This is a genomic window from Pseudonocardia sp. ICBG1293 (genome assembly GCF_020131355.1).
Taxonomy (GTDB): domain Bacteria; phylum Actinomycetota; class Actinomycetes; order Mycobacteriales; family Pseudonocardiaceae; genus Pseudonocardia.
Map to the genome: position 1 here is coordinate 227,924 of NZ_JAHLEL010000040.1, position 55,980 is coordinate 283,903.

General features: G+C 73.7%; 53 protein-coding genes and 3 pseudogenes (1 of these 56 running past the window's edge). 28 read left to right on the forward strand and 28 right to left on the reverse strand.

Annotated elements, in window-relative coordinates:
• Positions 1-1,862, forward strand: the 3' portion of a protein-coding gene (locus KPF47_RS19320; RefSeq protein ID WP_224390141.1) for a cation-translocating P-type ATPase. It extends 370 nt beyond the left edge of the window; 1,862 of the gene's 2,232 nt are visible here — the last part of the coding sequence; its start codon lies beyond the left edge, outside the window; the stop codon is at positions 1,860-1,862.
• Here KPF47_RS19320 and KPF47_RS19325 read toward each other — a convergent pair.
• On the reverse strand, positions 1,808-2,296 hold the full coding sequence (locus tag KPF47_RS19325; protein WP_224390142.1) for a hypothetical protein: 489 nt from the start codon (positions 2,294-2,296) through the stop codon (positions 1,808-1,810). The two genes, KPF47_RS19320 and KPF47_RS19325, sit on opposite strands and share 55 nt — an antisense overlap.
• A 135-nt stretch (positions 2,297-2,431) precedes the next feature.
• Here KPF47_RS19325 and KPF47_RS19330 point away from each other — a divergent pair, with 135 nt between their 5' ends.
• Together KPF47_RS19330 and KPF47_RS19335 are read left to right on the forward strand one after the other, a co-directional pair.
• The gene (locus tag KPF47_RS19330; RefSeq protein WP_224390143.1) at positions 2,432-3,061 is read left to right on the forward strand and encodes a TetR/AcrR family transcriptional regulator; all 630 of its coding nucleotides are present in this window, start codon (positions 2,432-2,434) and stop codon (positions 3,059-3,061) included.
• Positions 3,058-4,239, forward strand: a complete 1,182-nt coding sequence (locus KPF47_RS19335) for an oxygenase MpaB family protein (RefSeq protein ID WP_224390144.1) — start codon at positions 3,058-3,060, stop codon at positions 4,237-4,239. Before KPF47_RS19330 ends, KPF47_RS19335 begins: the two co-directional genes overlap by 4 nt.
• Before the next feature lie 46 nt (positions 4,240-4,285).
• Here KPF47_RS19335 and pdxT read toward each other — a convergent pair whose 3' ends face one another.
• The 4 genes and pseudogenes from pdxT to KPF47_RS19355 all read right to left on the reverse strand — a co-directional run bounded on the left by pdxT (position 4,286) and on the right by KPF47_RS19355 (position 9,054).
• Positions 4,286-4,918: a pyridoxal 5'-phosphate synthase glutaminase subunit PdxT gene (gene pdxT / locus KPF47_RS19340; RefSeq protein WP_224390145.1), complete on the reverse strand. Its 633-nt coding sequence runs from the start codon at positions 4,916-4,918 to the stop codon at positions 4,286-4,288.
• Between the two features lie 53 nt (positions 4,919-4,971).
• The gene (locus KPF47_RS19345; protein WP_224390146.1) at positions 4,972-6,378 is read right to left on the reverse strand and encodes an NAD-dependent malic enzyme; all 1,407 of its coding nucleotides are present in this window, start codon (positions 6,376-6,378) and stop codon (positions 4,972-4,974) included.
• Between the two features lie 61 nt (positions 6,379-6,439).
• Positions 6,440-7,717 (reverse strand): DUF4032 domain-containing protein, encoded by a 1,278-nt coding sequence (locus tag KPF47_RS19350; protein WP_224390147.1) that lies wholly within the window; start codon positions 7,715-7,717, stop codon positions 6,440-6,442.
• Positions 7,718-9,054: pseudogene (locus KPF47_RS19355) on the reverse strand (LacI family DNA-binding transcriptional regulator).
• On the opposite strand from KPF47_RS19355, the gene KPF47_RS19360 reads away from it, so the two are divergent.
• Genes KPF47_RS19360 through KPF47_RS19375 form a run of 4 tightly spaced genes read left to right on the forward strand, consistent with a single transcriptional unit; the run spans position 8,970 to position 13,335 of the window.
• Positions 8,970-10,265 carry an extracellular solute-binding protein gene (locus KPF47_RS19360; RefSeq protein ID WP_224390148.1) on the forward strand — a complete coding sequence of 432 codons (1,296 nt, stop codon included), beginning with the start codon at positions 8,970-8,972 and terminating at the stop codon, positions 10,263-10,265. The pseudogene KPF47_RS19355 and the gene KPF47_RS19360 overlap by 85 nt on opposite strands.
• Positions 10,262-11,230: a carbohydrate ABC transporter permease gene (locus KPF47_RS19365; protein ID WP_224390149.1), complete on the forward strand. Its 969-nt coding sequence runs from the start codon at positions 10,262-10,264 to the stop codon at positions 11,228-11,230. Before KPF47_RS19360 ends, KPF47_RS19365 begins: the two co-directional genes overlap by 4 nt.
• Complete coding sequence (locus KPF47_RS19370; protein WP_224390150.1) at positions 11,230-12,063, forward strand: carbohydrate ABC transporter permease; 834 nt, start codon at positions 11,230-11,232, stop codon at positions 12,061-12,063. Before KPF47_RS19365 ends, KPF47_RS19370 begins: the two co-directional genes overlap by 1 nt.
• A gap of 33 nt (positions 12,064-12,096) precedes the next feature.
• Positions 12,097-13,335, forward strand: a complete 1,239-nt coding sequence (locus KPF47_RS19375; RefSeq protein ID WP_224390151.1) for an ABC transporter ATP-binding protein — start codon at positions 12,097-12,099, stop codon at positions 13,333-13,335.
• A 167-nt stretch (positions 13,336-13,502) separates the two neighbouring features.
• On the opposite strand, the gene KPF47_RS19380 is transcribed toward KPF47_RS19375, so the two are convergent.
• From KPF47_RS19380 to KPF47_RS19390, 3 genes are read right to left on the reverse strand one after another with little or no spacing between them, the layout of a single operon-like run.
• A complete protein-coding gene (locus tag KPF47_RS19380; protein ID WP_224390152.1) occupies positions 13,503-14,966 on the reverse strand; it encodes a DUF2867 domain-containing protein in 1,464 nt (487 codons plus the stop codon).
• Positions 14,967-15,019: 53 nt separating this feature from the next.
• Positions 15,020-15,328 (reverse strand): AzlD domain-containing protein, encoded by a 309-nt coding sequence (locus tag KPF47_RS19385; protein ID WP_224390153.1) that lies wholly within the window; start codon positions 15,326-15,328, stop codon positions 15,020-15,022.
• Positions 15,325-16,002 carry an AzlC family ABC transporter permease gene (locus KPF47_RS19390; RefSeq protein WP_224390154.1) on the reverse strand — a complete coding sequence of 226 codons (678 nt, stop codon included), beginning with the start codon at positions 16,000-16,002 and terminating at the stop codon, positions 15,325-15,327. The genes KPF47_RS19385 and KPF47_RS19390 overlap by 4 nt, the downstream gene beginning before the upstream one ends.
• Positions 16,003-16,055: 53 nt before the next feature.
• On the opposite strand from KPF47_RS19390, the gene KPF47_RS19395 reads away from it, so the two are divergent.
• Positions 16,056-16,616, forward strand: a complete 561-nt coding sequence (locus tag KPF47_RS19395; RefSeq protein WP_224390155.1) for a helix-turn-helix domain-containing protein — start codon at positions 16,056-16,058, stop codon at positions 16,614-16,616.
• Here KPF47_RS19395 and KPF47_RS19400 read toward each other — a convergent pair whose 3' ends face one another.
• From KPF47_RS19400 to thrS, 12 genes and pseudogenes are all read right to left on the reverse strand, one after another.
• Positions 16,617-17,048 (reverse strand): glycoside hydrolase family 16 protein, encoded by a 432-nt coding sequence (locus KPF47_RS19400; protein WP_224390156.1) that lies wholly within the window; start codon positions 17,046-17,048, stop codon positions 16,617-16,619. It abuts the gene before it with no gap.
• Positions 17,049-17,095: 47 nt separating this feature from the next.
• The gene (locus KPF47_RS19405; protein ID WP_224387719.1) at positions 17,096-19,651 is read right to left on the reverse strand and encodes a site-specific integrase; all 2,556 of its coding nucleotides are present in this window, start codon (positions 19,649-19,651) and stop codon (positions 17,096-17,098) included.
• A complete protein-coding gene (locus tag KPF47_RS19410; RefSeq protein WP_224387718.1) occupies positions 19,648-20,844 on the reverse strand; it encodes a site-specific integrase in 1,197 nt (398 codons plus the stop codon). The genes KPF47_RS19405 and KPF47_RS19410 overlap by 4 nt, the downstream gene beginning before the upstream one ends.
• Before the next feature lie 158 nt (positions 20,845-21,002).
• Positions 21,003-21,371, reverse strand: coding sequence for a hypothetical protein (locus KPF47_RS19415; protein WP_224390157.1), 369 nt, complete (start codon positions 21,369-21,371; stop codon positions 21,003-21,005).
• A complete protein-coding gene (locus KPF47_RS19420; RefSeq protein WP_224390158.1) occupies positions 21,368-22,156 on the reverse strand; it encodes a hypothetical protein in 789 nt (262 codons plus the stop codon). The genes KPF47_RS19415 and KPF47_RS19420 overlap by 4 nt, the downstream gene beginning before the upstream one ends.
• A gap of 341 nt (positions 22,157-22,497) precedes the next feature.
• On the reverse strand, positions 22,498-23,415 hold the full coding sequence (gene pdxS / locus KPF47_RS19425) for a pyridoxal 5'-phosphate synthase lyase subunit PdxS (protein WP_062395727.1): 918 nt from the start codon (positions 23,413-23,415) through the stop codon (positions 22,498-22,500).
• Positions 23,416-23,431: 16 nt separating this feature from the next.
• On the reverse strand, positions 23,432-24,019 hold the full coding sequence (locus KPF47_RS19430) for an NUDIX hydrolase (protein ID WP_224390159.1): 588 nt from the start codon (positions 24,017-24,019) through the stop codon (positions 23,432-23,434).
• Positions 24,016-25,140 carry a glycosyltransferase family 4 protein gene (locus KPF47_RS19435; protein WP_224390160.1) on the reverse strand — a complete coding sequence of 375 codons (1,125 nt, stop codon included), beginning with the start codon at positions 25,138-25,140 and terminating at the stop codon, positions 24,016-24,018. Before KPF47_RS19435 ends, KPF47_RS19430 begins: the two co-directional genes overlap by 4 nt.
• Positions 25,137-26,027, reverse strand: coding sequence for a phosphatidylinositol mannoside acyltransferase (locus tag KPF47_RS19440; protein ID WP_224390161.1), 891 nt, complete (start codon positions 26,025-26,027; stop codon positions 25,137-25,139). Before KPF47_RS19440 ends, KPF47_RS19435 begins: the two co-directional genes overlap by 4 nt.
• A complete protein-coding gene (gene pgsA / locus KPF47_RS19445) occupies positions 26,020-26,634 on the reverse strand; it encodes a phosphatidylinositol phosphate synthase (RefSeq protein WP_224390162.1) in 615 nt (204 codons plus the stop codon). The genes KPF47_RS19440 and pgsA overlap by 8 nt, the downstream gene beginning before the upstream one ends.
• A 91-nt stretch (positions 26,635-26,725) precedes the next feature.
• Positions 26,726-27,282 (reverse strand): annotated as a pseudogene (locus KPF47_RS19450) (HIT domain-containing protein).
• A gap of 9 nt (positions 27,283-27,291) precedes the next feature.
• Positions 27,292-29,340: a threonine--tRNA ligase gene (gene thrS / locus KPF47_RS19455; RefSeq protein WP_224390163.1), complete on the reverse strand. Its 2,049-nt coding sequence runs from the start codon at positions 29,338-29,340 to the stop codon at positions 27,292-27,294.
• A 113-nt stretch (positions 29,341-29,453) separates the two neighbouring features.
• On the opposite strand from thrS, the gene KPF47_RS19460 reads away from it, so the two are divergent.
• From KPF47_RS19460 to KPF47_RS19475, 4 genes are all read left to right on the forward strand, one after another.
• On the forward strand, positions 29,454-30,461 hold the full coding sequence (locus tag KPF47_RS19460) for an LLM class flavin-dependent oxidoreductase (RefSeq protein ID WP_224390164.1): 1,008 nt from the start codon (positions 29,454-29,456) through the stop codon (positions 30,459-30,461).
• A gap of 17 nt (positions 30,462-30,478) precedes the next feature.
• Entirely contained in the window at positions 30,479-30,871 is a 393-nt protein-coding gene (locus KPF47_RS19465) for a nuclear transport factor 2 family protein (protein WP_224390165.1), read from the forward strand.
• A gap of 386 nt (positions 30,872-31,257) precedes the next feature.
• The gene (locus KPF47_RS19470; RefSeq protein WP_224390166.1) at positions 31,258-34,725 is read left to right on the forward strand and encodes a transglycosylase domain-containing protein; all 3,468 of its coding nucleotides are present in this window, start codon (positions 31,258-31,260) and stop codon (positions 34,723-34,725) included.
• Between the two features lie 39 nt (positions 34,726-34,764).
• Positions 34,765-34,977 carry a hypothetical protein gene (locus KPF47_RS19475; protein ID WP_020626576.1) on the forward strand — a complete coding sequence of 71 codons (213 nt, stop codon included), beginning with the start codon at positions 34,765-34,767 and terminating at the stop codon, positions 34,975-34,977.
• A gap of 11 nt (positions 34,978-34,988) precedes the next feature.
• On the opposite strand, the gene KPF47_RS19480 is transcribed toward KPF47_RS19475, so the two are convergent.
• A complete protein-coding gene (locus tag KPF47_RS19480; protein WP_224390167.1) occupies positions 34,989-35,882 on the reverse strand; it encodes a LysR family transcriptional regulator ArgP in 894 nt (297 codons plus the stop codon).
• A 75-nt stretch (positions 35,883-35,957) separates the two neighbouring features.
• On the opposite strand from KPF47_RS19480, the gene KPF47_RS19485 reads away from it, so the two are divergent.
• The 4 genes from KPF47_RS19485 to KPF47_RS19500 are packed head-to-tail and all read left to right on the forward strand — an operon-like array spanning position 35,958 to position 38,180.
• Positions 35,958-36,554, forward strand: coding sequence for a LysE/ArgO family amino acid transporter (locus KPF47_RS19485; protein WP_224390168.1), 597 nt, complete (start codon positions 35,958-35,960; stop codon positions 36,552-36,554).
• A gap of 23 nt (positions 36,555-36,577) precedes the next feature.
• Complete coding sequence (locus tag KPF47_RS19490; RefSeq protein ID WP_224390169.1) at positions 36,578-37,408, forward strand: AraC family transcriptional regulator; 831 nt, start codon at positions 36,578-36,580, stop codon at positions 37,406-37,408.
• The gene (locus KPF47_RS19495; RefSeq protein WP_224390170.1) at positions 37,405-37,797 is read left to right on the forward strand and encodes a glyoxalase/bleomycin resistance/extradiol dioxygenase family protein; all 393 of its coding nucleotides are present in this window, start codon (positions 37,405-37,407) and stop codon (positions 37,795-37,797) included. Before KPF47_RS19490 ends, KPF47_RS19495 begins: the two co-directional genes overlap by 4 nt.
• The gene (locus KPF47_RS19500; RefSeq protein WP_224390171.1) at positions 37,794-38,180 is read left to right on the forward strand and encodes an MmcQ/YjbR family DNA-binding protein; all 387 of its coding nucleotides are present in this window, start codon (positions 37,794-37,796) and stop codon (positions 38,178-38,180) included. Before KPF47_RS19495 ends, KPF47_RS19500 begins: the two co-directional genes overlap by 4 nt.
• A gap of 80 nt (positions 38,181-38,260) precedes the next feature.
• Here the strand turns inward: KPF47_RS19500 and KPF47_RS19505 are convergent, their stop codons facing one another.
• The 4 genes and pseudogenes from KPF47_RS19505 to KPF47_RS19520 form a co-directional block, all read right to left on the reverse strand.
• Positions 38,261-38,479: a hypothetical protein gene (locus KPF47_RS19505; protein WP_224390172.1), complete on the reverse strand. Its 219-nt coding sequence runs from the start codon at positions 38,477-38,479 to the stop codon at positions 38,261-38,263.
• A 94-nt stretch (positions 38,480-38,573) separates the two neighbouring features.
• The gene (locus tag KPF47_RS19510) at positions 38,574-39,509 is read right to left on the reverse strand and encodes a proline/glycine betaine ABC transporter permease (protein ID WP_224390173.1); all 936 of its coding nucleotides are present in this window, start codon (positions 39,507-39,509) and stop codon (positions 38,574-38,576) included.
• 94 nt (positions 39,510-39,603) lie between these two features.
• Positions 39,604-40,716: pseudogene (locus KPF47_RS19515) on the reverse strand (glycine betaine/L-proline ABC transporter ATP-binding protein); the annotation flags it as partial.
• Positions 40,713-41,663 carry a glycine betaine ABC transporter substrate-binding protein gene (locus tag KPF47_RS19520; RefSeq protein ID WP_224390174.1) on the reverse strand — a complete coding sequence of 317 codons (951 nt, stop codon included), beginning with the start codon at positions 41,661-41,663 and terminating at the stop codon, positions 40,713-40,715. The pseudogene KPF47_RS19515 and the gene KPF47_RS19520, both read right to left, overlap by 4 nt.
• Positions 41,664-41,864: 201 nt before the next feature.
• On the opposite strand from KPF47_RS19520, the gene KPF47_RS19525 reads away from it, so the two are divergent.
• Complete coding sequence (locus KPF47_RS19525) at positions 41,865-42,629, forward strand: alpha/beta fold hydrolase (RefSeq protein ID WP_224390175.1); 765 nt, start codon at positions 41,865-41,867, stop codon at positions 42,627-42,629.
• Positions 42,630-42,707: 78 nt separating this feature from the next.
• Here KPF47_RS19525 and KPF47_RS19530 read toward each other — a convergent pair whose 3' ends face one another.
• Together KPF47_RS19530 and KPF47_RS19535 are read right to left on the reverse strand one after the other, a co-directional pair.
• Positions 42,708-43,142, reverse strand: a complete 435-nt coding sequence (locus tag KPF47_RS19530) for a TIGR03668 family PPOX class F420-dependent oxidoreductase (RefSeq protein WP_224390176.1) — start codon at positions 43,140-43,142, stop codon at positions 42,708-42,710.
• 4 nt (positions 43,143-43,146) lie between these two features.
• Positions 43,147-44,031 carry an SMP-30/gluconolactonase/LRE family protein gene (locus tag KPF47_RS19535; protein ID WP_224390177.1) on the reverse strand — a complete coding sequence of 295 codons (885 nt, stop codon included), beginning with the start codon at positions 44,029-44,031 and terminating at the stop codon, positions 43,147-43,149.
• Positions 44,032-44,112: 81 nt separating this feature from the next.
• Between KPF47_RS19535 and KPF47_RS19540 the strand changes: the two genes are divergently transcribed.
• From KPF47_RS19540 to KPF47_RS19560, 5 genes are all read left to right on the forward strand, one after another.
• Positions 44,113-45,099, forward strand: a complete 987-nt coding sequence (locus KPF47_RS19540) for a pirin family protein (RefSeq protein WP_224390178.1) — start codon at positions 44,113-44,115, stop codon at positions 45,097-45,099.
• A gap of 216 nt (positions 45,100-45,315) precedes the next feature.
• Positions 45,316-46,380, forward strand: coding sequence for an IS630 family transposase (locus KPF47_RS19545; RefSeq protein ID WP_255659991.1), 1,065 nt, complete (start codon positions 45,316-45,318; stop codon positions 46,378-46,380).
• 315 nt (positions 46,381-46,695) lie between these two features.
• The gene (locus KPF47_RS19550) at positions 46,696-47,553 is read left to right on the forward strand and encodes an IS5 family transposase (protein WP_224390180.1); all 858 of its coding nucleotides are present in this window, start codon (positions 46,696-46,698) and stop codon (positions 47,551-47,553) included.
• 77 nt (positions 47,554-47,630) lie between these two features.
• A complete protein-coding gene (locus tag KPF47_RS19555; RefSeq protein WP_224388577.1) occupies positions 47,631-47,984 on the forward strand; it encodes a helix-turn-helix transcriptional regulator in 354 nt (117 codons plus the stop codon).
• Positions 47,981-48,463 (forward strand): SRPBCC family protein, encoded by a 483-nt coding sequence (locus KPF47_RS19560; RefSeq protein ID WP_224388575.1) that lies wholly within the window; start codon positions 47,981-47,983, stop codon positions 48,461-48,463. The genes KPF47_RS19555 and KPF47_RS19560 overlap by 4 nt, the downstream gene beginning before the upstream one ends.
• Here the strand turns inward: KPF47_RS19560 and KPF47_RS19565 are convergent.
• Positions 48,427-49,377, reverse strand: a complete 951-nt coding sequence (locus tag KPF47_RS19565; protein WP_308015434.1) for a helix-turn-helix domain-containing protein — start codon at positions 49,375-49,377, stop codon at positions 48,427-48,429. The two genes, KPF47_RS19560 and KPF47_RS19565, sit on opposite strands and share 37 nt — an antisense overlap.
• Positions 49,378-49,439: 62 nt before the next feature.
• On the opposite strand from KPF47_RS19565, the gene KPF47_RS19570 reads away from it, so the two are divergent.
• The 6 genes from KPF47_RS19570 to KPF47_RS19595 are packed head-to-tail and all read left to right on the forward strand — an operon-like array spanning position 49,440 to position 55,694.
• Complete coding sequence (locus KPF47_RS19570) at positions 49,440-50,366, forward strand: VOC family protein (RefSeq protein ID WP_224390181.1); 927 nt, start codon at positions 49,440-49,442, stop codon at positions 50,364-50,366.
• On the forward strand, positions 50,366-50,986 hold the full coding sequence (locus tag KPF47_RS19575) for an alpha/beta hydrolase (RefSeq protein ID WP_224388571.1): 621 nt from the start codon (positions 50,366-50,368) through the stop codon (positions 50,984-50,986). Before KPF47_RS19570 ends, KPF47_RS19575 begins: the two co-directional genes overlap by 1 nt.
• Positions 50,987-50,995: 9 nt before the next feature.
• Positions 50,996-54,079, forward strand: coding sequence for a DEAD/DEAH box helicase (locus KPF47_RS19580; protein WP_224388569.1), 3,084 nt, complete (start codon positions 50,996-50,998; stop codon positions 54,077-54,079).
• Positions 54,072-54,899, forward strand: coding sequence for an SWIM zinc finger family protein (locus tag KPF47_RS19585; RefSeq protein WP_224388567.1), 828 nt, complete (start codon positions 54,072-54,074; stop codon positions 54,897-54,899). The genes KPF47_RS19580 and KPF47_RS19585 overlap by 8 nt, the downstream gene beginning before the upstream one ends.
• Positions 54,900-54,940: 41 nt before the next feature.
• A complete protein-coding gene (locus KPF47_RS19590) occupies positions 54,941-55,216 on the forward strand; it encodes a helix-turn-helix transcriptional regulator (protein ID WP_224388565.1) in 276 nt (91 codons plus the stop codon).
• Complete coding sequence (locus KPF47_RS19595; RefSeq protein ID WP_224388563.1) at positions 55,209-55,694, forward strand: hypothetical protein; 486 nt, start codon at positions 55,209-55,211, stop codon at positions 55,692-55,694. Before KPF47_RS19590 ends, KPF47_RS19595 begins: the two co-directional genes overlap by 8 nt.
• Positions 55,695-55,980 lie beyond the last annotated feature (286 nt).

Sequence of the window (55,980 nt, forward strand, 5' to 3'; positions counted from 1 at the left end):
TCGGCTTCCGTCGCTCCGCGCTCCGCCGCCCACCGCTGCTCGGCCCGGCCAGCCGCACCGTCGCCACCGGCGTCACGATCTTCACCGGCTACCCGTTCCTGCGCGGCGCGCTGCGCTCGCTCGCCGGCGGGAAGGGCGCGGGCACCGACGCGCTGGTGTCCGCGGCGACCGTCGCGAGCCTGGTGCTGCGCGAGAACGTCGTCGCACTCACCGTGCTGTGGCTGCTCAACATCGGCGAGTACCTCCAGGACCTGACGCTGCGCCGCTCCCGGCGCGCCATCTCCGAGCTGCTCACCGGCGCCACCACCCGCACCTGGACCCGCACCACCACCCCGGACGGCAGCACGGTCGAGGTCGAGGTCGACATCGCCGACCTGTCCGTGGGCGACGAGGTCGTGGTGCACGAGCGCATCGTGCTGCCCGTCGACGGCGAGGTCGTCGAGGGCGTGGGCGTCGCCGACCAGGCCGCGATCACCGGCGAGCAGCTGCCCGTCACGGTGGCCCCTGGCGACACCCTGCACGCCGGGTCGGTGCTGCTGCGCGGGCGGATCGTGGTCCGGGCCACGGCGGTGGGCCAGGACACCGCGATCGGCCGGATCATCGACCGGGTGGAGCAGGCCCAGGGCGACCGGGCCCCGATCCAGACCGTGGGCGAGAACTTCTCCCGCCGGTTCGTCCCGGCCTCGTTCCTGCTGTCGGCGCTGACCCTGATCGCCACCCGCGACGTGCGCCGCGCGATGACGATGCTGCTCATCGCCTGCCCCTGCGCGGTCGGGCTCTCCACCCCGACGGCGATCTCCGCCGCGATCGGCAACGGCGCGCGGCGCGGGATCCTCATCAAGGGCGGCGCGCACCTCGAGGCGGCCGGCCGGGTGGACGCGGTCGTGTTCGACAAGACCGGCACCCTCACCCAGGGGCGCCCGGTCGTCACCAACGTCATCTCCTTCCACGACGACTGGGCACCCGAGCAGGTCCTGGCCTACGCCGCCTCCTCGGAGATCCACTCCCGGCACCCGCTGGCCCAGGCGGTCATCCGCTCCACCGAGGAGCGGCGGATCGAGATCCCGCCGCACGAGGAGTGCGAGGTCCTGCTCGGGCAGGGCATGCGGGTCCAGGCCGACGGCCGGGTGCTGCTCATCGGCTCGCGGGACCTGCTGCGCGCCCAGGGCGTGACGGTGCCGCGCAAGGCCGCGGACTGGGTACGACGGCTGCAGAAGGCCTCGGAGACGCCGCTGCTGCTGGCCGTCGACGGCGCGCTCGTGGGCCTGGTCTCGCTGCGCGACACCGTGCGAACCGAGGCCCGCGACGTGCTGGAACGGCTGCGCGCCGACGGCGTCGGCCGGATCGTGATGCTCACCGGCGACCACCCGCAGACCGCGAAGGCCGTCGCCGAGGAGCTCGGGATCACCGAGTACCGCGCCGAGGTGATGCCCGAGCAGAAGCAGGACGTCGTGCGGGCGCTGCAGGAGCAGGGCCACACCGTCGCCATGATCGGCGACGGCACGAACGACGCCCCCGCACTGGCGCTGGCCGACATCGGGATCGCGATGGGTGTGGCCGGCACCGACGTCGCCGTGGAGACCGCCGACGTCGCACTGGCCGCGGACGACCTCCACGCACTGCTGGACCTGCGCGACCTGGGGCGCCGGTCGATCACCCTGATCCGGCAGAACTACGGCATGTCGATCGCCGTCAACGCGGCGGGCCTGCTGGTCTCCGCGGGCGGGGCGATGTCACCGGTGGTCGCCGCGATCCTGCACAACGCCTCCAGCGTCGCCGTCGTCGCCAACAGCTCCCGGCTGATCCGCTACCGGATCCCGGCCGGGACGCCGACCACCGTCGAGGGCGAGGTCGTCCGGTAGAAGGCCCGGGCGGCGGGGTGGAACAGCAGCGCGACGGCGGCGACCACCTCGGCCACGTGCAGCCCGCGCAGCCCCGCCGCGACGAGCTCGGGTCCGGTGGCGGACACCAGGAACGACCCCACCGAACCCCCGTCGGCGAGTGCCCGCACCGGCTCGAGGACCAGCGAGGCCGTCCCGAACACCCCCAGGACGCCCAGCACGGTCCACCGGTACATCCCGTGCCCGGAGCGCAGTTGCAGTACGAGCACGCCCAGCACCAGGTACATCCCGGCCCGCACGGCCAGCTCCCCGGCCGACGGCGGCACCGGTCCGACCAGCCGGACCAGGGACTCGGCGAACCCGGCCAGGATGGCGCCCAGCCACAGCGCGACGCTGAGGGCCACCGCGGACGGCAGCACGGGACGCGACCCGGTGGGCACGACGGTGGTGGTCATGCCTCCAGGGTCCCCCCGGCGCGCCGCTCGGCCCACACGGCGCTCCCCCGGGTGGAGCTGGGGTAATCCCCACCCCGCACCCGACCGGGCGAACCGGGTGCCCCGTGACCATCAATCTGTACTAGCGTACGAATTGTGGCCGGCCGGCACACCCGCAGCACGCGGACCCGCGCGGCGCTGCTCGACGCCGCCATCGAGATCATCTGCACCCGGGGGGTCGCCGCGGTGACCCAGCGCGCCGTGGCCGCACGGGCCGGGACCTCGCTCGCCTCGACGACGTACCACTTCCGCACCGCGGACGACCTGCTCGTCGCCGCGTTCGAGGTGACCAGCACCCGGACCATCGCCGACATGCGCCGGACCGCGCGCGAGGCGGCCGAGCGGGGGGCGGGGATCGTCGACGCGGCCATGGCCGTCGTGGCGCGCGCACCCTACGGCGACCGGCTGCCACCGGACGGGGTCGTCCAGCTGACCCTGAGCGCGATCCACAACCCACGGCTGCGCCCGATCGCCGAGGCGTTCGTCGAGGAGCTGGCCACGCTGTTCGCCCCGCTGACCGCCACCCCGGACACCGCCCGCACCCTCGCGCGCTCGCTGTCCGGGCTGATCCTGCACGAGATGGCGCGCGGCGCCGACACCCCCACCCCGACCATGCGCGACGACGTCACACGCCTGCTCGCGGCGTTCGGCGTACCCGACCGTCCCGCGACCGGCCGACCTGCGGCCGGCCCGGCACACCACCACGAGGATCTGGAGCCAGGATGACCGTCACCGCCGCGTGGCCGACCGGCCGGTCGAGCCGGTCCGCCGTGCTCGCCCAGTTCGGCGAGACCCGCGCCGACCTCATGCAGTGGGCCCTGACCACCGGCGACCCGCTCGCCGACGCCGTCGTCGAGGAGATGCACGAGCTCGGGATGTCCACGGCGCGGCCGCTGCTCGTGCGCGGGATCGAGGACGGCCTCGACAGCCTCGACGACCCGCCGCCCGCACTCGCGGCGCTGCTGCGCCGGACCGAGACCCCGCCCGACTACGTCGACGACGCGCTGCTCGACGACGCGCCCCGGCCCTGGTTCAGCTCGCCGACCCCGGTGCACATCCTCTCGCTGAGCGCGGGAGCCCTCGTCCGGGTCTACGAGTCGCCCTCGATCGCGAAGGTCCTGTCCACCACCGGCCGCCTGGTCGACCGGGCCGAGAGGCGGCTCACCGAGACCGGGACCTGGCTGACCCAGGCGATGCTGCCGGGCAACCTGCGCCGCGGGCGGCCCGGATACGTCGCGACCCTGAACGTCCGCATGCTGCACGCCCACATGCGCAGGCTCGCCCTCGACCGCGGGTACGACAGCACCGCCGACGGTGTGCCGGTCAACCAGGTGGACCTCGCGCGGACCTGGATGGACTTCACCCTGACCTCGTTCGTCGCGGAGGAACAGTTCGGGTTCGACCTCACCGGACGCGAGCTCGCAGGCCTCTACCGCTACTGGTGGTACATCGGGCACCTGCTCGGCATCGACGCCCGGCTCGTCGAGGGGATCACCGGCCACGACGCGGCCCGCCGGATCGACGACGTCCTGCAGACCGTGACCGGCCCCGTCTCGGACGACTCCGCGCGGCTCGCCGCCGCGACCCTCGACTCGATCGCGGTCCTGCTCCGCGGCCTGCTCGGTGTCCCGCCCCGCCTGTCCCGGCCCGCTCTCGACGCGATCACCCGCCGCATCCACGGCCCGGGGATGAGCCAGGACCTGCAGATCCGCCGTGCCCCGGTCGCCGACGCCCTGCTCACCCCGGCCGTCGCCGGCGTGCGGCAGGCCCGCGCGCTACGCCGGCGCTCACCCGAGCGGTGGCACTCGGCCGTCGAGGCGACCGTGGCCGCCGAGCGCGAGCGGACGGCGGGCCCCGGTGAGCCCACCGCCTACGAGCGCGGCGCCACCGGCTCCACCGACTGACCCGCGCGGGGCCGCCGTGGTGTCGTCCGGCGCGACCGGTACGCGGTCATCCGGCCGCGGCCCGCACCATGTCGACGAACAGCCCGTGCACCCGCCGGTCGCCGGTGAGCTCGGGGTGGAAGGAGGTCGCCAGCACCCGGCCCTGCCGGACCGCGACCGCCCGCCCGGCCGCCTCGCCCGCGTCGGCACCGGTGCTGGTGACGTCCGGGACCGAGGCGAGCACCTCGACGTCGCCGCCGGTCTTCTCGACCCACGGGGCCCGGATGAACACCGCGTGCACCCGGTCGCCGGTGAGGCCTGCGAACTCCAGGTCGGTCTCGAAGGAGTCGACCTGCCTGCCGAAGGCGTTGCGCCGCACGACGACGTCGAGCCCGCCGAGCTGGTGCTGGTCGGGCCGCCCGTCCAGGATCTCGTCGGCCAGCAGGATCATGCCCGCGCACGAGCCGTAGGCGGGCAGGCCCTCACGCAGCCGGGCGCGCAGCGGCTCCAGCAGCTCGAACGTGTCGAGCAGCTTCGAGACCGTGGTGGACTCCCCGCCCGGCAGGACGATGCCGTCCACGGCGGCCAGCTCGGCGGGCCGGCGCACCGGGACCGCCGTCGCGCCGACCGCCGTCAGCGCGGCGACGTGTTCTGCGACGTTGCCCTGCAGGGCGAGCACACCGACGGTCGGGGAGGGCATGCCGTCGAGGGTAACCCCGCTCCGGCCGCCCCATCCCGGACCGTCGACGTGATTCAGCCCGCCTCGACCTCGCCGCGCCTGGCCTGCTTCGACGCGGCGGCGCGGAGCGCCTCGGCGACGGCCGGGGCCACGCTCTGGTCGAACACGCTCGGCACGATGAACGACGGGTTGGGCTCGGCGACGACGTCGGCGATCGCCGCCGAGGCGGCCAGCATCATCTCGTCGGTGATGTCGTGGGCCTGCGCGTCGAGCAGGCCGCGGAACACGCCGGGGAACGCGAGCACGTTGTTGATCTGGTTCGGGTAGTCCGACCGCCCGGTGGCGACGACGGCGGCGTGCCGCATCGCCAGCGTCGGGTCGACCTCGGGGTCCGGGTTGGCCAGCGCGAACACGATCGCGTCGTCGTTCATCGACCGCAGCTCGGTCTCTCCGAACAGGTTCGGCGCGCTGACCCCGATGAAGACGTCGGCCCCGACGAGCGCGTCGGCCAGCGTGCCCTGCTTGCCGTCCTTGTTGGTCTGCGCGGCGATCGAGGCGAGGTTGTCGTCCATCCCCTCGCGGCCGGTGTGGACGATGCCGTCCACGTCCACCGCGACCACGTCGGCGGTCTCCTCCGAGCCGAGCAGCCGGATGATCGCCGAGCCGGCCGCACCGACCCCGCAGACGACGACGCGGACGTCGGAGAACTTCTTGCCGACCACCCGCAGGGCGTTGCGCAGCGCGCCGAGCACGACGACGGCGGTGCCGTGCTGGTCGTCGTGGAAGACCGGAATGTCGAGCAGCTCGCGCAGCCGGCGCTCGATCTCGAAGCAGCGCGGCGCGGCGATGTCCTCCAGGTTGATGCCACCGTAGCCGGGGGCGATCAGCTGGACGGTGCGGACGATCTCCTCGGTGTCCTGGGTGTCCAGGCAGACCGGCCAGGCGTCCACGTTGGCGAACTGCTTGAACAGCGCCGCCTTGCCCTCCATGACCGGCATCGCCGCGGCCGCGCCGATGTTGCCCAGGCCGAGCACCGCGGACCCGTCGGTCACGACGGCGACGGTGTTGCGCTTGATCGTCAGGCGGCGGGCGTCGGAGGGGTTCTCCGCGATCGCCATCGACACCCGGGCGACGCCGGGGGTGTAGGCGCGGGACAGGTCGTCACGGGTCCGCAGGTTCACCTTGGACCGCACCTCGATCTTGCCGCCGAGGTGCAATAGGAAGGTCCGGTCCGAGACCTTGCGGACCGAGAAGCCCTCGAGCTGCTCGATGGCGGTCTTGATCTCCTCGACGTGCTCGGTGTTGCGGGCGTTGACCGAGATGTCGACGACGAGGCTCTCGGTGCGCGCCTCGACGACGTCGAAGGCGGTGACGACGCCGCCGACCTGTCCGACGGCGGCGGTGAGGTCACCGGCGGAGGTGGGGTGGGCGGGGGCGTCGACGCGTGCGGTGATGGCGTAACCGGGACCGGGAATGGACACGGCCCGGAACAGTACCGCCGGCAGTGTGGTTACCGTGGCGTCAACGATGTGACGACGCGCGTCACCGGTCCCCGGCGTCGTCCGGGGGGATCCGCGGCAGCGGACCGGTGGGGGCGTCGGCGACGGCCATCTTCGCCGCCGAGTCGGTCGGGGCGCGGGTCCCGAGCGCCGCCAGCGCGGCCTCGTCCCCCACGTCGGCGCCGCTCCGCTCGGACAGCAGCCAGCGCACCTCCAGCAGGTCGCAGTAGGCCTGCACGGGGTCGCCGGCACCGCCGAGGGCGGCGTGCGCGCGGGCCGAGCCGGGCTCGAGACAGTGCTCGATCCAGCTGCGGGCGGCGGCGCGGTCGGAGACCGGGAGGCCGGTGCGCCGCTGCATCCAGTCGCGGTGGGCGTTGAGGTCGCCGAGCAGGATCCTTGCCTGGCCCTCCCCCACCGCGACGCCGGTCAGCCTGCGCAGGGTCTCGGAGTGGTAGTTGCGGTCGCCCACGGCGATGTGCAGCCGCGACCGGCCGTCGCCGACCGGGAGCAGCGACACCTCGTCCACCGCGAAGCCCAGGTCGTTGAGCTCGCGGATGGCGCCCTCGACCCGGTAGCGGTCACCGAAGGCGAACACCGGGGAGGGATGCAGTGCCTCCCACAGCTCCCGGTAGCGCTCGGGCAGCGCGGTGGCCTCGTCGATCAGCTGTGGCATCAGCTCCGGCGGCCGGTCCAGCGACATCGCGAGGTCGATCATCCCGGCGGCGACGTTCTCCACCAGGATCGTCACGTCGTGCTCGCGCTGGCCGTCGGACAGGCCGTCCGGGTGCACCTCGCTGGTCTCGGCGTCGACCAGGAACGCCTGCAGGGTCTGGCCGTCGCGGGTGAACAGCGTGTTGTTCAGCGAGCAGTCGCCCCAGAACACGCCGTGCCGGTGCAGCTCGACCAGCAGCGAGATCATCGCGTCGAACAGCCGGGCGCGGTGGCGCGGGCGGTTCGGCGGCAGCCGCAGGAACAGCCTGCGGTACTGCCAGGACCCGGCCAGGTAGCGGGTCACCAGGATCGCGGTGTCGTGCGCGGGCTGGTTCACCAGCCCGGCCGGGCGCACGGCGGGCAGGTACTGGTGCTCGAGGCGGCGCAGGACGTCGTACTCCCGGCGGGCGATCCGCTCCGGCATGTCCTTGAGCGCCCACAGTGCGCCGTCGGCCTCGACGAACCGCACGAGGTGCCTGCTGGGCCCCACCTCCATGTCCCGCAACGGGACCCGGGCCGCGTCCCACTGTTCCAGCGGCTCGTTCCACGGCAGGGCGATCAGCTCGGGGCCGGGTGCGCGCAGCACCAGCTCCGGCGCTACGGGCTCCATTCAGGACACCCCCCGCGCGCCGCGGGCGGGTGGGGCGGTGGAGCCGCGGATGACCAGCCGGGTCGGCAGGGTGACCAGCGGGTCGACCGGCTCGCCGGCCAGCATCGCGAGTGCGGTACGGGCCGCGACGGCGCCCTGTTCCGCCGCGGGCTGGGCCACGGTGGACAGGTCGGTGAGCACGGCGAGCGGGTGGTCGTCGATGCCGATGACCGACACGTCGCCGGCACGGCGAGGCCGGCCCGGCGCAGGGTGCCGACCGCGCCGAGGGCCACCTCGTCGGTGTGGGCGTACACCGCCGTCGGGGGGTCGGAGAGCCCGAGCAGCTCGCCCATCGCCCGCGCCCCGCCCTCCGGGCTCCACGGCACGGTGACCGTCAGGGCCGGGTCGTGCGCGACGCCGGCGTCGGCGAGTGCGGCCCGGTAGGCCGCGGCGCGCCCCTCGGGCTGGCCCGGGTCCAGCTCGGGGTCGGTGGTCACGATCATCCCGATCCTCCGGTGTCCGAGGTGGAGCAGGTGGTCGACGGCCTGCCGGCCGGCGACGGCGTCGTCGATCGACACCGAGGGGTGGTGCCCGATCCGGGTACCCGCCGACACGATGCCGACCCCGATCCGCTCCAGCCGGGCGCGCTCCGCGACGTCGACGTCGACGTCGAGCAGCACGACGGCGTCGGCACGCCGGCGGGCGGGCAGCTCGGCGAAGAACGCGCGCCGGGCCGCGGCGTCGCCCAGGTGGTAGAGCAGCAGGTCGCGCCCGGCCCCGCGGAGCACGTCGGCCAGCCCTTCCAGCGCGGCGCCGAACCACCAGCGCGACAGGTGCGGCACGACGACCGCGATCCGCCCGGTGGTCCCCCGCGCGAGCCCGGACGCGTCCGGGCTGACCACGTACTCCAGGGCGCGCGCGGCGTCCCAGACGCGGGCACGGGTGGCCGCGGCGACGTGGGGGTGATCGCTGAGCGCACGCGACGCGGTGGCCGGTGAGACCTTGGCCAGCCGGGCCACGTCGGCCAGGTTGACCGGTTCGGGCACGCCCCATGTATGCCGAAAGCTGGAAGCGATTGCAAGAGGGGATGTTATCCGACCGCACTGGACCGAAGCCTGTGGATCAGTGAGGATCGTCGCCGGACGACGCGGTCGCTGTGAGCCTTGACACTCCCGGGTGAAAGGCCCACAGTCTCCGCTGGAAACGCTTCCAACGTCGCCGAGGCGCGACCTCGCGGAGCAGCGGTATCGGACACGGGAGTTCGGAGTTGACCATGCGTCGCACACGGTGGAGGAGGACGCTGGCCGCCGGTGCGGCCACCGTCGCCCTCGCCCTGCTGGCGGGCTGCGGAGGCGCACCCGCGGGCCCGCCGGTCCTCAACTGGTACATCAACCCCGACGACGGGGGGCAGGCCGAGATCGCCCAGCGCTGCTCGGCGGCGTCGAACGGGCAGTACTCGATCGCGGTGTCGGTGCTGCCGCGTCAGTCCGCGGAGCAGCGTCAGCAGCTGATCCGCCGGCTCGCCGCCAACGACAGCTCGATCGACATCATGTCCATCGACCCGCCCTACATCCCCGAGTTCGCCGAGGCGAAGTTCCTGGCCCCGGTGCCCGAGGACGTCGCGCAGCGGACCACCACGGGGATCGTGAACTCCGCGAAGGAGGGCGCCAGCTGGAACGGCAGGCTGGTCACGGTGCCGTTCTGGGCGAACACCCAGCTGCTCTGGTACCGCAAGTCCCAGGTCGCAGGGACCGGGCTGGACCTGTCGAAGCCGGTCACCTGGGACCAGGTCGTGGCGACCGCGCAGGAGAAGAACTCGATCGTCGCCGCGCAGGGCATCCGGGCCGAGTCCCTGACCGTGTGGCTGAACGCGCTGGTCGAGAGCGGCGGCGGGCAGATCGTCACCAACGCCTCGCCGCAGGACCCCGAGGGCGTGCAGCTGGGGCTGGACTCCCCCGCCGCGACGAAGGCCGCCGAGATCATGAAGGCCGTCTCGGCCGTCGGCGGGCCCGGTTTCTCGACCAACTCCGAGGACGAGAACTCCAACGCCTTCCAGTCCGGTGACGCGATGTTCCAGGTCAACTGGCCGTTCGTCTGGGGCAAGGTCAACAGCGCCGTCGAGGACGGGAGCGTCCCGCAGTCCACACCGGACGACTTCGGCTGGGCGCTCTACCCGCAGACCGAGGCCGGCAGGCCCTCGGCGCCGCCCTACGGCGGGATCAACCTCGGCGTCGGCGCCTTCAGCAGGCACGTCGATTTGGCCTACCGGGCCACCGAGTGCATCACCTCGACCGAGAACCAGAAGCAGTACTTCCTGACCAACGGCAACCCGGCGGCACGGATCTCGGTGTTCTCCGACCCCGACGTCGTCGAGAAGTTCCCGATGGCCCCGGTGATCGCCCAGTCGCTGCAGCAGGCCAAGCCGCGTCCGCAGACGGCGTACTACAGCGAGGTCTCCGAGTCGATCCAGCGCACCTACCACCCGACCGCGGGCATCGACCCGCCCACCGTCGGCCCCGCGACCGCCGCGCTGATCAAGGCGGTCCTGGCCAAGGAGGAGCTGCTGTGACCGCGACCCAGCCGACGACCACGCGGCCCGGGGGAGCCGCCGGGGCGGCGCCCGCCCCGCGCGGTGGCAGCGACCGGGCCCGCGCCGAGCAGAAGCTCGGCTGGTACCTGGCCGGGCCGGCGTTCGCGGTCATGCTCCTGGTGACGGCGTACCCGATCGTCCAGGCCGTCTACTACTCGCTGTTCGACTACCGGCTGACCGACCCGGACAACATCTCCTTCGTCGGCCTGAAGAACTACGCGGTCATCCTCACCGACTCGATCTGGTGGACCTCGTTCGGCGTCACGGTGTTCATCACCGTGGTCACCGTCGCGGTCGAGCTCGTGCTGGGCTTCCTGCTGGCGCTGGTGATGATGAACGCGCTCAAGGCGATCCGGCCGGTCCTGCGTGCGGCGATCCTGATCCCCTACGCGGTCATCACCGTCGTGTCCGCGTTCGCCTGGCAGTACGCGTTCTCCCTGGACTCGGGCTTCGTGAACTCCTGGTTCGGCTGGCTGCCCGGGGTCTCCGCGGACACCGACTGGTTCGGCTCGGCCGGCTCGTCGCTGTTCGTGATCTGCCTGGCCGAAATCTGGAAGACGACCCCGTTCATCTCGCTGCTGCTGCTCGCGGGTCTGGCCCAGGTGCCCGACGTGCTGCAGGAGGCCGCCCGCGTCGACGGCGCGAGCTGGTGGCAGCGGATGTGGAAGGTGACGCTGCCGAACATGAAGGCGGCGATCATGGTCGCCCTGCTGTTCCGGACCCTGGACGCGTTCCGCGTGTTCGACTCGGTGTTCGTCATGACCGCGGGCGCGAACAACACCGAGACGGTGTCGTTCCTCGCCTACCGCCAGACCATCGCCCGTGTCGAGATCGGGCTCGGGTCCGCGGTGTCGGTGCTGCTGTTCCTGTCCGTGGTGATCATCTGCATCGGGTTCATCAAGGGGTTCAAGGTCGACCTGTCCCAGGCCCGAGGGGAGAAGTGATGTCCACCCGCGAGAGAGTCCTGTGGATCGTCGCCGGCATCGCGATCGTCGTCTACGCCCTGTTCCCGGTGGGCTGGATCGTGTCGCTGTCGCTGAAGTCGAGCGACGACATCGCCAACAGGCAGTTCCTGCCGACGTCGGTGTCGTGGAGCAACTACGAACAAATCCTGGTCGGTGACGCGGCCGAGCTGTTCCTGCCCGCCCTGCGCAACTCCTTCGGCATCTGCATCATCGCCACGTTCCTGGCGTGCGTGCTCTCGATGTTCGCCGCCTACGCCATCGCCCGGCTCGACTTCCGGGGCAAGCGGCTGATCCTGTCGACCGCGCTGGCGGTGGCGATCTTCCCGGTCATCTCGATCGTCACGCCGCTGTTCAACCTGTGGCGCCAGATCGGGCTCTACGACACCTGGCCCGGCCTGATCATCCCCTACCTGTCGCTGACGCTGCCGCTGTCGATCTGGACCATGTCGGCGTTCTTCCGCGAGATCCCGTGGGAGATGGAGCAGGCCGCCCAGGTCGACGGCGCCACCACCTGGCAGGCGTTCCGCAAGGTGATCGTCCCGCTGGCGACGCCGGGGGTGTTCACCACCGCGATCCTGGCGTTCTTCATCGCCTGGAACGACTTCGCCTACGGCATCTCGCTGACCTCGACCGGTGCGTCCCGCCCGGTCCCGGCCGCGCTCGGCCTGTTCTCCGGCGCCTCGCAGTTCGAGTCGCCCAACGGCCCGATCGCCGCCGCCGCGGTCATCGTGACCATCCCCGTCGTCGTGCTCGTGCTGCTGTTCCAGCGGCGCATCGTCGCGGGGCTCACCAACGGCGCCGTCAAGGGCTGACACCCCGTACCCAGAGAGAGGAACCGACCGGCCATGGCGTCGATCGAGATGAAGAACATCGTCAAGACCTACGGGGACGGCTTCCCGGCCGTGAACGACGTGAGCATGGACATCGCCGACGGCGAGTTCATGATCCTCGTCGGTCCGTCCGGCTGCGGGAAGTCGACGCTGCTGCGGATGATCGTCGGCCTGGAGGACATCACCTCCGGCGACATGGTCATCGCCGGCAACCGCGTCAACGACAAGGCACCGCGCGACCGGAACCTGTCGATGGTGTTCCAGAACTACGCGCTCTACCCGCACCTGTCGGTCTTCGAGAACATCGCGTTCCCGCTGCGCCTGGCCAAGGCCCCCGAGGACGAGGTGAACCGGAAGGTCGAGGACGCGGCGAAGGTCCTGGAGCTCGGCGAGCACCTGCAGCGCAAGCCCGCGAACCTGTCCGGCGGCCAGCGCCAGCGGGTCGCGATGGGCCGCGCCATCGTCCGCGACGCCGACGCCTTCCTGTTCGACGAGCCGCTGTCCAACCTGGACGCGAAGCTGCGCGGGCAGATGCGCACCGAGATCGCCCGGCTGCAGCGCCGCCTCGGCATCACCACCGTCTACGTCACCCACGACCAGACCGAGGCGATGACCCTCGGCGACCGCGTCTGCGTGCTGCGCAAGGGCGTCATCCAGCAGGTGGCCTCACCACGCGAGCTCTACGAGCAGCCGGTCAACCTGTTCGTCGCCGGCTTCATCGGGTCGCCGCCCATGAACTTCCTGCCCGCGACCGTCGCCGGCAACCAGCTGGAGACGCCGTTCGGTCCGATCGAGCTCGACGCCGCCCGCGCCGAGAAGGTCGCCGGCCGCGAGCTCGTGCTGGTCGGCATCCGGCCGGAGTACTTCGAGGACGCCTCCCTGGTCGACGAGGCCAAGCGCCACGTCGGGTCGACCTTCACCGCGAAGGTCGACGTGACCGAGTGGCTGGGCGACTCGCAGTACGCCTACATCCCCTACGAGGCCCCGGCCGAGGTCGAGACCAAGCTCAAGGAGCTGTCCCGGGAGCTCGACGTCGACCAGCTGCGTACCCAGGCGATCGTGTCGATCGACTCGACCAGCCGGATCCGTGAGGGCCGTGACGCCGAGTTCTGGCTGGACGCCCGCAAGATCCACGTGTTCGACCCGGAGTCGGGCGAGAACCTCACCCGCGACCCCGACGCCGGCGCCGAGCTGACCCGGATCGCGGCCGAGGACCGCGCCGAGCAGGTCGCCCAGGCCCGCGGCCAGGGCTGACCCGCCGCCCGGGGTCGCACCGGACCGCCCAGGGCCGCACCGGACCGCCCGGAGTCGCACGAGCGGGCCGTTCGTACGAAAGGTTCGTACGAACGGCCCGCTCGTGAGCGTGCGGGGTGCGGGTGCGGGCCCGGGTGGGTGGGCGGAGGCGGGTGAGGTGCGTGGGGTCAGAGGGCGCGCACGTCGCGGCGGTAGCGGGTCTCGGCGACGCCGGCGAGCGTGCGGGCCATCACGCCGAGCACGAAGCGCTGCGACGGGTAGGCGGCGAGCCAGGCCAGCCGTCCGGCGAGCCCGCGCGGGGTGAAGTGCAGGGTCTGGGCGTAGCGGCTGGTCAGCCGTCCGGTGGGGACGACCGCGAGCTCCAGGCGGGCGTCGCCGGGCAGCCGGTCGGCCGCGCGCAGGACCAGGCGGCGCCCCGGTGCGACCTCCTCGACGGTCCACCGGCCCAGGGGTTCGCCCGGGAGCAGGCGCGGCGGGCCGTCGCCGTGCCGACGCGGGACGACACCGGGACCCCCGGCGAGGACGTCGAGATGACCGGCCAGCGTCGCGACCCCCGGGACGGTGTACCAGCCGTGCGGGCCGCCGAGCGTCTCGATCACCGGCCACACGGCGCGGGCGGGCGCGGCGACGTCGTGGGTGTCGGTCGTGGACCACTCCAACGGGCCGCTGCCGGGCGGGTCGGCCGGCCCCGGGCCGGCCGCGCCGACGCCGTCGAGAGCGCGTCGGACGGCGGTGCGGTACGGGGTCCGTCCGCCGGGCGGGGTGCCGATGAGCGCGTCGAGGGCGGCGAGATCGTCGGGGTCGGCCACCAGCTCGTGGCGCATCGACTCGACCAGCGGCTCGGCCAGGCCGCGGCCGACCGGGGTGAGCGCGGCGACGGCGCGGGCGGTGAGCCGCGGCGCGGAGAGCGGGACGGGCACCGGGAACGGCCGCAGCAAGCCGGCCTCGGCGGCGAACTCGCTCATCAGCGAGCGGTAGGTGTGCACGTCGGGTCCCCCGACGTCGAACGCCCGGTTCACCGCGGCGGGCAGGTCGAGGCAGCCCACGAGGTCGTGCAGCACGTCGTCGACGGCGATCGGCTGGATCCGGTTCCAGGCCCGGTCGGGCAGCGGCAGGACCAGCGGGCCGCCCATCGCGGTCTCGGTCAGGTGCCGGATCATCTCGAAGCTGGCCGAGCCGGTGCCGACGACGATCCCGGCCCGCAGCACGGCGGCCGGGACCGGACCGGCGAGCAGGATGTCGCCGACCTCGCGGCGCGAGGACAGGTGCTGCGACACCCGCCGGGTGCCGGTCTCGGGCTGCAGCCCGCCCAGGTAGACGATGCGGTGCACGCCGGCCGCGGCGGCACCGTCGGCCAGGGCGTGTGCGGCGGTCCGGTCGCGGTCGGCGTAGCCGGGTCCGTCCATGGCGTGCACCAGGTGGACGACGGCGTCGACACCGTCGCAGGACCGACGGACGTCGGCGGGGTCCCGGGCGTCGCCACGGACGGCGTCCACCCGGTCGCCCCACGGGTGTGCGGCGAGCTTGCCCGGGGTGCGGGCGAGCACCCGGACGTCGTGGCCGGCGTCGAGCAGACGCGGTACGAGCCGGGAGCCGATGTAGCCGGTGGCGCCGAGGACGAGCACGTGCATGGGGCGATCCTCGCGGTCCCGGCCGCGCGGCGCGCGCCGGGGTGACGACCGGCTCAGGGGATCCCGGCCAGCCGCAGACCGGCCGTGGTCGCCGCGGCGAGCACGACGACCAGCACGAACGGCACCCGGACGGCCAGCGCACCGGCGGCCACGGCGACCCCGGCCGGGCGGGCCCAGCCGGCGAAGGCGTCGCCCTCGAACCAGGTGCCGGTGGCGACGAGGGCGACGAGCAGCCCGACCGCGCCCAGCTCGACGAGCCGGACCGTGCGGGCCGACAACGCGACCCGGTCGTGCAGGAGCAGGGGCAGCAGGCGCATCAGGTAGGTCCCGCCGGCCAGGACGAGCAGCGCGGCGACGGTCACGACTGCTCCCCCGTCGTCCGGCCGGCCGCGCCGACGCCGAGCAGGCCTGCCAGCACGGGCAGGCCCACCGGCAGGAACGGCGCGCAGGCCAGCGACACGGTGGCGGCGGCCGCACCGACCCGTCGGGCGTCGACCCGGCGCAGCATGGGGACGAGCATGGCCAGCAGCGCGGCCGGGAAGGCGGCGTCGAGCCCGAACGCTGCCGGGTCCGGCACGCTCGCCCCGAGCACCAGCCCGGCCGCGGTGTCGAGCTGCCAGCAGAGGTACTTCGCGACGCCGAGGATGCGGAACGCGCGCCGACCCCGTCCGGGGGTGTCGGTGCGGGCCAGTACGAACGCCGTCGACTCGTCGGTGACGACGTGCGCCGCGGGCCACCGCCGCCATCCCCCGCCCAGATGGCGGGCCAGCGCCAGGCCGAAGGGCAGGTGACGCAGGTTCAGGATCAGCCCCGCCGCGACCGCGGCCCACACCCCTCCGCCCGCGGCGAGCACGCCGGTGACGAGCAGCTGGGCGCCGCCCGCGAACACCAGCAGCGACATGGCCATCGTCATGGCCGGGGACAGCCCCGCGGCCGGCGCGAGCGCGCCGAAGGAGACCCCGACGACGGCGACGGCCACCGCGATGGTCAGGGCGTCGCGGACATCGCCGCGCGCCGTTCGCTGTGTCGAACGCATGCCCGCTACAGTGAACGGACCCCCAGTGTTCGTCAAGTCGAACGGAGTGGCCGATGGATCGAACGTCCGGTCCGCCGCTGGCCTCGATCGCCGCCGCGATCCGCCGCGAGCGGGAGCGTCTCGGGATCTCCTCCTCCGAGCTGGCCCGCCGGGCCGGGATCGCGAAGTCGACGTTGTCCCAGCTGGAGGCGGGAACCGGGAACCCGAGCGTGGAGACGCTGTGGGCGATCGCCGTCGTCGCCGGGGTGCCGTTCGCCGCCCTGGTGGAGCCGCCGTCGTCGCCGGTACGGGTGGTGCGGTTCGCCGAACGCCCCGCGATCCGGTCGGAGGAGGCCGCCTACACCGGGGCGCTGCTGTCCCCGTGCCCGCCGGGGGCGCGCCGCGATCTGCACCTGGCCACCTGCGAGCCGGGGCCACCCCGCGCGGCCGAGCCGCACTCCCCCGGCACCGTCGAGCACGTGGTGGTGTCGACGGGCCGGTGGGTCGTCGGGCCGGACGGCGAGGAGGTCGAGCTGGACCCGGGCGACCATCTGACGTTCCCGGCCGACCGCCCGCACTCCTACCGGGCACTCACCCCGGGTGCGACCGCGGTGCTCGTCATGGAGTACCGCTGATCAGGTCCCGCTGGCGCCACGGGTCGCCGAACCCGGCTCACGGTCCGGTCCGCCCTCGGTGATGCGGTGCAGCAGGCCGTCGAGCAGACCCTCGTCCCGGCCGCCGCGGTCACCGCCGCCGTCGCCGCCCTTCTCCGACTCCGGCAGCGCGTACTGGCGGACCCAGTCGACCTGCATCTCCGACGGCTTCACCTCACCGCCGCCCTTCGGGAACCAGTCGAGCTGCACGGTCAGGTGCATCGGGCCGGGCGGCAGGATCGACGTGTCGTCGGTGTGCCACCACTGCCTGCCGTCGACGAACGCGGTCACGCCGTCGGGCGTCCACTCCACGGCCCAGTTGTGCCACTGGGTGGCGTCGATGTCGACCGAGCCCTGGACCTGGGAGTTGTCCTCGCCGTAGTGCAGGAAGAGGTTTTTTCTGAACTTGCTCACGGTGGTTGTCCTCCAGCTGGTTCGTGGGGTCGGGGTTTTGAGTGAGGTCACCTGGGTCTGTCCCGGATGACGGGCAGGCCGAGGTCGGTGATCTTCGGTGCGGGGGTCGGGGCGGTGCGGGAGAGGCCGGCGAGCTTGGTGCGGGCGGCGTTGAGGCTGGTCTGGAGGCCCTCGACTTCGCCGTGCCAGCCGTTCGCTCGGGCTTCGGTGATCCGGTCACTCAGGTTGCGGGCGATCTCGGCCAGGCGGGTGTGTTGGCGGGGGTCGATCTGCAGCATTGGGCAGCGGATGCAGGCGTGTTCGTGCTGGCAGGGGCTGTCGTAGGGGCGTCCGCAGTTGCCGAGTTCGAGCTTGCGGCGTTCGAAGTGCTGCTCGAACTCACGCCACTCGGTGTTGGTGGGCTGGCGGTATTCGGCCTGGGGGCGTTCGGCTCGGCGCCGGTCGAGGAAGCCGCGGTAGGAACGGATCAGGTCGTCGGTGAAGACGGCGTGGTAGGCCTGGGTGGTTGTCACTGAGTGGTGGCCGAGCAGGCGGGCTGCGATGTGGATCGGGAGTCCGTTGTTGACCACGTCGGTGACGAACATGCGGCGGAAGTCGTGGGCGGTGAACAGCAATGGCTGCCCGGTGGGGTTGGTGATCCCGGCGCGCTGGGCGGTCGTGACGAGCAGCTTGCGGACGGAGTGGTAGCTGAACACGTTCTGGACGGCGCTGTTGCGTCGTGTCTGGAACAGGTGCGGCAGCGGTGGTCCGGTGACGCGTTCGAAGCTGTCGTAGCGGGCGACCAGCGGGATCGTCGAAGTTCCGGTCAGGCGCCGTAGCCGGGTGATGATTGCGGCGAGGACGTCGGTGAGTTCCGGGCTGATCAGCAGCAGCCGTTCCTCGTTGCTCTTCGACGGGACGATCTGGAGCAGAGGGACCAGCTCGCCGGTGGAAGGCAGCCGGTAGGAGATCACCGCGAGCTGGGTTAACTCGAGTAGTTCCTCGACGCGGATCCCGGTGTGACGCAGGGTTTCGATGACCGCCCAGGCCCAGAACGCGTCGTCCTCGGCTTGGCTCTGGTTGATCCGGGTGTTGGTGTCGAGGCGCTGCAGGATCACGGTGTGGTCGCGCCCGGCGAACGCTCCGGCCTCGGCAGGGCTGCGCAGTCGCCGCCGGTAGGTGCGGCCGTCGTGGGTGAGCTCCTCGTCGATCCCAACGGCCAGGGCTGCGTCGAGCAGCGCTCGCTCGGCGCGTAGCCGGTCCTCGGCCGCAGCGACCAGGCGGGGCAGCTTCGGCATCCGTTCGCGGATGCGCTGATGGATCCGCGCGGTGACCTCGGCGCGGGCCTTGTCGAACCCGGCGACGTCGGCGCGCCGGACCGGTGACGGTGCGACCGCGCCGGCCCAGCTGGGATCGGTCTGGGCCCAGTCGGCCAGGTCGAGATAGAACGCCCGAACCGTCATCAGGGTCGAGTAGCGGCTGGTGGCGCTGAGTGTGGCGCCGTTGCGGCCTGGCTGGGTCGCCAGGCGCTGCTTCCAGGCGCGGGCGGCATGCTCGGGCAACGCGAGTCCCTGGCCGGGGTCGCCCAGCTCCGGGTGGTGGACCTCGATGTCTGACCAGAACCGGCCGGCCAGCTCGGCGGCCAGATTGCGTAGCGAGGCGAAGTCCAGCGCCGGTGCGCGCTCGGTGAGGTAGCGGGTGAGGATCTCGGCGACGACCGGGTTGGCGACGCCGTAGTAGGCGACCAGCTGCGCAGGGCTGGGGCGCCCGAGCCGAGTCGCCGAGGCCAGGCTCGATCCGTCGTCGAGGACGCCCATGCGCATCAGCAGATCCCAGGCCGTCGACAGCCCTCGGACCGGATGCCCGGCCGCCAGGCCCCAGGCGCGGGCCTCGAGAAGATCGTCGACGGTGAGATCGGCCAGAGCGGGCTTGCCGGTGTGGAGCAGGATCTTGATCAGAGTGGTGCGGGCCCGCAGCAGCGTGGCCGGGACCGCGGTGACCCCCTCGACCTGGCAGGGTGCGCCATCGAGGCCACCGATGCGCGCAAAGCTCACCTGCCCGGCGCCGCTGCCGCTCCGGTCAGTCTGGTCATCGCCGGTGTCGTGCAGGAGCCCGAACATCGTGAACAACGCCGGGTGCTTGTGTCCGGCGAACAGGACGTAGTCGGGGCGGACCACTCGGGCCGCGAGCAGCCAGGTCAGCCCGGAGTTCAGCTCGGCGCGGGCTCGTCCCAGGCTCTTGGCTCTCCGCGGTGCACCGAGGAGCTGGTCGACCACGTGGTCGTGATCGCCGCGCGCGGCGAGCCACCGGTCCTGCCAGCCCCGCCCCGGGAAGGTCGCCAGCCAGGACAGCAGCTTCTCGACCCCGCGACCGACGCCCTGGCCCCGCCGTTGGTCGGGGGCGGTCACCGGCCAGCTCCCGGCCTGCTGAGAGCGCTGGACCAGTGGTGCGGCGGCGGTGGTGTCCCAGGGGCCGTTCGGGTGCCCGGGGCAGCAGCGCGCCAGCTCCGGGACCGGGATCCGGTTCGTCCAGTCCCGCCGCCATGACCGGGCGAGAGTCGGTTCCGCCGCTTCGGCATTCGGCGGCGTCGACAGAGCCGGCGAGGGAGTCGTGGTGGTGCTCATCGACGATCACCACCGAGCAGGATCGCCAGCGCGCCGGCGTCGTAGCCCTGCGCCGGGACCGGCTCGGGCGCGTGCGTGCGGGAGTCACGGGAGGCCAGGTGCTGGGCGACCCGGGCGATCACCCGGTCGTCGTCCTCGACGAGATAGACGCCGGCGGTCGTGGTGATGTGAGCGTGCCCGAGCACGGTCTGAACATCACGGATCGACAGGTCCTCGTCGCGACTCATCCGCAGCGCCGCGGTGTGGCGCAGATCGTGCCAACAGTGGTTCGTGCCCAACACGCGGTTCGCCCGCAGCAGGACTGCCCGCATCGCCGGATAGGTCAGCGGCCGCAGCCCGGCCCCGGCCGGACCAGGGATCCGGCGGTCCATTCCCGGGCCGCCGCGACGCCGGTAAGGACGCAGCGTCCACCACAGCGGCCCGTCCGCCGCGGGCGTGCCGAGGCCGGACATGTAGAGACGCAGCCAGACGAAGGACTCGCTGCTGGCCGGAAGCCACTGCTCAGCACGCGAACCCTTGCGGACCACCCGGATCCGCTGATCGCCCCAGTCCAGATCGATCGGGCGCATCCCCAACAGCTCACCGGCGCGAGCGGCCGAGGACACCGCGAGCGAGGTGATCGCCCGGTCCCGGTCACTGCGCAGCTCGGTGAACAGCGCATCCCAGTGCTCATCGGCCAACGCCCGCGGGCGCTGACGGGGAACCTTCGGATTGTGGCGCAACGCGCCGTCACCACGGAACGGGCGCAGCGGGTTGTGATGGGCGTTCGTACGACCGGACTCCCGCGAGCGGGCCAGCACGACCGGGTTAACCAGCGGCCCCTCGCCCTGCTCGATCCAGAACTCGTAGAACGCGCGGATCACCGCGTTGCTGTGGCGCACCGTGCGCGGTGCGTAGGAGTCCGACAAATACGGCTTGCCCGTGACCGTGTTCGTCCGCCCCACCGTGGACGCCGACCTGGTCCGCGGGGTCCGGCGGGGCTTGTCGGCCTGCGACAACCACAGCACCAGGTCCCGAACCTCGGCGACCGTCGCGCGGTCCCAGGCGACATCGACACGGTGTAGCCAGCGCCACCACCGCAACAGGGCGTAGGCGTAGCTGCGGACACTGCCCGGGCTACTACACCGAGCGGCGAGATCCCGCAGGAACTCCGCGATCGGTTCGACCGCAACACCATCCGGATCGACGACCAACCAGCCCGGCAGATCATCCGCCGCTACGACCCGTCCCCACCGACCCAGACCGTCCCCGCCGGTCCGATCGGGACTACTCCTGTGTGCAGGCACCTCAAGGACTCCTTCCCTCGCTGAGGGAAGGAGTCCTATCGGCTGTCGGCTCAGGAGCATTCGCCCTACTCGCCCGCGGCCAGCTCTTGTGCGGTCAATACCTTGGTCTTCTGCCGGGTGTGGTCGGTCATCTCCATGAAGTCGATCTCGCCGCCCACCGGGAAGTTCTCCGCGGTGGGCCAGAGCAGCAGCAGCGCGTTGTACGAGGGGTCCGACGCGGGTGCCCAGACCCGGCCCTCCCAGCGGCCGTACTTCTGGCTACTGTCGGACCAGGCCATGCCGCCGGTGGTGCCGTCGGCGTCGCCGGCGATGGTGAGCACGCCGTCCCGCACCGAGATCGCCGACGGGGAGCGCTTCCCCTCACCGCCGTGGCCGGGGCCGTCGTAGGGGCTCCACCCGGTCAGGGTGTCGCCGTCGAAGTCGTCGACCTTCACCGGCTCGCCCCAGTTGTGCTCGACGGCGGCGGTGGTCGCCGCGCCCGGGTAGGCGGGGCCGCGGGGGCCGCGGGGGCCGCAGGGGCGGCACCGGCGGCGCAGTCCGCGGGGGCGGGGGTCGCCCCGGCGGACGGAGCCGTTCCGGGTGCCGGGGAGGCGGCGTCGGCCGGGGTGGTCGCGGCATCACCGGGCGTGCCGGGGGGCGCGTCGGTCGAGGTCGTGCCGGCGGACGGAGCCGGGTCGCCGCCCGAGCCCGAGTCGCCCCCGGAACCCTGACCGGAACCCGAGTCGTCTCCGGAGCCCGAGCCGCCGCCCGAGCCCTGGTCCCCGCCCGAACCCTGGTCGTCCCCCGAACCCGAGTCCCCGCCCGAACCCTGGTCGCCACCGGAACCCGCGTCGTCCCCGGAGCCCCGGTCACCGCCGGAGCCGCTCCCCGACCCACCCGACCCGGAGTCGTCGGGGTCACCGCCGCCCCCCGAGCCGTCGTCGTGCCCCGCCCTGTCGCCGGACGAGCCGTGCTCGCCGTCCCGGTCGTCCCCGGACGGGCCGTCCGCCTCGGATCCGGGGGCGGCGGAGGCGCCGGGCTTCCCCGACCCGGCGCCTCCGTCACCACCGGTGGCCGGACCACCCGGAGCGGCTCCCCCGGGCGGGGTGGCGCCCGTCGTGGGGCAGTCCGCGGTCGTCGTCGCACCCGGTCGAACGGCCCCGGTGTCCGCGAACGCCGCTGCCGGAAAGCTGATCACCATCGCGGCGGCGATCGCCACGACCCTCATAGAGCGTCCCATCAGGCTCCTCCGTAACAGTGGTCTCCTGATCCACACGGGACGCTAGATGCCACAGAGTCACCATGAGCACCTGTGTCACCACATCGGGTAGGCAACCCCTCCACCGAGCGACCGCGGAGCGTGGCCGGGACGGACACTCCACGCGTCCGGGGGACCGATCGGGTCACCGGACCGTGGCACGCACTCGGTCCCGCCCGTCGTGACACGGGTCCGTACGCGTGGCACGCGCTCGGACCCGTGGCCACGCACACGGAACCCCGGCGGCGGGCACGGAGCGTGGGTGGAACGACGAGAGCCCCGTCCGGCGTGCCGGACGGGGCTCTCGGGGTGGAGCGGGAGGCTCACCAACCGCGAGCGGCGTAGCGCTGCTCCTCGGGGATGTCGGCGATGTTGATGCCGACCATGGCCTCGCCCAGGCCGCGGGAGACCTTGGCGATCATCTCGGGGTCGTCGTGGAAGGTCGTGGCCTTCACGATCGCCGACGCGCGCTGCGCCGGGTCACCGGACTTGAAGATGCCCGACCCGACGAACACGCCCTCGGCACCGAGCTGCATCATCATCGCCGCGTCCGCCGGGGTCGCGATGCCACCGGCGGTGAACAGCACGACCGGGAGCTTGCCGGTGCGGGCCACCTCGGCGACCAGCTCGACCGGGGCGCGCAGCTCCTTGGCCGCGATGTAGAGCTCGGCGGCGTCGAGGGAGGCGAGCCGGCCGATCTCGGCGCGGATCGAGCGCATGTGCCGGGTGGCCTCGACGACGTTGCCGGTGCCGGCCTCGCCCTTGGAGCGGATCATGGCCGCGCCCTCGGAGATGCGGCGCAGGGCCTCACCCAGGTTGGTGGCACCGCAGACGAAGGGCGCGGTGAACTCCCACTTGTCGATGTGGTGCGCCTCGTCGGCCGGGGTCAGGACCTCGGACTCGTCGATGTAGTCGACACCGAGGGACTGCAGGACCCGGGCCTCGACGAAGTGGCCGATGCGGGCCTTGGCCATGACCGGGATGGACACGGCCTCGACGATGCCGGTGATCATGTCCGGGTCCGACATGCGGGCCACGCCGCCGTTGGCACGGATGTCGGCCGGGACGCGCTCCAGGGCCATCACGGCGACGGCCCCGGCGTCCTCGGCGATCTTGGCCTGATCCGGCGTGACGACGTCCATGATCACGCCGCCCTTCAGCATCTCGGCCATCCCGCGCTTCACCCGCGCGGTGCCGTGCTGCGGGCCGGCGGTGTCGGGGGTGTTCTCAGCTGCGGACACGGGTGATCGGAGCTCCTCACATGACGGTCGGACTGCGTGGCGATTCTACGTGAGGGCGCGCAGGTGAACGCGGCGGTTCCGGATCGGCGATCTCGAAGTACACCGGCTCCGGTGCGGTGCCGTGCAGACGCAGCGTCCGCACCAGCCATCGCGAGCGCAGGGCACGGGTGTCGCGGACGGCGTCGTTGTGCACGCGCCGGGCCAGCACGACCAGGGCCTCGGCGTCGGCGAGGTCGCCGTCGGTCGCAGTGTCCCCCACCCCCCGCGCGACGGCGGCGAGCTGCCTGGTCAGGGCGTTCTCCGCGGCCTCGCGGGCCGCGCGGGCACCGGCCGGGTCGCGCCCGTCCGGTGCCGGTGCGTGCAACGCGCGGGCGACGAGCGCGGCCCGGCGCAGGTCCGGCGGGGCCGCCGGACCCAGCGCGTCGGCGACGGCGAGCGCCGCCCGGGCCCGGGTGTCCAGCGCCGTGGCGAGCCCGGCCCGGGCGGCGTCGACCCGCACGTGCAGCCGGTGCAGGCGCCGCACCCGTGTCACGCACCACAGGGTGAGTGCCACCACCAGCAGCGTCGCCGGTGCCGCGACGCCGGCGACCAGGGCCGTGCTCACCGCGCGCCCCCGCGCACCAGCGGACGTGGTGCGCCGGCGATCGCGGCCCGGTACACCCGCAGCACGTCCCCGGCGACGACCGGCCAGTCGTACCGACGGGCCCGGGCCCGGCCGGCGGCGGCGAGCCGGGCGCGGACCGGGGCGTCGTCGAGCAGGCGGACGAGCGCGGCGGCCAGTGCGGCCTCGTCGCCGGGTGGGAACAGGGCACCCGCGCGACCGTCGTCGAGCACGGCACGGAAGGACTCGAGGTCCGCGGCCAGCACCGGGGCGCCCGCGGCCATCGCCTCGGTCAGCACCATCCCGAAGCTCTCGCCGCCGCGGTGCGGTGCGCAGAGCACCGCGACCGACCGCAGCGCGGCGGCCTTGGTCGCCTCGTCGACCGGGCCCAGCAGGTCGATCCGGCCGGCCAGCTCGGGGCCCGCGGCGCGGCGCAGCCGGTCACCGTCGCCGCGCCCGACGACGAGCAGCCGTACCTCCGGGTGGACGGCGACGACCCGGTGCAGCGCGGCCAGCAGCACCGGCATGCCCTTGCGGGGCTCGTCGAAGCGGCCGACGAACCCGACCCGCACCGCGGGCGGCAGGTCGACCACCGGGCCGTGGGCGAACCGGGCGACGTCGACGCCGTTGGGGATCTCGGTGGCGTCCCCGCCCAGGTGCTCGACCTGTACCCGGCGCGCGGTCGCCGACACCGCGATCCGCGCCGTGACCCGCTCCAGCAGCGGGCGCGCCACCGGGCCGAACGCGGCCAGCACCCGGGACCGCTCGGTGGAGGTGTGGAACGTGGCCACGACCGGCCCGCGGGCGTCGAGCAGGGCCAGCGCCGACACCGACGGGGCGGTGGGCTCGTGCACGTGCAGGACGTCGACGTCGTGCGTGGTGAGCCAGCGCCGGGTGCGGTGGCGGGTCAGCGGGCCGAACGCGACCCGGGCGACGGAGCCGTTGTAGGGGACCCCGACGGCCCGCCCGGCCGAGGTGACGAACTCCGGTGCCGCACCGGCCGTCGGGGCGAGGACCTCCACGGCGTGCCCGAGCCGGCGCAGCGCGGCGGCCAGGTCCAGGACGTGGCGCTGCACTCCCCCGGCGACCTCGAGCGAGTACGGGCAGACGATCCCGATCCTCATCCCGCGCCGACCGGCTGCAGCATGTGCCAGTCCCACGGGCGGCGGGCGATCATGTCACCGAACGCGTCGGCGAGGTGCTGGACCGCCCCGGGACCGGCGGGGACCGCGGCCCCGACCTCGACGCCCCAGGCGTCGTCGGTGAAGTAGGGGTAGGCCGGGTGCAGCGCGGCGCCGGTGATCCGGGCCAGCCGTGCCGGGCCGGACGGCAGCCGGGCGGGCCCGCCGAGGAAGGTCACCTCGGTCCCGGTTCCGGACAGGTCGCGGTCGGCGACCAGGCAGACGACCCCGCCGCGGCGCAGCCGCCCGGTCAGCGCCCGGTGTGCGGTGCGGGGGTCGTCGGCGGTCACGACCTCGAACCCGAGTGCGCGCCGGTAGGCGAGGAACCGGCGGAACAACGGCTCCGGACGCAGCCGCTGCACGACGGTGGTCAGCACCGGGTCGAGCCCGAGCCGGTCGAGCTCGCGCAGCAGGTAGAGCCCCGCGAGGTCCCAGTTGCCGGCGTGCGGGAGGGCGAACACGACCCCACGCCCGGACCGGGCGGCCGCCAGCGCGTCGACGACACCGTGGGCGTGCGGCCCCATCGCGGCGTGCACCGCGGCCGGGTCGAGCCGGGGCAGCGCGAACGCCTCCCGCCAGTAGCGGGCGTAGCTGCGCATCCCCGCGGCGACCAGCGCGTCGAGCTCGGCGGGGGTCGCACCGGGACGGGCCCGGTGCAGGTTGTGCCGCAGGCGTCGTACGCCGGGCCCGTCGCGGCGTACCGCGAGCGCGGCGCTGGCGTCGAACACCCGCCCGACGACGCCCGCGGGCAGCCGCCCGGCCACCCCCCAGCCCGCCGCGTACCCGACGGCGGCCAGTGTGTCGCCGGTGCGTCCCGGCAGGTCAGGCACGCGGGGCCTCGCGGGAGCTGTGCCGCACCGCCAGGATCCGCTGGCCGAGGGTCACCGCCGTCCCGACCGCCAGCACGACGAGGGTGACGGTCAGCGCCCACGGCACGCCGATCCCGGACAGGAACGCGCCGACCAGGCCGAGGATGAGCCGTTCGGCGCGCTCGACGAGGCCGCCCTCGGCGGTCAGCCCGACCGACTCGGCACGGGCCTTGACGTAGGACACGATCTGGCCGCCGACCAGGGCGACCAGCGCGGCGGCGCCGGCGAGCGGTTCGGCCCCGCCGGTCAGCGCCCACCACGCGAGCCCGGCGAACAGGGCACCGTCGACGATCCGGTCGCAGGTGGAGTCGAGCACCGCCCCGAACGGCGTGCCGTGGCCGCGGGCGCGGGCCATCGCGCCGTCGATCAGGTCGGTCAGCACGAACAGCGTCACCAGCACCGCGCCGAGGGCGAGCCACCCGGTCGGCAGGAACGCCAGCGAGCAGACGACGGCCCCGACCGTGCCGAGCACGGTCACGGTGTCCGGGCTGACACCGCGATCGATCAGGGCCCGCCCGACGGGGTCGGTGAGCCGGTTGACGTGCGCGCGGGCGAACAGGTTCAGCATCGGTGGCTGCGTGCTCCCGTGCAGGACGGCGGGGTGGGGGACCCTGCCAGCGTAGTCCGCCGCCGGGTCGTCCCGTCGCGGACGCGGCCGGTCAGCGCCGTGGCCGTTCCCACGCCTGCGCCAGCTGGTCGCGGGTCTCGGCCAGCAGCTGGGGGATCACCTTCGTCTGCCCGACGACCGCGATGAAGTTCGCGTCCCCGCCCCAGCGCGGTACGACGTGCTGGTGCAGGTGCTCGGCCAGCGACCCGCCCGCGACGTGGCCCAGGTTGAGCCCCACGTTGAACGCGTGCGGCGCCGCGATCCGCTTCATGGTCACGACGGCCTGGCGGGTGAACGCCATCAGCTCGCCGGACTCGGAGTCGGTGAGGTCCTCCAGGTCCGCGACGTGCCGGTAGGGCAGCACCATCAGGTGCCCCGGGTTGTACGGGTGCAGGTTCAGCAGGGCGTAGACCTCGTCGCCGCGGGCGACGACGAGGTTGTCCGCGTCCGGGTCCGCCGAGTCGCCCAGGGTCTCCCCCGGGCGATGCGGCAGAACGGGCAGCCCGTGTCACCGGCTCCCTGGATGTAGGCGAGCCGGTGCGGGGTCCACAGCCGCGCGAAGCCGTCGGGCGTCCCGGTCCCCTCCTGCGGGACCCACTCCTGCTCCATGCGCCGATCCTAGGCGCCGTCGCCGAAGCTCTCCGCCGTCGGCGAGGTGTTCGTGCGCGACCGCACCCACTCCACGATCGAGGTGACCGCCTGCTCGACCGGCACCGCGTTGGTCTGCGAGCCGTCCCGGAAGCGGAAGCTGACCGCGCCGGCCTCGACGTCGCGTCCCCCCACGAGCAGCAGGAACGGCACCTTCGCCAGGGTGTGGGTCCGGATCTTCTTCTGCATCCGGTCGTCGCCGGAGTCGACGTCGACCCGGATGCCGGCGGCGCGCAGCCGGGCGGCGACGTCGCGGACGTAGTCGTCCTGGGCCTCGGTGACCGGGATGCCCACCACCTGCACGGGTGCCAGCCACGCCGGGAAGGCGCCGGCGTAGTGCTCGGTGAGCACGCCGAAGAAGCGCTCGATCGACCCGAACAGCGCACGGTGGATCATGACCGGGCGCTGCCGGGAGCCGTCGGAGGAGGTGTACTCCAGCTCGAAGCGGTCCGGCAGCATCAGGTCGACCTGGATGGTCGACATCTGCCAGTAGCGGCCGATCGCGTCCCGGGCCTGCACCGAGATCTTCGGGGCGTAGAACGCGGCGCCCCCCGGGTCGTCGCGCAGCTCCAGCCCGAAGCTCCCCGCGGCGTCACGCAGGGCCTGGGTGGCCTCGGCCCAGGACTCGTCGGACCCGATCGACTTCTCCGGGTTGCGGGTCGAGAGCTCCAGGTAGAAGTCGTCGAGGCCGTAGTCGCGCAGCAGGTCGAGCACGAACTGGAGCAGGCTGCGGATCTCGCCCTGCATCTGCTCGCGGGTGCAGTAGATGTGCGCGTCGTCCTGGGTGAAGCCGCGGGCCCGGGTCAGGCCGTGCACGACGCCGGACTTCTCGTAGCGGTAGACGGTGCCGAACTCGAACAGCCGCAGCGGCAGCTCGCGGTAGGACCGTCCGCGCGAGGCGAAGATCAGGTTGTGCATCGGGCAGTTCATCGGCTTGAGGTAGTAGTCGACGGCCGGCCGCTTCAGCTCGCCCTCGCCGGTGTACTCGGCGTCGAGCTGCATGGGCGGGTACATGCCCTCGGCGTACCACTCCAGGTGGCCGGACTTCTCGAACAGCGCGCCCTTGGTGGCGTGCGGGGTGTAGACGAACTCGTACCCCGCCGCGGCGTGCCGCTCGCGCGACAGGTCCTCCAGCTCCTTGCGGACGACCCCGCCCTTGGGGTGGAAGACCGGCAGTCCCGACCCGATCTCGTCGGGGAAGCTGAACAGGTCCAGCTCGCTGCCGAGCCGGCGGTGGTCGCGGCGCTCGGCCTCGGCGACGCGCTCCAGGTAGGCGTCGTGCGCCTCCTGGGACTCCCACGCGGTGCCGTAGATGCGCTGCAGCTGGGCGTTGGCCTGGTCGCCCCGCCAGTACGCGGCGGCCGAGCGGGTCAACGAGAACGCCGGGACGTACTTGGTGGTCGGCAGGTGCGGGCCGCGGCACAGGTCCGACCAGACGGTCGCGCCGGTGTGCGCGTGCACGTTGTCGTAGATCGTCAGCTCGCCGGAGCCGTCGACCTCCATCACCTCGTCGTCGGCGCCCTTGAGGTCGATGAGCTCCAGCTTGTAGGGCTCCTCGGCCAGCTCCGCGCGCGCCTCCTCCTTGTCGGCGAACCGACGCCGGCTGAAGCGCTGCCCGGACTTGACGATCTTCTTCATCGCCGACTCGATCTTCTTCAGATCCTCGGGGGTGAAGGGGGTGTCGACGTCGAAGTCGTAGTAGAAGCCGTCGGTCACCGGCGGACCGATGCCCAGCCTGGCCTTCGGGAACAGCTGCTGGACGGCCTGGGCCAGCACGTGCGCCGCGGAGTGCCGGATGACGCTGCGGCCCTCCTCGGTGTTCGCCGGGACCGGGACCACCTCGGTGTCGGCGTCGGGGGCCCAGGCCAGGTCGCGGAGGGCGCCCTCGGCGTCACGCACGACGACGATCGCCTCGGGACCACTGGTCGGCAGCCCGCCCTCCCGGACGCGCGCGCCGGCGGCCGTCCCGGCCGGCACCCGGATCGGGGCGGACGCGGGCGGGGCGGACGGTGCGGACACGGGGGTGCCTCCTGCGGTGCTGCGAACGGATGGACCCCCGATGCTAGTCGGGGGCCGCGACCCGGTTCCGACCGCAGGGAAGACACCCGCCGGGTACGGGTGTTGCAGGCCTCGTGGTCCCTCTCTCCGTGCTCGACCTGGTCCCCGTCGCCGACGGCTCGTCGGCCACCGACGCGCTCGCGCACAGCACCCGTCTGGTGCGGCGGGCCGAGGAGCTGGGCTTCACCCGGTACTGGGTCGCCGAGCACCACGGTATGCCGGGCATCGCCAGCTCCTCGCCGCCGGTGCTGATCGCCCACCTGGCCGGGGCCACCGAGCGGATCACCGTCGGTTCCGGCGGGGTGATGCTGCCCAACCACCGCCCGCTCGTGGTCGCGGAGCAGTTCGGCACCCTGGAGGCGCTGCACCCCGGGCGGATCGACCTGGGCATCGGGCGCGCGCCGGGCACCGACCCGCGCACCGCCGCGGCACTGCGCGGGACCTCCGCGGAGCGGCTGCACGCACCGGACGACCTCCCCGACCAGCTCGTGGAGCTCGCGGCCTACTTCCGCGGCGACGGCGAGGTCCTCGCCGTGCCGTCGGCGGGCAACGCGCCCACCATGTGGCTGCTCGGCTCGTCGGGGTACTCGGCGAAGGTGGCCGGGATGCTGGGCCTGCCGTTCGCGTTCGCCCACCACTTCTCCGCCGCGAACACCCTGCCCGCGCTCGAGCTCTACCGCGAGCACTTCCGGCCGTCGGCGATGCAGGAGCGGCCGTACTCCCTGATCGCCGCCGGCGTGACCTGCGCCGACACCGACGAGCGCGCCCGGGAGCTGGCGCTGCCCGCGGCGCTGCAGTTCCTGCACCTGCGCCTGGGCGACCCGCGCCCGCTGCCCGGTCCCGCCGAGGTCGCCGCCTTCGAGTGGACAGACGCCGCGCGGTCGTTCGTCGAGCAGCGCTGGGCCGACCAGGTCATCGGGTCGCCGGACACCGTGCGCGCCGGGGTCGAGGACCTCGTCGCCCGGACCGGGGTGGACGAGCTGATGGTGACCACCTCGACCTTCCACGGGCAGGACCGGCTGCGCTCCTACGAGCTGCTGGCCGAGGCGGTCGGGCTGCGCCCGGCGGCCGCGGCCGCCTGAACCGGGTGGGCTGCGGCATGATCGCGGTCGTGAACGACGCCGCCGCCCGCTTCCGGTCCGCGATCGAGGCCGGTGACCTCGACGCCGCCGTCGCCCTCTGTCGCGACGACGTGGAGTTCCGCTCACCGGTCGTGCACCGCCCCCACCGGGGCCGGGAGCCGCTGCGTGCGGTGCTCGGCGCGGTGTTCACCGTCTTCGGCGGGTTCCACTACGTCGCCGAGTACTCCGGACCCGACGGGCACGTCCTGGAGTTCGCCGCGACCGTCGGGGAGCGGGAGGTGCAGGGCGTCGACCTCCTGCGTACCGACACCGAGGGCCGGATCCGGGAGCTGACCGTGCTGGTCCGGCCGCTGTCGGCGGCCACCGAGCTGCGGGACCGGATGGGCCCGCTGCTCACCCGGCCCGCCTGACCCCGTCGCCGTGCGCCCGCGGCGGGTTGCCTCCGTCCGGCGACCGGCGGCGCCCGGTCGTCCCACCGGATGCGGCCGTCCGGCCGTCCGGCGCGGGGCCGCTCGCGCGTCGTCGCACGCAACCGGCCGTTGCTCGACGCAGGGATCGTCTCGTCTGTGCATCCCTTCGGCCCCGGGCACGATGGTCCGCATGCCGCACCATGATCGGGCGATCCGGTCACGGAGAGCGCCATCACCCCGCTGACGTGCCGACATTCGAGTGACGTCGATCCGGTGGGCACACCGCCGCCCGCCGGTCGTTCGTTGATCCGGCGAACTCGTTGACCGGGTGAGACCACGCCGCCACCGTCCGGCTCCGCCGGCCGTCGACCAGAAAGGAGAGCCGGTTGCCCGCAGGCCCGCCCCCGCCGCCGCGGTCGCGCCGCTCCCCCGAGTCCGATTCCTACGGTTCGTCCCCTTCCGGTCGTGCGGTCGACACCGAGGAGCGCCCGACCGGCCGGCACGGCAGCGACCAGGTCGCCCGCACCGACTCCGGTGCCCCGGCCCGGCACGGCGCGCCCACCGGCGGCCGGCGCGCGCGGACCGACGAGCCGGAGGCACGCTCGTTCGCCGACGTCGTCCGCGCCACCGGGTCGGCCGCGCGTCCCGGACCCGACGGGTCGCACGCGGCCGCTGCGGACGACGTCCCCGCCCGACGACGCCCGCGGCGGGCCGACAGCGCCGTCCCCCCGGCCTCCGCCCCCGCCGGGCGCACCGGCGACCGCGACGCGACCCGCTCCGGACCGGGCGGCGCCGGGACGACCGGCACGGGAACGACCGGCACGGGAACGACCGGCGCGGGAACGACCGGCGCGGGCGGGAGCGGCTCCGGGGGGACCACCAGGGTCGGGCTGCGCGTACGCGGCGGCACCGTGCCCCGCGAGCCCGGCAGCACCCCGCAGCCGGCCGCCCCGGGCACGCCGCCCGCGGACCCGCCCGTCCCCGCCCGCCCCCGGCACACCACCGGCCCGCAGCGACGCCCCGACGCGGGCGGGTCCGGGCGGCCGGGCAGCGCCCCGTCGGCGTCCGGCCCGGCGCCCACCGCCCCGGACCGGCGGGCCGCCGCGTCCGCGCCGGCCCCGGCCGGGCCGGTCGGACGACCGGGGGCAGGCACGCCGCCGCCCGCGCCCGGCTCGGTGCGTCCGGGCAGCGGACCGCAGGTCCGCCCCGCCGACGCCGGAAGCGGCCGCCGGGACACCGGACCGCGGCCGCGGCCCGCCGCCTCCGTCCCGGGTGCGCCGGGACCCGCCGCCGGGTCGGCTCCGGGCCCGGTTCCGCCGCGCCCCGGGAGCGCCGGCCCCGCGCCGTCCCCGCGCCCGCCGGAGCCGGACACCGCCGCCACCCGGACCGGTCGCCGTCGCCGTCCCGAGCCCGACGCGGGCGTCGAGGCCGCCACGGACGGGATGCCCGCGCGCACCGCCGGGCACCGTCGCCGCCCCGGCGACGACCCGACGGCGCTGTCCCCCACCGCGGTACCGGCCGCGGCCACCCCCGGGCCCGGGGCACCGACCGCGCTCTCCCCCGCCGCGGACGCGCCGACCGGGCTCCTGGCCGCCTCCGCCCCCTCCGGGGACTCCCCGGACGCCACGGACGCCACGGCCCCCGCGCCGCGCCGCCGCCGCCGCGCCGGGCCGGACGGGCCGGTCGACCGGGTCATCGCACTCGTCGGCCCCGGTGTGGGCGTGGTGCGCCGTCGCCTCGGCATCCTCGATGCCGAGCAGAAGGCCGCCCTCACCCCGGAGGAGCGGCGGACCCGGCGTCGTCGCCAGGTCCTCTACTCGCTGGCCGGCACGGCCGCGTCGGTCGTGCTGCTGCCCCTGCTGCTGCTCGGGCTCGGCTGGCTGCTGTTCCCGATCCCCAGCCCCGACGACGCCGTGCAGAACCAGATCGCGACCGTCTCCTACGCCGACGGCGGCCAGCTCGCCCGTCTGGTGCCCGAACAGGGCAACCGGATCAAGGTCGGGATGGACGCGATCCCGGTGCCCGTGCGCGAGGCGGTGCTGGCGGCCGAGGACCGGTCGTTCTACTCGAACCCGGGCTTCGACTTCACCGGCATCCTGCGGGCGATGGTCAACCAGCTGACCGGCGGTGTCGGCGGCGGTTCCACGATCACCCAGCAGTACGTCAAGAACACCCTGGTCGGCAACGACGCGACGTACTGGCGCAAGTACAAGGAACTGATCGTCTCGCTGAAGGTCTCCGGGCAGAAGTCCAAGGACGAGATCCTCAACGACTACCTCAACGCGATCTACTTCGGCCGCGGCGCGTACGGCATCGAGTCCGCGAGCCTGGCCTACTACGGCAAGCCCGCGGCCCAGCTGTCCCCCAGCGAGGGTGCGCTGCTCGCCGGGATCATCCAGTCGCCGTCGAACTGGGACCCGGCGAACTCGCCGGACCGGGCGAAGCAGCGCTGGAACTTCGTCCTCGACGGGATGGCCGCGCAGGGCTGGATCTCGCGGGCGGACCGGCAGGCAGCCGTCTTCCCGCAGACGATCGCGCCGGAGAACACCTCGCGCTCGTCGTCGCTGACCGACGCCCGCGGCCACATCCTCAACGCGGTCCGCTCGGAGCTGGGCTCGCTGGGCATCTCCGAGCAGGCGTTCGCCCAGGGTGGTCTGCAGGTGACGACGACGATCGACCCGCAGCGCCAGCAGCAGCTCACCGAATCGGTGGAGGAGAAGCTGCGCGGCGAGCCGGAGCTGCTGCGCACCGGGGCGGTCGCGATCGACCCGCGCACCGGCGGCGTCCTCGGCTACTACGGCGGCGCGAACGGCACCGGTCTGGACTACGCCCAGGTCATGAAGCAGCCGGGGTCCACGTTCAAACCGTTCGCCGTGCTCGCCGGGCTGCTGGAGGACCCGCCGATCGGTCTGGGCACCACCTTCGACGGGTCCGAGCGTCCCGGGCTGCGCAACGCCGAGGGCGCCAACTGCCCGCGCTGCGACCTCAAGCAGGCGATGACGCTCTCCAACAACGTCGTGTTCACCAAGCTCGCCGCGCAGGTCGGGCCGCAGAAGGTGGCCGACGCCGCCCGGCTCGCCGGGATCACCGCCCCGCTGGAGAACCCCGACGCCCGGCTCCCGCTGGGCAACAAGGAGGTCACGCCGGTCCAGCTGGCGTCGGCCTACGCCACCATCGCCGCGGGCGGTGTCTGGCACGCCCCGCACATGGTCTCCAAGGTCGTCGACTCCGACGGGCGGGTGCTCTACGAGTACCAGCCCGGGGAGGGCGAGCAGCGCTTTCCCGAGCAGGTGGCGCGCAACGTCGTCGAGGCGATGATGAACGTGGTCGACAACGACGGGCTGCAGCTGCCCGACGGGCAGGAGGCCGCCGGCAAGACCGGCACCGTGCAGTCCCGCTTCGAGGGCCAGAACAACGACGCGTGGTTCGCCGGTTTCACCCCCGCCGTCGCGACCGCCGTCTGGGTCGGCACCGACCGCAACGACCCGATCCAGGACTCCGCAGGCCGCCCGATCAACGGAGCCGACCTGCCCGGATCGGTGTGGAAGGCGTTCATGTCGGACGCCGTGCGCACCGCAGGCACGGTCGAGTTCCCGGTGTTCCGGCCGATCGGCGAGTCGCCCTCCACCCTGGCGCCCAACGAGCCGACCGCCCCGCCGACGCCGACGGAGACTCCGAGCAGCGAACCCACGCCCGAGCCCAGCCCGGAGCCGGCTCCACCGGCCACGGACCCGCCGGCACCGGTGGAGCCGACCGGCGTCCCGGAGACCACCGGCGACCCGGTGCCCGCCCAGCAGGACGACACCCAGCCGGGTTCGGACGCCGGGCGCGCCGTGGACCCGACCGTCGGCTGATCCGCCCCGTTCCCGTCGCCGCCGGGCTACCGTGGACGGGTGACCGGTGACCATCACTTCGAGGTGGTGGCCTGGCGGGCGGACCGCAGGCTCACCCTCTACGTGCCGGGCATCGAGGCGTCGACCACCGTCGACGACCCCCGTGCGGCCGAGGACGCGGTCCGTGACCTGATCGCGGACCTGACCGGCGTCGACCGCGGGGTCATCACCTGCGACATCCGGCTCGGCCGCCCCTGGCGCTCCGGCATCTGAGCCGGCCGGGGTCAGCGCGGCGGCGGCACCAGGATCGTCGCCGCGGCCGCACAGACCGACTCGGTCAGCGCGTCCAGCACGGTGGTGCTGAGCTTCCAGTGCTGCCAGTACAGCGGGACGTCGAGATGACGCTCGGCGTCGAGCAGCACGAGCTGCCCGGCCGCCGCGGCCTCCCGTGCCGGGCCGTCGGTGAACATCCCCCAGCCCAGACCGGCACGGATCGCGTCGTGGTAGCCGTCGGCCGCGGGCACCCGGTGCGCCGGACCGGTACACGGCCGGTGGGTGAGCCCCCGGACGAAGCGTGTCTGCAACCGGTCCTTCGGCCCGAAGTCCACCCGCGGGGCGAGCGGGAAGGCCTCGGCCGGGTCGCGCCCCGCGAACCACCGGTCGTGGACCGGCCGTGCGGCGACGGGCCGGTAGCGGGTCGCGCCCAGCGGTCGGACCGCGCAGCCCTGCACCGGCGCCGACGACGTCGTCACCGCCCCGACCACCGAACCTTCCCGGAGCAGGGCCGCGGTGTGCTCCTCGTCGTCGACGTGCAGGTCCAACCGGACCCCGTACCGGGCGGCCAGCGGGACCACCCCGGACAGGAACCAGTGGGTCACCGAGTCCGCGTTCACCGCGATCGGCAGGTGCGTGCCCGCGGTGTCGGCACTGCCGAAGCCGGCCTCGACCTCCCCCTCCAGCACCGCGATCTGGCGGGCCAGCCGCAGCAGGGCCGCCCCCTCCTCGGTGGCCACGCAGGGGCGCGTGCGGCGCACCAGGATCCGGCGCGCCTGCCGTTCCAGGGCCTTGATCCGCTGCGACACCGCCGACGGCGTGATGGACAGCCGCGCGGCGGCGGCGTCGAACCCGCCCTCCTCTACCACGGCGCTCAGGGTGGCCAGCCGGTCCCGGTCGTACATGAAGCGATTCTACAGTTCATGACATTCTTTCAGTTGTTGACGTACTCCTGGCGCGGACGACCTAGCGTCGGTGACGTGAGTGTGCTGGCGGGATTCGGGACCGGGCTGTCGTTGATCGCGGCGATCGGGGCGCAGAACGCGTTCGTGCTGCGGCAGGGGCTGCGACGCGAGCACGTCCCGGCGGTGGTGCTGTTCTGCGTGCTCGCCGACCTGGTACTGGTGACCGCGGCGGTCGCGGGCGTCGGGCTGGTGGTGGACCGCGTGCCGGGGCTGGTCGAGGTCGTGCGCTGGGGCGGCGTCGTGTGGCTGACCGGCTACGGGCTGCTCGCGCTGCGGCGGGCCGTGCGCCCGGCGGGCCTCGACGCCGACACCCGGGGCGCGGCCCGGCCGCTCGCGCCGGTCCTGGGGAGCGCGGCGGCGCTGACGTTCCTCAACCCGCACATGATGCTGGACCTGCTGGTGCTCGGGTCGCTCGCCGCCGCGCACGGCGACGACGGGCGGTGGGCGTTCGGGGCCGGGGTGGTCGTGGCCAGCCTGACCTGGTTCTCCGGGCTCGGTTTCGGCGCGGCGCGGCTCGCCGGGGTGTTCGCCCGGCCGGCCGCCTGGCGGGTGCTCGACGGCGTCGTCGCCGCGGTGATGCTCGGGGTGGCGGTCGCACTGGCCGTCGGGTGAGGAGTGGGGGTAGAACGTCGTCCATGCCCGCCGAGTACGTGCCGGGACGGCCACCGGCCGCGCTGCGTGGGCACGTGCTGCGCCACCTCGGCTACCGCGAGCACGCGGCCGCCCCCCTGCGCCGTCGCCAGCCACCCTCCGCCGGGGTCGCGCTGATCCTGGGGCTGCACCCGCTGACGCTGTCCGGACCGTCGATCGGGACCGCGCCGGCGGCGGCGTTCGTCGGGGGGCTGAGCGAGACGTGGGTGCTGACCGAGTTCACCGGCCCGCAGGCCGGGGTGCAGGTGGACCTGACCCCGGCGGCGACCTACACGCTGCTCGGTGGCCGGGCGCTCCCCGGCGGCGCGGTGCCCCGCCTCGACGAGCTCGACGATCCCGTGCTCGCCGCGCTGCCCGGTCGCCTGGCGGACGAGCCGACCTGGGACGGGCGGTTCGCCCTGGTCAGCGCCCTGCTGGCGGACCGGCTGCTGGACGCGCGGGCGCGACGTCCCGCGCCGGAGGTGCGCCACGCGTGGCGGCGGCTGATCGCGACCGGGGGCCGGGTCGGTGTCGCGGAGCTGGCCGCCGAGACCGGCTGGAGCCGCCGTCACCTGCAGGCGAGGTTCCGGAGCCAGATCGGGCTCGCGCCCGGCACCGCCCGGCGAGTGGTGCGCTTCGCCCGCGCCGCCGAGCTGGTCGGGGGCGGGCGGGACCCGCTCGCACGTGTCGCCGCCGAGTGCGGCTATGCCGACCAGCCCCACCTGTCCCGCGAGTTCCGGGCGCTCGCGGGGATCCCGCCCGCCGCGTTCCGCGCCGAACGGTTCCCCTTTCTTCACGACGCGCCGCCGCGGCCCGGCCAGGATCGGACGCCATGAGCATCCACCCCACCCTCCGCTACGACGACCCCCGCGCCGCGATCACCTTCCTCACCACGGCACTCGGGTTCCGGGAGGTCGCCGTGCACACCGGTGACGACGGCGCCGTCGCCCACGCCGAGCTCGCCTGGGACGACGGCGACGACACCGGCCTGCTCCTGATCGGGCCGCGCCGGCCAGGGGGCGACCGCTTCGACACCGGTCGCGCCGTGATCTACCTGACCTGCGACGACCCGGACGCGGTGCACGCCCGCGCGGTCGCCGCAGGCGCGGAGATCACCGTGGCTCCCGTCGACCAGGACTACGGTGCGCGCGAGTGCGCCGTCGCCGACCCGGAGGGCAACACGTGGAGCGTGGGGACCTACCGGCCGTCCCCGGGGCACCCGTGACCGCACGCCACCCGGACCCCGCCGACCCGCTGCCGTGGCTGCGGGAGATCTGCCTGTCCCTGCCCGAGGTGACCGAGAAGCAGAGCCACGGGTCGCCGTCGTGGTTCGTGCGGAGGATGTTCGTCTCCTACGCCGGGCACCACCACGGGCACCCGCACCTGGCGTTCTGGTGCGCCGCGGCGCCGGGCGTCCAGGCCGAGCTGGTCGCCGAGGACCCGGCCCGGTTCTTCCGGCCCGCCTACGTCGGCCACCGCGGCTGGCTCGGGGTGGTGCTCGACGGCACCGGCGACGACGCCGCCGACCGCGACGAGGTCACCGAGATCGTGACCGACGCCTGGCGCTGCGTGGCCCCGGCGCGGCTGGCCGCCCGGCTCGACAGCTGACTCGGGTAGCAACCGGCTCGGGCGGCGACCGGCCCGGGCGGCGATCGGTGGGGCAGCGGCCGGCCCGGACAGCGGCCGGCTCAGGCAGCGGCGGCCGGCTCGCGGACGGACCGGAGCAGCACCGTCAGCAGCCGGGCGTGGTCGGCGTCGTCCCGGCCCGGCCCGGGACGAGGAAGCCTGCGGCGCAGGGAGGCGGAGGACAGCTCGGTGCGCGGGTCGGCGAGCGCGCGGGCGGTCCCGATCCCGCCGCGCGAGGCAGGCCCGCGGGAGCGGACGACCGCGTGGGCGGGCCCGTTCATGATCACCGGTTGTGGAGGACGAGGCCCGCGTCGCGGACGGATCGCTCCACGACCGGTGATCTTCCGGCGCCGGCCGGGCCGAGGCGGCGCCCGGTCAGGCGTTCGCGCCGCTCACCGCGGAACCGGCCGGAGCCGGCGAGGTGCGCACGGCGGCGGGTGCCGCGGCCTTCTGCGGGCGCCGGGCGCGCAGCTTCGCGAGCAGGCTGCCCTCGGGGCGCTCGGCCAGGGCCGAGGTGAACCGGTCGAGGAAGATCGCCACGATGACGACGGCGAGCCCGCCCTCGACCCCGGTCGCGATGTCCAGCTGGGTGACCGCGCTGACCACCGTGGTCCCCAGGCCGTCGGCGCCGGCCAGACCGGCGACGACCACCATGGACAGCGCCAGCATGATCACCTGGTTGACGCCGGCCATGATCGAGGGCAGCGCCATGGGGAGCTGGACCTCCCGCAGGATCTGGCGCGGATGCGCCCCGAACGCGTGCGCGGCCTCGACGACCTCCCCGTCGACACCCCGGATGCCCAGCTCGGTGAGCCGGACCGCGGGCGCGATCGAGAACACGATCGTCGCGACGACGCCGGGCACCACACCGATCCCGAACAGCAGCACCACCGGGATCAGGTAGACGAACGCCGGGACGGTCTGCGCGAGGTCCAGCACGGGCCGCAGCGTCCGGCTCGCCGCGCGACTGCGGGCCGCCCAGATGCCCAGCGGCACACCGATCGCGACCGCGATCAGTGCGGCGACGAGCACCAGCCCGAAGGTCTCCATCGTCTCGTCCCACAGGTCGAACGACGAGACGAGCAGGAACCCGAGCAGGGTGAACACGGCGAAGCCGATCCCCCGCACGAGCAGCGCGAGGGCCACGAGCAGCACCAGCCAGACCCACCACGCGGGCGTGGTGAACACCGAGGTCACGGCCTCGACGACGGCGGTGATCACCACGCCGACGGCGTCGAACACGACCCCGGCGTTCTGCAGCAGCCAGAGGATGAACGCCTCGACGTAGCTCCCGAACTCGAACCTGGGCATCAGGCGTTCCCCCGTCGGCGGTGGCCTCGTCGTGGGTCGACAGGGCGGCGAGCACGGCGCCGCGCGGGACGACGCCGGTGAGGCGGCCGTCGTCGACCACCGCCAGCGGGACCGGGTTGCGCCCCACCTGGTGCAGCAGGTCGATCAGCGGCCGGTCCGGTTCGGTGGTGCGGTACTCCTCGACCAGTGCGGACCGGTCGATGCCGGTGGCGCCCCGCCCCGCGGCGTGGCCGAGCCAGTCGTCGCGGACGACGCCGAGGATCCGGTGGTCGGCGTCGACGACGTAGGCGCCGGTCGCCTCGGCCTTGCCGAGCCGCACCAGCACGTCGGCGGGGCGCTCGTCCAGCGTCACCGTGATGCGGGCCTCACGGATCACGTCGGCGGCGGTGAGGACGCGGCTGCGGTCGACGTCGGAGACGAACTCGGCGACGTAGTCGTCGGCCGGGGACGCGAGGATCTCGGGACCGGTGCCCACCTGGACCATCCGGCCGTCCTTGAGCAGCAGGATGCGGTCACCGAGCAGCATGGCCTCGTTGAGGTCGTGGGTGATGAAGACGATCGTCTTCTTCAGGTCGCGCTGCAGGCGGACGAGCAGCTGCTGCATGTCGCGGCGGATCAGCGGGTCCAGTGCCGAGTACGGCTCGTCCATCAGCAGCACGTCGGTGTCGCTGGCCAACGCCCGGGCCAGCCCGACCCGCTGCTGCATGCCGCCGGAGAGCTGGCCGGGCAGCGCGTCGGCGCGCTCGCCCAGCCCGACCTGCTCCAGCGCCCACCCGGCCTTCTCCCGCCGGGCGCGGGCGTCGACGCTGCGGATCTGCAGCCCGTACTCGGCGTTCTGCACGACGGTGCGGTGCGGGAGCAGCGCGAAGTGCTGGAACACCATCGCGATCCGCTCGTTGCGCAGGGTCCGCAGGTCGGCGGCGCCGAGCGAGCCGAGGTCGCGACCGTCGACGGTGATGCTGCCCGAGGTCGGCTCGATGAGCCGGTTCAGCAGCCGGACCAGCGTCGACTTGCCCGAGCCGGACAGGCCCATGATCACGAACAGCTCGCCGTCGGCGATGTCGAAGGACACGTCGTGCACGGCGAGGGTCGCGCCGGTGCGGCGCTGGATCTCCGACCGGCCGAGACCCTCGCCGGCCAGCCGGACGGCCTCGTCGGCGGCGGGGCCGTCGCCGAAGACCTTGGTCAGGTTCCGTACCTCGATCATGCTCCAGCTCCCACCCACTGGCGGACGCGGTCGGGGTGCGCGGCCACGTAGTCCCGCGCCACCACCTCCACGTCCTCGTTGTCCACGTCGACCCGCTGGAGCGTCTGCTCGACGTCGGCCAGCGGCAGCTCGAAACGGCGGAGCATCGCCGCGAAGCCGGGGCTGGTGCGCGCCAGCTCGGGGCTCGCCGCCGTCCAGGCCGCGTACGCCGGCATGGCGCAGGCGCCGTCGCCGGTGGTGTAGCAGTCGTCGCGGGCGGGGTTCGGCTCGGTCAGCTTGGTCAGCTGGAGCTCCTCGAAGATGTAGTGCGGCCGGTACAGGTAGACCAGGATCGGCTGGCGGCGCTCGTAGGCGCGGCGCAGCTCGGCGATCTGCGCGGCCTCGCTGGAGGTGACCTGCTCCAGGTCCAGCCCGTACCCGGCCAGACGCTTGGCGTTGTACTCGGTGGTGAGGAAGCTGGGGTCGGAGTCGACGAGCCGGTTGCCCAGTGCCTCGGCGTAGTCGTTGAGCTGGGTCACGCTGGTCAGCCCGGCCAGCGGCTGCCCGGGCTCGACCGCGTAGCTCGGGACGTACCAGCCCTGCTCGGCACCGTCGTAGGTCGGGTGCACCAGCTGGATCCGGTCCTCTGCCTTCGCCGCCAGCTCGGACTGGTTGGGCATCGCGACCTCGGAGAGTGCGTCCACGTCCCCGCGCTGGGCACCGGCCCACGCGGTGGCCGGGCCGACCTGGATCGTCTTGAGCCGGCCGACGCCGAGCTCCGGGTGGGTCGCGACGACCTCACCGAGGATGGCGTTGGTCAGCTTCGCCGCGCTCCACGGGAACTGGGCGAGCCGGACGGTGGGGCCGTCGGTCCCGGCGGCGGCACAGCCGGTCGCGGCGAGCAGCACCGACAGCAGGGCGGTGAGCAGCCGGAGGGTCCGGGACACGGGGCGGGGCGGATCGGCCACGGGGGCACGTCCTCTCGGGGGTCGTCGACTCTCCGCGTCCCGGTCGGCTGCAGGACACGCGGGCAGGGGTCAACGACAGGCGGACGACCACATCCGGCACAGGTCGACGTGCAGGCGCGACGTCAGCCGTGGGTCGGGAATCACGCGACGAGCCTTCCCGACCGTTCCGGACGGCGCAACAGCGAGCACTAGGATCGTGATGTGCCTGCGACGTCTCTGCTCGAACTGGACGGTCTGCGTCACGAGTACTCCGACACCGGCGGCGCCGGTGACGGTCGTGCACCGCTGCTGTTCCTCCACGAGGGCCTCGGCTCGGTCGGTCTGTGGCGGGGCTTCCCCGAGCGGGTCGCCGCCGCGACCGGGCGCCGTGCGGTGGCCTACTCACGGCTCGGGCACGGCCGCTCCGACCCGCCCCGCGGCCCGCGCGGCACCGACTTCATGGCGACCGAGGCGACGACCACCGTCCCCGCGCTGTGCGCTGCGCTCGGCCTGGACCGTCCGGTCCTGGTCGGACACTCCGACGGCGCCACGATCGCGCTGCTCGCGGCCGCGTCGATGCCGGTGGGCGGAGTGGTGGTGCTCGCCCCGCACGTGCTGGTGGAGCCGTTCGCCCTGGCCGAGATCCGCGCCGCCCGCGACTCCTTCGACGCCGGCGACCTGCGTACCCGGATGGCCCGCCACCACGACGACCCGGACACCGCCTTCCGCGGCTGGAGCGACATGTGGCTGGCCGAGGAGTTCACCTCGTGGGACGTCCGCGGGACCCTGCCCGGGATCACCGCTCCGGTGCTCGCCGTCCAGGGCGACGACGACCCCTACGGCAGCGCCGTGCACGTGCGCGCGGTCGCCGAGCGGGCATCCGGGCCGGTGACCCTCACCGAGCTGTCCTGCGGGCACGAGCCGCACCTGGAGCGGCCCGACGAGACCACCGCCGCGGTCACCACCTTCCTGTCCGGCCTTCCCTGACCCGACGGCACCCGCGCGGCCCGGCGCACGGGACCGCGGCCCGTCGGCGACGCGGGCGGGCCGCACACGGACGCCCGGTCACGGGCGGGGGGTGGCGGTCCAGGCGGTCCAGCGGACGGGGGTGAGGGCCAGCACCGGGCCCTCGGGGGGACGGGCGGCGTAGGGGGCGTACCGGGCGGCCAGGGCAGCGACGGCGCGGGAGTGCAGGTCGCCGTCGTCGTGGATCGTGGCGGTGGCGTCCAGGCGGACCCACCACAGCTGCGACCAGTCGTCGTCGTAGTGGTCGGCGAGCAGCGCCACCCGCGGGTCGGCCTCGACGTCGCGCAGCCGGGCGAGGCGCCGGTGGCGCTTGGGCTTGACGTCGTCGACGGCGGACACGACCAGCCCGTCCAGCGGCGCGAACGTGATCGGCACCAGACGCGGGGTGCCGTCGGTCGCCCGGATCGTCGCGAGCCGCGCCACCCGCGCGCCGGTGAGCAGCGCGCGGGCGGTGGCCTCGTCGACCGGGGGCATCGGCTCAGGCCGCCGGCACGTCGACCCGGGTGGCGAGCAGCTGCGCCAGCCGGGTGTCGCGGCGCTCGTGCTCGGCGAAGCCGGGTGCGATGCACAGGAACAGGGTGTGCCCGTCGTCGCCGCCGAGGGCACAGGCGAAGGTCCCGACCTGCCCGGTGGACACCTCGCCGTCGACCAGCCCGCCGGGGCGGACCCGGATCGCGCGGCTGCCGACGGCGTCGGCGACCCAGATCGCGCCCTCCGCGTCGGGGGCGGAGATGCCGTCCGGGGCGACGGTGAGCTCGGCGATGGCGTCGGACGGGTCCTCGGCGGCCGACGGCGGGCCGAACAGCGCCCAGTCCCGGCGCGGGCCGAGCGTGCCGTCGTCGCCGATCGCGAAGGCGGACATCCGGTTGCCGAAGGTCTCGGCGACGACGAGGTCCCCGCCGGAGAGCGCGGGTCCGTTCGCGAAGTGCAGCGGCTCGCTCGCCACCGACACGCTCCCGTCCGGCGCGACCCGCAGCAGCGGCGCGGCGGCGTGCGGGGCGCCGTTCATCAGGTCGAAGCCGAAGCTGCCGACCCAGAGGCCGCCGCGCCCGTCGACGATCATGTCGTTGAGCACGTGCTCGGCGTGGCCGGACAGGTCGGCGTGGGTCACCAGGGTGCCGTCGGTCTCGCGGCGCAGGATCCGCCGGTCCCGCATGGACACGACCAGCAGGCGTCCGTCCGGCAGCCAGCCCAGACCGGACGGCTGCTGCGGCACGGTCGCCTCGGTGCGCAGGTCGGAGCCGTCGGCGCGGGCCGAGAGCACCCGGTGGGTGTAGAAGTCGCTGACCCAGATCCTCCCGTCGTGCCAGCGTGGGGCCTCGAGGAAGGACATGTCCGACAGCACCGTCGACAGCTCCGTCATGGTGATCAGTCTGGCCTCCCGGGAATCGGGGCGCCAGCGCGATCGTTGATCGTGCAACAACCACCGACCGTGGAGGTCCCGATGCCCGCCGGCTCCGTCGCCGACGTCAGCAGCCTGCCCCGCGTGCCCACCCCGGGCCCGACCGACCTGGACCGCGGGGTCCGCAGCGTCACCACCGCCCCGCGCGGCTTCGAGGGCGAGGGCTTCCCGGTCCGCCGCGCCTTTCAGGGGGTGGACCTGCGCGACCTCGACCCGTTCCTGCACATGGACCAGATGGGCGAGGTCGAGTACGCCCCGGGCGAGCCGAAGGGCACCTCCTGGCACCCGCACCGTGGCTTCGAGACCGTCACCTACATCATCGACGGGACCTTCGAGCACGGTGACAGCCACGGCGGCGGCGGAACGATCACCGACGGCGACACCCAGTGGATGACCGCGGGCTCGGGCCTGCTGCACATCGAGCGCCCGCCGGAGTCGCTGGTGCGCAGCGGCGGACTGTTCCACGGCCTGCAGCTGTGGGTGAACCTGCCGCGCGCGGACAAGTGGCTGCCGCCGAAGTACCAGGACCTGCGCGGCGCCGAGTCGGCCCTGGTCACCACGCACGACGGCGGCGCACTGCTGCGGGTGGTCGCCGGCGACGTGGCGGGCGCGTCCGGGCCGGGCTCGACCCACACGCCGATGGCGATGGTGCACGCGACCCTGTCCCCCGGCGCGCAGCTGCGGCTGCCGTGGCCGCGCCCCTACAACGCCCTGGTCTACGTCCTGAGCGGCGCCGGCACCGTGGGCGCCGACCGGCGCCCGGTCCGCACCGGCCAGCTCGCCGTGTTCGGGCCCGGGGACCTGCTCACCGTCGAGGGCGGCACGAAGCAGGAGTCGCGCCACCCGTCGCTGGACGTCGTGGTGCTCGGCGGTCAGCCGATCCGGGAGCCGGTCGCCTGGGCCGGCCCGTTCGTGATGAACACCCGCGAGGAGGTGCAGCAGGCGTTCGAGGACTACCAGCGCGGACGCCTCGGGGTGGTCCCCTCGGACTACGTGCCGCACGGCTCGCTCCCCGGCTCGTTCAACTGATGGGTTGAATAATTGCGTCCGGCCTTGATCATGACACGCTCCTCGCTCTGAGATAGCACCTCGCAACCGTCCAGATCATTGTCGCGTTACCGTGCAGCGGAGACGTCAGTGGGCCCGCCTGCGGGTGGTGATCACTCCGCGCGGCGGGCCCACTAGTGTTGCGGTAACTAGGTTACTTTACTCACGGGCTGGTTTACGGGATCATGAGCTGTGCCGTTGACTGTGACCGTGGACGTTCCGGCCGCCGACCGCGAGGTGCTGGAGTCCTGGCTGCGTTCCTCGTCGGTTTCGGCGGGACTGGCCCGACGGGGCAGGATCGTGTTGCTGGCCGCGGACGGGGTGGCGGTCAAGGACATCGTCACACTGGTCGGGGCGTCGAAGGCGACGGTGATCGGGTGGAAGAAGCGTTACGCCGCTGAGGGGATCGCCGGGCTGGCCGACCGGCCCAAGGCGGGCCGGCCGCCGGTGATCGACGAGGTCGCGGTCGTGCTCGCCACGCTGGAACCGCCGCCTGAGCGGCTCGGAGTCACGCACTGGTCGTCACGGCTGCTCGGTGCCGAGCTCGGGATCTCCCACGTGTGGATCGGCAAGATTTGGCGGCGGTGGGGGCTGCAGCCGTGGAAGTCCGAGACGTTCAAGTTCTCCACCGATCCCGAGCTCGAAGCCAAGGTCCGCGACATCGTCGGGTTGTATCTGAACCCGCCGGACAAGGCCGTCGTGCTCTGCGTCGACGAGAAATCCCAGGTCCAGGCCCTGGACCGGACAGCGCCGATCCTGCCGATCATGCCCGGTATCCCGGAGAAACGGACGCATGACTACGTCCGTCACGGCACCACCACGCTGTTCGCGGCGTTAGAGGTCGCGACCGGGCGGGTCGAGCAGGCGTGCCTGCCGCGGCATCGCCATCAGGAGTTCCTGCGGTTCCTCAAGCAGGTCGCGAAGGCCTACCCGCGGCGCAAGCTGCACCTGGTGGTGGACAACTACGCGACCCACAAGCACCCCGCAGTGAAGGCCTGGCTGGCCCGCAACCCGCGGATCACCCTGCACTTCACCCCGACCTCGGGATCGTGGCTGAACATGGTCGAGGTCTTTTTCGGGGTCATCACCCGCCAGGCCATTCGCCACGGCAGCTTCGGCAGCGTCAGAGAACTGATCGGCGCGATCGGCCGGTTCATCGACGGCTGGAACGAACGCTGCCACCCGTTCATCTGGACCAAACCCGCAGACCACCTACTCAACCACTGCCGACCCGGTCAAAGAACATCGTTTACGCGACACTAGGGACACCCCTCGGCGTGCGAGGGGTTTACGTCAGTGCGGCTGGCTCTCCTCGCGAGTAGAGCGCATGCCATAGACGGCCAGCACCTTAGAGGTCATTTCAGAACGAGGTCGACGTGTCTGTTGTAGACGACAAGCGGCTATCTGACCTGCCGTTTGATCTGTCGTCGAGGGGTCAATGGAAACTCGACAAGTCGTTCTGAAACGACCTCTTAGAGCGCCCGGCAAATGAGGTCGTGGGGGTGTCGTTGCAGGTAGAGGCACGGACCTCGGGTGATCATCGGATTGCTGAAGTCCTGATGATCGCCTGGAGGGTCCGTGCCTCTATTGCCAGAATCGCTGATCGACCCCCTCTGGGTCGAGTTCGCTGCCCTGATCGAGGCAGAGCGGCGCCCGGAGTTCGACCCGGCCCATCCGTGGGGATGTCACCGCCGCCGGATCCCCGACCGCCTGGTGTTCGAGCACGTGCTCGCGGCGTTGGTGCACGGCAGCGGCTACGAACGCATCGCCACCCCCGGCTGCTCGGACCGCACGATCCGCCGCCGTCTCGCCCAGTGGGCCGCCGCCGGCGTCGGGGAGCAGGTCCTTCGGGCCGCGCTGGCCGGCTATGGCCAGATGATCGGTCTCGACCTCGACGATCTGTCTGCCGACGGAGCGATCACCAAGGCTCCCTGCGGTGGCGAGGTCGCCGGCTGTAACCCGGTCGACCGGGGCAAACAGGGCACCAAACGCTCCGTGGTCTGCGACGGTGCGGGGATCCCGCTGCACCTGATCAGCGCCCGCGCCAATGACCACGACTCGCCGTTGCTGAAACCGACCCTGATCGGGATCTACGACATGATCGGGCCGCTGCCCGAGCGACCGTGCCTGCACCTGGACCGGGGCTATGACTCAGGCAAGACCCGCGATCTGCTCGAACGACTCGGGTTCGACGCACAGATCGCCACCAAGGGCCGGCCCGCCCCGATCCAGGTCGGTAAGCGGTGGCCGGTCGAGCGCACCCATTCCTGGATGAACGGCTACGGCAAGCTGCGCCGGTTCACCGATCGCCGGAAGATCATCGTCGAGTTCTACCTCAACCTCGCCGCCGCGCTCACCGTGATCCGCCGGCTGATCAACCATGCCCGCAGCCGCTACCGCTGGACAACCCGACCCACGACCCGTCGACTCCGATAACCATCAATCGCCGGACGCTCTAAAAGCGCTCCCGTCGCTACGGTGTTGTCAACCGAAGGGTTGAGCAAGGAGGAGTCGTGGAGGACCGGCTGAACCGGGTCTTCGCCGCACTGGCGGACCCGATCCGGCGCGACATGGTGGCCCGGCTGGCGACGGCCGACGCGACCGTGAACGAGCTGGCCGAGCCCTACGACGTCTCCCTGCAGGCCGTCTCCAAGCACATCCGGGTGCTGGAGGGCGCAGGGCTCGTCCGGCGCAGCCGGCAGGCCCAGCGCCGCCCGGTACATCTCGACGCGGAGGTGTTCGACCTGATGACGGCCTGGATCGAGCGGTACCGGCGGCAGGTGGAGGAGCGCTACGCGCGCCTCGACGACCTGCTCGCCGACGAGACGCCGGGATCCACCGGCACGAGCGAGGGAGCAGCGTCATGAGCACGACGACCCGCGAGACCGACATCGAGGCCGTCGAGGGCCTCCCGACGATCCGGATCACCCGGGAGTTCGACGCCCCGCCGGAGCGGGTCTTCGACGCGCACGTCGACGTCGAGAAGGTGAAGCGCTGGCTCGGCCCGCGCAACCTCACGATGACCGTCGACCGCTGGGACGCCGAGACCGGCGGCGGCTACCGGTACACCAGCTCCGACGAGACCGGCGAGTGGCGGTTCTTCGGGTCCTTCCACGAGGTGCGCTCACCGGAGCGGATCGTGCAGACCTTCTCCTACGAGGGCTTCCCCGACAGCGCCTGCCTGGAGACGCTCACGCTGACCGCCCTGCCCGGCGGCCGGACCCGGCTCGTCGCCGAGTCGCTGTTCGACTCGTTCGACTCCCGCGACGGGATGCTGGCCTCGGGCATGGAGGTCGGGGTCGTGCAGGGTCACGAGCGGCTCGACGAGCTGCTGGCCTCCCGGTAGGCGGCCGGCGTCAGCCCCGTCGCACGCTTGAACACCTGCCCGAAGTGCGACGGCCCGCGGAACCCCCACCGCGACCCGATGGCCGCCGCGGGCACGTCGGCCAGGCCCGCGTCGGCCAGGTCGCGCCGGCACATCTCGACGCGCCGGGCCCGGATCCAGGCCGCGGCACTGGTCCCGGTCCCGGCGAACAGGTTGTGCAGGTGGCGCGCGGAGACGAAGTGCGCGGCGGCGATCCCGGCGGGGGCGAGGTCCGGGTCGCCGAGGTGCGCCTCGACGTAGGCCTTGATCCGGTCCAGCAGGTCGCAGTGCGGGGCGGGCTCGGCCCCGGCCGTGCTCCGCAGCAGCACCCCGACCAGGTCCACGGCGTGCCGCACCGCGACGGCGGCGTGGGTGCCCATCGCGATCCGGTGCGCGTCGAGGTGGCGCAGGGTGTCGCACACGTAGCCGGCCAGCCCGGGGCCGGCGTCGAACGCGGTGCCCGCCACCCCGGTCAGGGGCTCCCCGCGGGGCTCGACGCGCTCGCGCGGGAAGTGCACGCACAGGGCGCGGAACGCGCGGTCCGCGGTGCGGGCACCCGGGCGGGCCGGGTCCAGCAGCGCCCACCGTCCGGGGACCAGCGGCTCGCCGTCGCCGAGCAGGGCGCTGCCCGCCAGCGCCACGACCAGTACCAGCCGGTCGTCCCCGGGGGCGGGCAGGTCACCGGCGACGGTGACGAAGGAGACGCCCTCCGGTCCGTCGGGACCGGGGACGGCCCCGGTCCCCGGGTCGGCGGGTCGGCGGGACGGTCGGCGACGGTCGTCATCGGCGGCTCCTGGTCGTGCTGGTGGCCGTACCCAGCCTAGTCGCGCAGCAGTCGTCCGACGGCCCGGTGCGGGCGTGCACGCGGACGACAGCGGTCTGCGCCCGTCGGCGATGTGCGGGGACCGTGTCGTTCCTAGCGTCCGGACACGTGGCTCATGTCGAAGGCTCGCACCATGTGACCCTGTCCGTCGCCGGCGCCCAGGAGGACGTCGACTTCCACACGAAGATCCTCGGCATGCGCTTCATCAAGCGCACCGTCCTGTTCGACGGCAACCTGCCGATCTACCACCTCTACTACTCCAACGCCGACGGCGACCCGTCCAGCGTGGTCACCACGTTCCCGTGGGCGCAGGCGGGCCAGTTCGGCACCCGCGGCACCAACCAGGCCCGCGAGGTCCTGCTGTCGGTGCCGGAGGGCTCGCTGGACTTCTGGGCGCAGCGGCTGCGGTCCCACGACGTCGAGGTCGCCGACGTCGAACGGTTCGACCGGCGCCGGCTCGCCTTCGCCCACCCGTCGGGCATCGAGTACCAGCTCGTCGCCAACACCGGCGACCCGCGCCGCGGCTTCGAGGGCAACGGGGTGTCGGCGGAGCACGCGATCCACGGCATCCACGGCGTCGGCGTGCACATGACCACCCCGGACCGGATGGTCGAGTTCGCCGACACCTCCTTCTTCGCCCAGGGCGACCCCGCCGAGGACGGCGACATGTTCGGCCTGCGGATCGGGGACGCGAAGGTCGGCAACCACCTGGAGATCACCGTCAACCGGAGCGAGGACCAGGGCACCTGGCGCTACGGCGCGGGCACCTATCACCACTTCGCGTGGAACGTGTCGGACCTGGCGAACCAGGAGGCGGTGAAGTTCGACATCGAGGGTGCGGGCTACACCGACATCTCCGAGCTCAAGGACCGCAAGTACTTCAAGAGCGTCTACGTCCGGACGCCGAGCGGGGCGCTGTTCGAGCTGGCCGTCACCCACGAGGAGGGCGGCTGGACCTGCGACGAGTCGCCGCACGAGCTGGGCACCCGGTTCCAGCTGCCGGAGCAGTTCGAGGACCGACGCGAGGAGATCTTCGCCAAGCTGGAACCGATCGAGGCCTGATGACCACCTGGGGGGACCCCGCGGCGCCGCTGGTCGTGCTCGCCCTGCACGGGCGGGGGCGCGACCCCGGCGACATGCGCGCCACCGCGGCGCGGTTCGGGGACGTGCCCGCCCGGTTCGTCGCCCCGGCGGCGCCGGGCGGCAGCTGGTACCCGAAGCCGTTCCTCGAACCGTTCGACGAGAACCGGGACGCGCTGCTGCGCGCGCTCGACGTCGTCGACGACCGGCTGGCCCGGCTGGCGGACGAGGGGGTCGGCCGGGACCGGGTGGTGCTGTGGGGGTTCTCCCAGGGCGCCTGTGTGGTCGCGCACCACCTGCTGGTGCGCGACCCACGCCCGTGCGCGGGACTGGTCGTGTTCACCGGCGGGTTCGTCGGCCCGGACCCGGTGCCCGCCCCGCCGTCGGGGTCGCTCGCGCCGACCCCGGCGGTGCTGCGGTCGATCTCGCGCGACCCGTGGGTGCCCGCGCACCGGGTCGAGGAGACCGCGGTCCTGCTGACCGGGGCGGGTGCGCGGGTGGACCTGCGGATCGACGACGGCGACGAGCACGTGGTCACCGACGAGGCGTGCGCGGCCGCGGCCGGGCTCCTGCACGCGGTGGCTGTCGGGGGTCGCCTCTAGCGTGGGGGTGTGTTCGTCGTCCACGCCCTGCACTCCCCCGCCCGCGGCGTCCTGCTGTGGGCGGAGGACGGCGAGCGGAGCCCGCGCACCGACCGCCGGTCACTGCGCACGGCGCGGCCGCACCCGTTCGCGGTGCCCTCGGACGCGCTGGCCGCGATCCACCCGGGCAAGCCGGCGTCGGTGACGGTGCTGCTGCCCTCGTACCCGTCGGGGCCGCAGGACTCCCCCGGTCTGGTCCGCTCCCGGCCGCGCACCCGCGGCCGGGGCGCGCCGACGCTGGCGCCGTGGACGGTGCCCGCGGTGGTCGTCGACCCCTCCGAGCTCACCGACCCCTCCCCCGAGGTCCGCTACGGCGCCGGCTTCACCCACCTCGCCGACCTCGCGCAGCTCGCCGAGGAGCTGGCCGCCCGCGGCCGGGTCCTGCCGGTGCTGCTCACCGAGTCCGGCCGGCCCGCGGCGCGCTGGCGCCCGGTCGTCCAGGGGCTGGACGCGGTCGCCCGCGCGGACCTCGTCCGTCGGCTGCCCCCGGTCGCGCGGGCCGAGCAGCGCCGCCCGGGCGACGTCGCGGGGCAGGACCCGGACACCCTGGTCGACGCCGCGCTGGCCCGCTTCACCGACACCGCGGTCCGCGAGCGGCTGGGGCGCAGTGCCACCATGCCGCTCCCGCTGCCCGCCCGGCCGGACGCGCCGGCGGCCCTGCTGCACGCACTGACCGGACCGTCGGCGGACCTGCCCGCGACCGGGGCCGGGCTGCAGGTGCTGCGCGAGGCGCTCACGGTGTGGGAGGACGTCGGGCGCGAGCAGCCCGGCGCCGCGACCGCCCTGTTCCGGCTCGCCGAGGTGTCCACCCTGCATGACCCGGCGGACCCCGGCCCGGACCTCGACGACCAGACCGGTGACGGCACCCGGTGGGAGCTGCAGTTCGCGCTGCGTTCCACCGAGGACCCGAGCCTGGTGTTCGACGCGGCCGGCGTCTGGGCCGGGGAGGCCGACGCGCTGGTGTCCGGCGCGCAGGACGTGCTGCTGGCGGAGCTGGGCCGGGCGGCGCAGGTGCTGCCGGATCTCGTGCCCGCGCTGCGCCGGGCCCGGCCGACCGGGCTGCCGCTCGACGTCACCGGCGCGCACCGGTTCCTCACCCGGGACGCGCCGGCGTTGCTGTCGGCCGGGTTCGGGGTGGCGCTGCCGCGCGGCTGGGACGGGCGCCGTCCGCTGGGGCTGCGGCTGTCGGCCTCGTCGGCCCCCGCCCCGGGGGTGATCACCCGCGGTGGCCTGGGGCGCGACGAGCTGGCGGAGTTCCGCTGGTCGCTCGCCGTCGGCGACGAGGAGCTGGGCGAGTCGGAGATCTCCGCGCTGGTGGCCGCGAAGGCGCCCCTGGTCCGGCTGCGCGGACGCTGGGTCGCCGTGGACGCCGAGGCGCTGGCGCAGGGGCTGGACTTCCTGCGCCGCCACCGGGACCGGCCGCCCACGGTCGGGGAGGTACTGGCCGCGGCCCGCGGCGACGCCCACGCCCCCCTCCCGGTGACCGACGTGTCGGCCCGTGGGGACCTGGGGGCGCTGCTGGAGGGCACCGCCGACCGCACGCTGACACCCGTTCCGGCACCGCCGGGGTTCACCGCGACGCTGCGCCCCTACCAGGAGCGCGGGGTGGCGTGGCTGGCGTTCCTGTCCTCGCTGGGGCTGGGGGCGTGTCTGGCCGACGACATGGGCCTGGGCAAGACCGTGCAGCTGCTGGCCCTGGAGGCGCACGACCGGGCCGACGGGCCGACCGGCGCGCCGTCGTTGATCGTGTGCCCGATGTCGATGGTCGGCACGTGGCAGCGGGAGGCCGCGACGTTCGCCCCCGGCCTGCGGGTGCACGCCCACCACGGCGCCTCCCGGCCGCGCGGTGCGGCCCTGCACGCCGCGCTCGACGCGGCGGACCTGGTCGTCACCACCTACGCGACCGCGACGCGCGACGCCGAGGACCTGCGGGCGTGGCGGTTCCACCGCCTCGTGCTCGACGAGGCCCAGATGATCAAGAATGCGCACGCGGCGGCGTCGCGCACGATGCGGTCGCTCGACGCGGCCCACCGGGTCGCGCTGACCGGCACGCCGATGGAGAACCGGCTGGCCGAGCTGTGGTCGGTGATGGACTTCCTCAACCCGGGGGTGCTCGGGGTGCCGGAGGTGTTCCGGCAGCGGTTCGCGGTGCCGATCGAACGCCACCGCGACGCCGGGGTGGCACGGACGCTGCGCCGGATCACCCGGCCGTACCTGCTGCGGCGGGTCAAGACCGACCCCACGGTGATCGACGACCTGCCGGAGAAGATCGAGATCGTGGCCGACCACCGGCTCACCCGGGAACAGGCGTCGCTGTACCGGACCGTGGTCGACGACATGATGGAGAAGATCGAGGACAGCGACGGCATCGAGCGCCGCGGCAACGTGCTCGCGGCGATGAGCAAGCTCAAGCAGGTCTGCAACCACCCCGCGCAGCTGCTGCACGACGGGTCCCCGATGCACCGCTCGGGCGGGCGGCACCGCTCGGGCAAGGTCGCCCGCCTCGAGGAGCTCCTGGAGCCGGTGCTCGCCGCCGGGGACCGGGCGCTGCTGTTCACCCAGTACACCGAGTTCGCCGCCATGCTGCGACCGCACCTGTCGGCACGGTTCGACACCGAGGTCCTCTACCTGCACGGCGGCACCTCGAAGAAGCGGCGCGACGAGATGGTGGAGCGGTTCCAGTCCGGCGAGGGGCCGTCGCTGTTCCTGCTCTCGCTGCGCGCGGGCGGCACCGGGCTGGCCCTGACCGCGGCGAACCACGTGATCCACCTGGACCGGTGGTGGAACCCGGCGGTGGAGGACCAGGCCACCGACCGCGCGTTCCGGATCGGGCAGCGGCGCGCGGTGCAGGTGCGCCGGTTCGTGTGCCCGGGCACCGTGGAGGAGCGCATCGAGGCGCTGGTCACCGCGAAGCGGTCGCTGTCGGACATGGTGGTGACCGGCGGGGAGGACTGGCTGACGTCGCTGTCGACCTCCGAGCTGCGCGCGGTGTTCGCACTCGGCTCGGACGCGGTGGCCGATCCCGACGAGGACACAGGGGGCGGCGATGAGTGACCGGCCGTTCTGGGCGCAGGAGGACTTCACCGGCGGGCCGCCGCGCCGCGTCGAGGGCGGGATCCGGATCCACGCGACGCGGGGTGCGGTCGCCCGGACCTGGTGGTCGGCGCGGTTCCTGGCCGTGCTGGAACGCCTCGGCGTCGGCGGGCGGCTCTCGCGTGGCCGCAGCTACGCCCGGTCGGGGCAGATCGTGTCGCTCGACGTCGACGCGGGCGCGGTGGTCGCACTGGTGCAGGGCACCCGGCCGCAGCCCTACCGGGTGCGCATCGGGCTGCGGGTGTGGGACAAGACGGAGTGGCGGGGCGTGGAGCAGGCACTGGCCGCCGACGCCTGGTACACCGCGGCGCTGCTGTCGGGCACCGTGCCCCCCGAGATCGAGGAGTTGCTCGACGGCCTGGGCCTGTCGCTGTTCCCGGCCGACGTCGCCGACCTCGCACAGGACTGCTCGTGCCCGGACCACACCGTGCCGTGCAAGCACCTGGCCGCGGTGTTCTACGTGCTGGCCCAGCGGTGCGACACCGACCCGTTCACGCTGCTCACCCTGCGCGGACGCGACCGGGACACGCTGCTGGAGCGGCTGCGGTCCGAGCGCGACCGCACCGGCGGCCGATCCGCGCCGTCCGGGCCGGTGCCGCTGGCGGTCCTGCTGGACGACTTCTGGGAGGGGGCGCCCGGCTCCGCTCCCCCGCGCCCGCCGGACACCGAGCCGGGCGCGGTCCTGGACCAGGTGCCCGAGCCGTCCCTGCGGGCGAACGGCGGGCGGCTGACCGACGCGTTGCGGCCGGTGTACCGGGCGCTGGCCCATCCGGACGCGTGAAAGGTCGGGTAGACCCGACCCATGTCGGGTAAAGCTGTCGCATGGGCAGGCTCCCCGCCGATGTGCGATCCGACGTCGCCGCAGCGCGACGCCGGGCGAGTCTGACCCAACGACGACTGGGCGAACTGGTCGGCGTGAGCCGCCAGACCGTGGTGGAGATCGAGGCCGGCGGATACAACCCGTCGACGGCGGTCGCACTGCGACTGGCGGTCGCGCTGGACACCCCGGTGGAGCAGTTGTTCGCGCTGCCCGCCGCGGAGGCCGACAGGATCCGCGCCCGGCGTGACGCAGCGAAGACGGGAGGCCGGGATGCCTAGTCCGTGGACGGCCCTGCGCGAGACGCAGCGCCAGATCAGGAACGAGACCGACGAGCGCGCGGAGCTGGTGCTGCTGCGGCGCCGCTGCCTGGAGATGCAGGTGGTGGTCGTCGCGGGGGCGCTCGGCGTGGTCGTTCTACTGGGCCGCCCGCTCGGACTGCGGGATGCCTCCGGGGCGACCTGGTCCGGTGCCGTGCTCGTACTGGTACTGAGCCTTGTCGCCGTGTGGCTGGTCGCACGGGCGGTCGGTCGAGCCCTGTACGGGACACACGTGACACCCGAGCGGGAGCGAGCGGAGACGCTCCGCGCGCTGCTGCTGTTGCCGCTGCTCGTGGTGGTCGCCGGGGCTGTCCACTGGTGGGTGGGCGGCGACCTCGCCGACACCGGGCTCTACGTCGTACTGCTCGCCGTCGCCACGGGTGCCGGCCTGGGACTGCACCTGTGGTGGATCCGGAAGCCCGTCCCGAGCGAGCGATGAGCTGGAAATATGTGAGGGCCCGGTCGCCGTGGTCGAGCGACCGGGCCCTCGTCCCGAACTGACGCGCCGCTCCCACCACCAAGCGACGACCTGAAGTTAGCCTAGGCTTACCTGCGTCGTCAAGCGCGGCGCGCGGTCCGGAGGACTCAGCCGGTCACGGCCCGGGCCCGCGCCGGATCGAGCCGGCCGGTCGCCCCGGCGTGCCGCTCGAACCAGATCGTCGTCAGCGGCGGGATGCTGGCGAGCAAGACCGATCACGACGGTGCGCAGGTCCCAGCGGAACAGC

Excerpts from the sequence above, each read along its gene's own strand:
- KPF47_RS19360 (WP_224390148.1), top strand. The coding sequence starts at position 8,970 with ATGCGTCGCACACGGTGGAGGAGGACGCTGGCCGCCGGTGCGGCCACC.
- KPF47_RS19465 (WP_224390165.1), top strand. The coding sequence starts at position 30,479 with ATGATCGCGGTCGTGAACGACGCCGCCGCCCGCTTCCGGTCCGCGATC.
- pgsA (WP_224390162.1), bottom strand. The coding sequence starts at position 26,634 with ATGCTGAACCTGTTCGCCCGCGCGCACGTCAACCGGCTCACCGACCCC.
- KPF47_RS19540 (WP_224390178.1), top strand. The coding sequence starts at position 44,113 with ATGCCCGCCGGCTCCGTCGCCGACGTCAGCAGCCTGCCCCGCGTGCCC.
- KPF47_RS19325 (WP_224390142.1), bottom strand. The coding sequence starts at position 2,296 with ATGACCACCACCGTCGTGCCCACCGGGTCGCGTCCCGTGCTGCCGTCC.
- KPF47_RS19535 (WP_224390177.1), bottom strand. The coding sequence starts at position 44,031 with ATGACGGAGCTGTCGACGGTGCTGTCGGACATGTCCTTCCTCGAGGCC.
- KPF47_RS19510 (WP_224390173.1), bottom strand. The coding sequence starts at position 39,509 with ATGCCCAGGTTCGAGTTCGGGAGCTACGTCGAGGCGTTCATCCTCTGG.
- KPF47_RS19390 (WP_224390154.1), bottom strand. The coding sequence starts at position 16,002 with ATGCGTTCGACACAGCGAACGGCGCGCGGCGATGTCCGCGACGCCCTG.
- KPF47_RS19435 (WP_224390160.1), bottom strand. The coding sequence starts at position 25,140 with ATGAGGATCGGGATCGTCTGCCCGTACTCGCTCGAGGTCGCCGGGGGA.
- KPF47_RS19480 (WP_224390167.1), bottom strand. The coding sequence starts at position 35,882 with ATGTACGACCGGGACCGGCTGGCCACCCTGAGCGCCGTGGTAGAGGAG.
- KPF47_RS19505 (WP_224390172.1), bottom strand. The coding sequence starts at position 38,479 with ATGAACGGGCCCGCCCACGCGGTCGTCCGCTCCCGCGGGCCTGCCTCG.
- pdxT (WP_224390145.1), bottom strand. The coding sequence starts at position 4,918 with ATGCCCTCCCCGACCGTCGGTGTGCTCGCCCTGCAGGGCAACGTCGCA.
- KPF47_RS19380 (WP_224390152.1), bottom strand. The coding sequence starts at position 14,966 with ATGCACGTGCTCGTCCTCGGCGCCACCGGCTACATCGGCTCCCGGCTC.
- KPF47_RS19335 (WP_224390144.1), top strand. The coding sequence starts at position 3,058 with ATGACCGTCACCGCCGCGTGGCCGACCGGCCGGTCGAGCCGGTCCGCC.
- KPF47_RS19495 (WP_224390170.1), top strand. The coding sequence starts at position 37,405 with ATGAGCATCCACCCCACCCTCCGCTACGACGACCCCCGCGCCGCGATC.
- KPF47_RS19530 (WP_224390176.1), bottom strand. The coding sequence starts at position 43,142 with ATGCCCCCGGTCGACGAGGCCACCGCCCGCGCGCTGCTCACCGGCGCG.
- KPF47_RS19350 (WP_224390147.1), bottom strand. The coding sequence starts at position 7,717 with ATGGAGCCCGTAGCGCCGGAGCTGGTGCTGCGCGCACCCGGCCCCGAG.
- KPF47_RS19575 (WP_224388571.1), top strand. The coding sequence starts at position 50,366 with ATGACCACCTGGGGGGACCCCGCGGCGCCGCTGGTCGTGCTCGCCCTG.
- KPF47_RS19375 (WP_224390151.1), top strand. The coding sequence starts at position 12,097 with ATGGCGTCGATCGAGATGAAGAACATCGTCAAGACCTACGGGGACGGC.
- KPF47_RS19560 (WP_224388575.1), top strand. The coding sequence starts at position 47,981 with ATGAGCACGACGACCCGCGAGACCGACATCGAGGCCGTCGAGGGCCTC.
- KPF47_RS19490 (WP_224390169.1), top strand. The coding sequence starts at position 36,578 with ATGCCCGCCGAGTACGTGCCGGGACGGCCACCGGCCGCGCTGCGTGGG.
- KPF47_RS19585 (WP_224388567.1), top strand. The coding sequence starts at position 54,072 with ATGAGTGACCGGCCGTTCTGGGCGCAGGAGGACTTCACCGGCGGGCCG.
- KPF47_RS19395 (WP_224390155.1), top strand. The coding sequence starts at position 16,056 with ATGGATCGAACGTCCGGTCCGCCGCTGGCCTCGATCGCCGCCGCGATC.
- KPF47_RS19590 (WP_224388565.1), top strand. The coding sequence starts at position 54,941 with ATGGGCAGGCTCCCCGCCGATGTGCGATCCGACGTCGCCGCAGCGCGA.
- KPF47_RS19420 (WP_224390158.1), bottom strand. The coding sequence starts at position 22,156 with ATGGGACGCTCTATGAGGGTCGTGGCGATCGCCGCCGCGATGGTGATC.
- KPF47_RS19370 (WP_224390150.1), top strand. The coding sequence starts at position 11,230 with ATGTCCACCCGCGAGAGAGTCCTGTGGATCGTCGCCGGCATCGCGATC.
- KPF47_RS19405 (WP_224387719.1), bottom strand. The coding sequence starts at position 19,651 with ATGAGCACCACCACGACTCCCTCGCCGGCTCTGTCGACGCCGCCGAAT.
- KPF47_RS19595 (WP_224388563.1), top strand. The coding sequence starts at position 55,209 with ATGCCTAGTCCGTGGACGGCCCTGCGCGAGACGCAGCGCCAGATCAGG.